The sequence below is a fragment of the uncultured Gimesia sp. genome, from assembly GCF_963972345.1.
Taxonomy (GTDB): domain Bacteria; phylum Planctomycetota; class Planctomycetia; order Planctomycetales; family Planctomycetaceae; genus Gimesia.
This window is the reverse complement of sequence record NZ_CAXAVM010000021.1, coordinates 1-52,821: the sequence shown is the minus strand read 5'-3', so window position 1 is coordinate 52,821 and position 52,821 is coordinate 1. Positions and strand designations below refer to the sequence as shown.

The following is a 52,821-nucleotide window of genomic DNA, read 5'->3' as shown; positions in this document are numbered from 1 at the left end:
CAGTCCGCTGACCAACTGGGAAGGGTTAACTAACCTGGGCCCCAAACTGGCGACTCGCGCCAGGCAACCAAGCGCCTCCAGTCAACAGAACGCAGTGCTGGGGAAACGAATTTCGCAAACAGGTATTTCCGAACTGGAAACACAGGTTTTTCATTCCCAGCAGAATTTTCCGGGTATTCAGCGCCCCTCTCACTGGTGGGTGATGGCTTTGATTCTGATTTACCTGCTGGTGATTGGTCCGCTTGATTATTTCCTGGTCCACAAGATTTTGAAAAAACCTCATATCACCTGGTTTACTTTTCCTGCCATGGTGCTGATCGCCGTCGCCTGGGGAGGTTTCACTGCATTACAAGACAATGGCAGCGTATTACATTCGACTCAGCTGAATGTCATTGATTACGATGTGACTGCAGGACAACTGCGTGGTCGATTTTATCTGAATCTTTACAGTCCGGAAACGCGGCGTTATCAGGTTAAAGTCAAATCCTCTGTCCCTGCCGAATCGAAGAATCCGTCTCACTTTCCCACCCATCTCAGCTGGAACGGACTGCCTGAAACCACGTTTGCAGGCATGTACCGCTCAGCAGAAGGTACAATCACAGGTCCTGCCTATCAGTTCTCAGCTCAATCAAAGGGCATTGAGAACCTGCCGATATTGAAGTGGGGAACTAAAAGTCTGCTGGCGGAATGGACTCAACAACAGACAGATCTGGTGACATCCAAACTGACGGGCAACAACCTGGGACAACTTTCGGGGACACTTACGCATCAGTTTTCCAGTCCCCTGAAAGACTGGGTTCTGGCATACGGAAATCGCGTTTATCTGCCGGTGATCAATCCGGAACAACTCGAGGCTTCTTATATTCCTGTAAACCAGGCCTGGTCGATCAATGGTCCCCGTATCGAATCGAGAAATATCAAAGGGTATCTGACCCGCTCTGTCTCTCGTCGCATCGAACAAAAAGGGCAGAATAACGCCACGATTGTTACAGTGCAGACTGACTATAATCCGTTTGCCAAAGAGGCATATGAAATCCTCAAGATCCTGACGTTTCATGAAATGTCCGGGGGATATGGTTACACCGGACTCTCCAACATCTCAGGCGAACAACTGGACCTGACAGAACAGCTTCGACTGGGGAGAGCTGTGCTGTTTGCTCGCCTGGACACTCCACTTAGCGTGGCGGAACTGGATCAAAGCGAACTCGACCAGGAAAATCAGGACACGTATATTCGAATCGTGATACCGGTAAGTATTTCAACAGAAATTCAATATGAATTACCGTCATTGGATAAAAAAGACAAAGAGACCCAAGATCAGCAGGACACACCATCCGGGAGTGATAACGAGTGATTGAAACACGGAATTTAACGAAACGCTACGGCGATCTGATTGCTGTAAATAATATCAACCTGAGCCTGGGTGAAGGAGATGTCTATGGATTTATCGGTCCGAACGGCTCCGGTAAAACCACCACCATGCGTATGATCGCGACGCTGCTGAGTCCGGACTATGGAGAAGCATATGTGTGCGGAAAATCAATCTACACGCATCCTGAAGAAATCAGACGCCTGGTCGGATTCATGCCCGACTTTTTTGGCGTCTACGATGACATGACAGTGATTGAATATCTCGAATTCTTTGCGTCTGCTTACCGGATTAAAGGACCACAGCGGAGAAAAATCTGTGAGGAAAAGCTGGAACTGGTCGACATGACATTCAAACGGGATGCGATGGTCAACCAGCTCTCGCGTGGTCAGACACAACGAATCGGGCTGGCACGTGTACTGTTACATGAGCCCCAGGTACTGCTGCTCGATGAACCCGCCAGTGGCCTGGACCCCCGCGCGAGAATTGAAATTCGTAATCTGCTGAAACGACTGGGGGAACTGAAAAAGACCGTGATCGTCTCCAGCCATATCCTGCCCGAACTGGCTGACGTCTGTACGCGTGTCGGGATGATTGAAAAAGGAAACCTGATCGTTGACGACAACGTTGATGAAGTCATGAAAAAAGCGCGACAACAAATCATCCTGCACGTGGGTGTGGGTGAGAATACCGATAAAGCGGCCGCACTGCTGCAGGCGCACGAGCTGGTGTCCAAACTCGAAATCAAGAAAAATGTGATGCTGGTGACGTTAAAGAGAGAAGTGAAAGACTACACCTTCATCCCCTCGCTGCTGATCAGCCAGGGGTTCAAGCTCAGCCTGTTCCGCGAAGAAGAAATCAACCTGGAAACGGCATTCATGGAATTGACCAAAGGGCTTGTTCAATAACCCAGGCTGTGTCCAGTTTTACTGTAGTATCTCCCGACCCATATGAATCCAGCATATTAGATCGAGAGACGCCAGGGTTAAATGGGATGGGTTTCCGCCAGTCAGTTTATTTTTTCTTGCCGGCAGTTGCCCGTTTTGCTTTACGGGCTGCTTTCTCTTTTTCTTCTGCCGCTTTCACTTCTGCCTCAGGTTTGCGCACCTGCTGTAACAACCATTCATAGACTTCCGGGTTATCATAAGTCTCGGTCCAGGAATCATGGGCCGCTTCCGGATAAACGGTAAATTTCACATCAGACTTTTCTTTTTTGAGAACATCCACCAGAGTCTGGGATCGCTCAAGTGGCACTGCTGTGTCTTTGGCTCCGTGAAATACCCAGATGGGAACGTGCTTGATTTTCTTGACCCAGAATTTTTCGCCACCCCCACAAATGGGAACCAGCGCGGCAAAACGGTAGGGAGTATAAGCCGCCAGTGACCAAGTACCAAAGCCTCCCATACTTAAACCAGTCACATAGATCCGGTCTTTGTCGACTTTATATTTCTTTTCAATGTCATTTAAGAGCGCCGTCAGTTCGACTGGCTGCCAGAGCTGGTCTTCGGGACATTGTGGGGAAACAACAATAAACGGAAACTCTTTACCGTTTTTGATCAGCTTCGGTGGGCCATGAACTGTTACCAGATCGAGGTCCTCTCCCCGTTCTCCTGCCCCGTGCAGAAACAGGATCAGAGGCCATTTTTCTTTTTCATCATAGTTCTCAGGCAGTGAGAGCAGATATTTCATCTTGACGGGTATCATCGTGTTCAATTCCGCTGCAGACTGATTTCCGACTTGAACTTTCTCTGCCGCTTCACCGGAAACAGGCGTTACATACAAAGACAACAGGAAACAGACAGCGAGTATTTTTTGTAACATCTGGATTTCTCTCCCGGTTATAAATGTCACCCCTGGTAATATAGACGACTTAGGACATGAGCATGACAGAGAGCCCTAAAGACTTCAAGCACAAAGGATTCTCGAAATTCAGGTCGTCTTCGTTTCTGACAGCCAGCTTTTGAAAAAACAGGAAGACTACACAGACTACAAGACCCAGCTTCAGCACTGTCACCGCACCGTTTAGAGTGCCATAAATCCAGAATGCTCTTCTAATATAAACCGTATTCTGGTAGATTTCTGGCTCAACTCTCTCACTCCATCCCTTTCTGTCATTTTATCTTAATCCCCTCTCACTCATGAATTCTGCTCCCCCTTGCGGAAATCGAAATTTACACACATATTCTGATTTCAGACGTGTTTTCTGGAAACCGTTCTGGATTGGATTAGTATTATGCTGCGCAGGCATATCTGGCTGTCAGAAAAGCATGTTGCAAAATGTGAGTGAGACGCCGATTGCCGTCAGTTTAAAAGATAAAGTAGCTCGAAAAGTACCGGAGGACCTGCAGGGATTACAGGTTTACCTGGATCAGGACCTGTGGATCAGAAATCATAACTGGTCTCCGGAACAGGAATGGAAAACCTTCCAGAAAAACAAACCAGGACATCATCTCGCACCGATTGATGCGCAACGCTGGGTATTTGGATCCGCCGATCAGAAAACACTATTGAGTGACGCCACCCCTCCGAAACCCGCAACTGACTCACGGCAAAAAGCATTAAAAGCGAAACCGGAATCAGAAGAAACGATGCCAGAAGAATTGCCGCCTGAAAAGACAGCTAATTCGAATTCGAGCGATCCAACGAAACAGCAGAAACCGGAAAGCTGGTCATTTAACGCATTGCAGGATTTTTTCTTCGACCAGAATTCTCCGAACACAATGCTCACGGAAAACCAGCATTCTGATAAACTTGATTCTCTTCAGGAACTGTCAACATGGGACAACCTGTCTGGCTGGAATGCAACAATCCTCTGGGCCACCCTATCACCAGCAACGGCCATTGAGGCTTTGCCTGTTCTCGAAAAAATCGCATTCGATCTCCCACGCAAGTCTCAGACCAATGCGAAAAATGATTCCGGCACATCAGACCAGACTTCTGTCTCAGAATCAATGCAGTATGCAGCCTTGAATGCGATCTCTCTGGTACTGGCCCGGGCCGATGCCATTCCACTCGAAACACACAACCGGTTAACTCAACTCCTGCAGCGTCCTGACCTTTCCCTTTTGTTGAGAAGCGAACTTTATCTCTCCCTGTCACGCTTTATGTCCCCTGCTGGAATTCCCTCGCTGGAACAGTCGCTGGAACTCAGTGACAGTGGTATGCAGCCTCCCAAATCATTGCGACGGGCAGCCATGCAAGCCTGTATTCTGCATGGGTTCTGGTTTCACTCTGAAGAGAATCGGCCTGACGCCCCTGGTTTGGCTCGCACTTTCCGCCCCGATGAATGGCCAGCCAATATCATGCAGGTTCGCTGGGACTCGGATGCATATATGCGTTGGAACTTCGGTTACTGGGCAGCGTTAACCGGTCATCCTGATGCGGAAACCATTCTCACCTCAGAACTGAGGGATGCAGATCAGGTTGTTCAGACCAAGGCCATCGAACACCTGGGAATGCTGAAGACCGAAACGGCACTTCAGATCCTGAAAGAATATGCGCAGCGCCCGTCAGAAACAATGCGGGTTGCCGCTGTCAAGGGTCTCAGTTCCTGGGGGCCAATGCATCTCATCCCCTTGAAAGAGGACACTTCTTCTGCTGTCAGAATTGAAGTCGCCTCAGGGCTGGGAAAAACTCCCACCGCCGAATCCGCTCTGCACCTTCGGACACTTATCAGTGATCGCAGCTCTCAGGCGCAACAGACAGTAATTCAAGCAATCTCTGACTGGCCAGATGATCTGGCCGTACCATTATTACTGGATGGAATACAGGAAGGGGTTTACAAAACGCGTCGTCAAAGTATTTTGCAACTGGTGAGCCGAACCGGACTGGGCGGTTCAATCTCCATCGAAGCTTCGCAAAAAGAACGAGTCGCAGCTGTCAATGAACTGGTTCAGAGTGGCCAGCTCCCAGGCGGTTTCTGGGGCCAACTCATGCAACAGGGGCTCAAGCCAGAACAGGAAGTCAACCAGGGACGCGCGGCCGAACTCCAGTCCTATTTTCAAAGCCTGTTGAATCGGTCTCGGGAAGCACCTGAATACCAGCAGGCCTACCAGGAACTGGAAAACATCAGTCCAGCCGAGGTCAAGGTGCTGGAGAAACTGATCAGGGAAACTTCTATTGAGATTCCCAGTGAAATCTATACCGACCTGCTGGCAGGCCTGACCCCGGAGTATGCTGCCTTAAAACAGCTGGCCAGTCCGCATATCACAGATCGACGTGAAGCCGCACAACAGTTATTTATCAGTTCACAGAAGATTTCTCTGAACCCTGTCGTCGTAGCCCGAATGCGAAAGCTGATGTTACACGAACAGGATCGCCTGGTCTGGCGTATCGTGATCTCCTCGGTTGAAAAAGATAATTATGATGAAGCGGCTCAACTGGCATTACTGGCGATCAATCATAACTGGCCTGACATCAGAATTCTGGGTTGCGAATATTTTGGCACTCATGGATTACCACAGTACGCCAACTGGCTGCTTCCCCTGCTGGATGATAAGAACCACACAGTTCAGTTAGCAGCCATCAGGGCAATCGGACAATGCCATAACCCCATCGCGATTTCAGGCATTCAGAAAGCGGGTGAAAGCCAGCCGCCGACATCGTCGCTGCGTTCCCTGATGACTCACTCAAATCGTCGGGTCCGGTTCGAAACGGTAGTCGCTTTGAGCCGGCTGGGTGATTTTGCCGGCATGCAGGAACTGCTGCGGCTCTCGAATGACACTCAGATATCGATGCGCAAAGAAGCGGTGCAGGAAATGGGGCTGTCCGGACAGACACGTTTTGTTGAGCCCCTGGTCCAGATGGCCTGGACGGAACGAAACAATTCCACACTCAAAGAGATCCTGATCAGTCTGGATAAACTGGTACCCGACTCGGAACAACCAGCAGATCTGAACCCGCAGCGAGACCAGTCAGATCAGGCAAAAATCTGGATGAACTGGTGGCAGACGCAACACTCAGGACAGGCTTCCCGGCTGTTTACAGGTCGTTAAGTATGAATTCTCGTTTTTGAGGCACTTGATGGCTGTTCTCCTCTCGGGGTTATCAGTATCATGGGAGCTAATAATTATATCTCACTCTCCAAAGAATGTTTTCATCACTGCGGAATTACTACATGGCTAACTACCACGACGACTTTCAACTGGAATGGCATGGAAACACTGTCGTAATCATTCCTGCGAGCAATGTCGAATCAATGAGCTGGGATCTGATTGAACAGGCCGCTGATATCGTCATGGCACCGCTTCAGGAAGTTGAAATTCCGATGGTTGTTTTTGACCTGAGCGATGTCAGTTATTTCGGCTCCGTGTTCCTGGCACTCCTGTTGCGCTGCCACAAACACGTTCGCAGCCGCGGCGGAGAGTTGGTTCTCTGTGGAGCCAGCAAGATGGCCAACGAACTCCTGCGTATCACTGCTCTGGACACACTCTGGGCGATCTATGAGACAAGGGATGAAGCCCTGGATGCCCTGATGGGCTGACCGGGGATGATGTTCTCTATTCAGTCTCGACCCGCTATGTTAAAGGATTAATGGATCATGTCGAGGAAATATCGCAAAACACGTCCCGGCGTTTCAGAGTCTGACGTATTACCAACAGAACACAGCTCAGAACTTTATCCGCACCAGTCGATCGTTGCCAGTATCAAAGAGACGGCCGATAAACTTAAGCAGGACCAGGCTACCCGCGGCGACCTTAAAATTCTGGATCGTGCCCTCAAAGAACTGCGGTATGCTTTCAAGGTTTTCACTCCCTATCGAAAGCAGCGCAAAGTCACCGTCTTTGGTTCCGCCCGCACACTGCCCGATGACCCGGCCTACCAGCAGGCACTTCAGTTCGGTCGCAGAATGGCGGAGGAAAAATGGATGATCGTCACCGGCGCAGGCCCCGGAATCATGGAGGCGGCGCATGTGGGAGCCGGTACTGACATGTCCATGGGCGTCAACATCATGCTGCCCTTTGAACAGGAACCAAACTACGTCATTCACAAAGATGAAAAGCTGGTTAACTTAAATTACTTTTTCACCCGCAAACTGCTGTTTGTCAAAGAAGTCCATGCCATCGTCTGCTGTGCCGGTGGATTTGGCACGCTTGACGAAGCATTTGAAACGCTGACGCTCGTTCAGACCGGAAAACGGGATCCCATGCCGATCGTCCTGCTGGATTCACCGGGCGGATCCTACTGGAAGGACTGGGAAGAATTCCTGAAAAAAAACCTGTTGAAACAGGAATGGATTTCAGAGGAAGACCTGTCCCTGTTTCATGTCACAGATGATATTGAAAATGCCGTCGATGAAGTGATCGGCTTTTACAGTGTCTATAACAGTATGCGATACGTTAAAGGACGACTCGTGCTTCGCCTGCATGTCGAACCCAGTAATGAATTCATTGAAAAACTCAATGATGAGTTCAAAGATATTCTCGACTCGGGGATTATCACAAAAGTCAACGCACACGAACTGGAAAAAGACGATGATCACCTGACCGATCTGCCTCGCATTTCACTGATGTTCAATCGCAAGAATCTCGGCCGACTCCGCCAGATGATCGATCGTATCAACTCAGAATTAGCTCCCCAGAGTTCTGAAGAGGAAGACGAGGAAGAATAATTTATTGAAATTTGGTCAGAAACAAGTTATCCCAGCAGGCTTTTGAATTCATCTTCATGCTTCAGCAGTTCCTGTAGTTTGACCATACTCCGGCTGATCATCACTCTGACGGCAACATCCGATTTATCAAGTTGTTCCGCGATCTCTTTTGTTGGCAGACCTTCCACATATTTCAGGCGGATTGCTTCCCGGCTCTCTTCTGGCAGACTCTCCAGCGCCATCAGCAGTTTCATTTCCTTTGCCCCCCGGGAAAACGCCTGACTGGGACTGGTGATACTGGCAACCAACAGATCCATAAATCCCTGGCCTGCCCCATCGACCGAGACGGGTTGGCGGGCTTCACGTCCGGCTGCCCGTTTCTGAGCCTGAAAATACTTTCGATGATTGTCTATAATCCGGCGTTCAGCAAGATGACATAACCAGTTGAATGGTGGTTTCTGCTCGAAATCCATGCTTTGAAACGAATCGACGGCATTCAACGAGACCTCCTGCAGGATATCCGCAGCCTCCACCCTGGACTTGAGGGCATCACTCATGTTTTTGTTGATGAATGACAGCAGCGGAGCACGATGCAGTTCCAGAAAAGCCAGTAAAGCCGACTCACTCCCCTGTTTGATCTCTGCAATCAGTATCTCAATATCCGTCGACATAAATCTCCTCATCCCCTGTTAATTCCAGCTGATCGATTCTAAAACGTGTTCTGCTTTCCTACCTGTTCATTATCGGTTATTATGCGAACTCAGGATATATGCCTGTCAGCGTTATACCATCAATAAAGCCAGTCATCCACTGAAACTTTCAGGATAATCCTAGTTGGAACTTCATCCAGAAATTCGGGAGCTCAATGTTGTCTGCTTCAGAGCCAAATCAGCAGGTTTCAGAAAGTCAAATTGCCATCGATGCACTTACCGAAGTGCTGGGGCGGTTTGTCAGTGAGTGGGAAACCTGCCAGGCTCCCCCCGACTTGAAGGACTATATTTCAGCGACTGATTCTCATAACCGGTTTCTGCTGATTGAACTGATTAAAGTTGACCTGGAATTTCGCTGGCAGCAGTTCAATTTTCCCAGACGTATTCTTGAATATCTCGATGATTTCCCCATTCTGGAAGAGCCTGAAATCCCCGTCGACCTGCTCTATGAAGAATTCCACCTGCGCCGTCAGAATGGATTCGAGGTCGACCCTGCTGAATACATCGGCTTATGCCCCACAGCTAACCCTCAACTCAGACAGCTGTTTGATCTCGATCATGCTTACAGCACGACGAAGATGTTCCTTCATTCCCCAACGCAGACATACCAGCAGTTTCAGCCCGGGGATACCGTTGATGACTTCGAACTGTTGACGCTCTTGGGCAAAGGAGCTTTTGCCAGGGTTTTTCAGGCACGACAAAAATCGATGCAGCGAATTGTGGCATTGAAAATCTCCGAGGATTCCAGCGATGAACCACAGACCCTGGCTCAACTGGATCATGACAATATTATTCGCGTGTTTGACCAGCGATTGCTGACGGACCAGAAGATCAGATTGCTCTACATGCAATATCTGCCCGGGGGTACTTTGCAGGCGGTCGTAGCGATTGTTCGCAAAACGGCCCCTGATGAACGCTCAGGCAGAATACTTGTGAATGCCGTTGATCAGTCTCTGGATCTGAGAGGCGAATCGAGACCTGCTGAATCGATCATCTACCAGAAGTTTCAAGCATTATCCTGGTCAGAAACGATCTGTTGGCTGGGAATTCGGCTGGCACAGGCGCTGGACTATGCCCATTACAAGGGAGTGTTACACCGGGATATTAAACCAGCAAATGTTCTACTGACAGCAGAAGGGATTCCCAAACTGGCTGATTTCAATATCAGCTTCAGTTCGCATGTCAGTGGCACTACCCCGGCGGCTTATTTTGGAGGCAGCCTGGCGTACATGTCGCCTGAACAGCTCGAAGCCTATGATCCGACTGATGCAAGACTCCCTGAAAGCCTGGACGAACGCAGTGACCTGTATTCTCTGGGACTGATGCTGGCAGAACTGTTAACGGGAATTCGCCCCTTCCACGAGCCCTCAATTCAGTCCGGCTGGTCCGACCTGCTGAAGCAGATGATCCAACAGCGTAAAACAGGTATTTCGTTATCTGCCAGCCCTCAACACCTGCCTTCCGACTGTCCGGAGCACCTGGTTACAGTTCTGCAGAAATGCCTGGCCCCCGATCCTGCCCAGCGCTGGAGTTCAGGAGCAGCACTTGCTAACCAGCTGGAACTCTGCCTGAATCCCCGGGCGCAGCAGATTCTGTTTCCCGCATCGAAAAGCTGGTTCGCAAAACTCAAAGGCTGGGAAATTCCCATCGTCATTCTGATTGTGGCAATCCCGAATATACTGGCGGGACTGTTCAATTTCTTTCATAACCAGAAACATATTATTGAACACTTAAAAAACTCGCAGGATGCTTTCTGGAATATCCAATCCACGATCAACCTGATTGCGTATCCCACAGGTCTCGGCCTGGTTGGCTGGTTGACCTGGCAGTTGCTGCGGTCTGCTGCCGACAGCAAAATCAGCTCAAAACCGGATCTGGAAAAAAATGTCCGCATGCAGAAACGCTGCCTGCGTCTGGGGCATTATGCCGCACTGATCTGTACGGCGGAGTGGATCATTGCCGGAATCGCATACCCGATCAGTATGCATTATGCGATTGGTACATTACCGGTGACTGCCTACATCCATTTTCTGGGTTCCCTGCTGCTGTGTGGACTGATCGCTGCCAGCTACCCTTTTTTTGGTGTTACCTATTTCAGTTTGCATTCGATCTATCCGCGTCTGATTCAGAACTCTGATTTCACTCAGCTGGCTCCCGATTCGTATCAGCAACTCAAACGCTTGAGCTGGGTTTATCTGATTATGGCATTTCTGGTACCTATGCTGAGTATCGCTTCACTGGCGATGATCAACCTGGATGACAAAATTGCGATCGGAATTCTCACCGTGGCGGGGACTCTAGGAGCAGTCAGCATCTTTCGTATTTTTCAGACCCTGCAGGCAGATCTGGACGCTCTTGAGGAACTTTCACGCCGTGTCCAGAATTCTCCCCCCTAATTAATCCTCACCAGGTGATCTTCTTAAACCCTTTCATTTCAAGCAGTAACCCACGCCAGTAGACATGCACATTTCGTTTTTCTGTTTTTTATATAAAATTGCTGTAACAGATTTTCTTCGTTCCCGCATGGTTAAGTGTGAGACACACAACACTTAATCAAAATAATGAGGAACGAAACGATGAAAACGATCGCCACTTTGATCACTTGCTTTACAGTATCCCTGATGTTGGGTTCAGGAAATGCTTCTGCTGGTAACAATCGTTTTTCAGGAAAATCGGGAAAGAGTTCTTCCAGCCGTTCCTTCAACCACCACGGTAACCGAAACGGTAATTCCCGAAGTAACAACTTCAGCCATCGTCCCAGTAATTCGCAGCAGAATAAGCAATCATCAAACCAGCGTTTTTCTCAACTCAAGAAATCTTCTACAGGACAAAACAACTACAAAACGTCTTTCAGCTCAAAGACAAACAATTATCATTTTAAACCCGCCCCCAAACAGAATGAATTCGATAAACCGAATCGGTTTGAGTCTAAAAAACAGAAGTTCTCACAGAACAAAGCAACCCGGCGTCCGATCATAACCCCACAAAAAACGATCAAACACAGCAAATTTCATGGCCATCACCACGGACACCATAACAATCACCATGGACATCATCACTGGCACCGTCCATGGATTCATATCAATACTCGCCCCTGGTGTCCCCCGGTCTGTCGCCCCTGGTACCCTGTTGCCTGTGCCGATCCAATTTTAACTCCCTGTGTGATCACTGCCTGTACTCCCATTTATTACAATGAAGCCGGTGAAACTGTTGTCGAGTCTGCTTCAGAAACTGAAACGGAAATCGCTACGGAACCCGTTGAGCAGGAACGGCTGGAACTGGTATCCGGAAAACTGTTTCAACTGTCAGCGGAAGGACTGGGAGCTGAACAAGGTATGGTTGTTCTGGAGATCAACGAAATGGGTTTACCAGCCAAAATTGAAACATGGGAAGACAATATTCTGGCTTTCCAGACACCTCAAATTGGACTGTCTAAAGCGACAGAAGCTAAAATTCATGTAATGAACAGCAAAGGACAGTTACTGGCAACTCTGGACATTAACCTGCAACCCGCAACAGAAAAGATAACAGATCCTGTCGCTTCCAACTGAATTGAATTCAATGTAAATCAATAAAAGCGTCTTCGATGACATCGAAGACGCTTTTATTTGTTGCACTAGAAAGCCTGTTTGTGATCTTAGCTGGATCTCAAACTGGCAAATATTCCGCCGCCATGATACAGGGCTTTGTCAGAGAGAGCCTCTTCCAGCCGCAGCAGTTGATTATACTTGGCCAGCCGTTCGCTGCGTCCTACCGAACCGACTTTAAGCTGACCGGCTCCCGTTGCGACCACCAGATCGGCAATGGTCGTATCTTCCGTTTCTCCACTCCGGGCGGAGACTACTGGCCAGTAACCATGGTTAATGGACATCTTTAACGTTTCCAGGGTTTCGGTAAGAGTTCCAATCTGGTTTAACTTAATCAGCACACTATTGGCCGTCTGGCTGTCGATGCCCTGCTGCAGGCGTTTCTGATTGGTCACAAACAGATCATCACCGATTAACTGAACCCGATGCCCCAGCCGCTCGGTCAGTTTCTTCCAGCCAGACCAGTCATCTTCCGCCAAACCGTCTTCAATACTGATGATGGGATAAGTGTCGACCCAGCGTTCCAGCATATCAATGACGTCATCAGCCGATAACGCTTCGTCTCCTGTCGCATTCAGATGATACGTATCGGTTGCAGCATCGTAAAAGTGTGTACTGGCCACATCCAGGCCAATCGCCACATCCTCGCCGGGAATCAAGCCCGAAGCCTCTATTGCCGCAACGATGAACTTGACTGCTTCACTGTTACAACTTAATTTCGGTCCATAACCACCTTCGTCACCGATGAGAGTTCCTTCGTGGCCGGTCTTGTTGAGAATCTGCCCCAGTCGGCGGTAGATGGTCACTATCCATTCAAAAGCCTGCCGATAGGATGTGGCACCAACAGGCAGAATCAGGAAGTCCTGAAAATCGAGATTGCGCCCCGCGTGCAAGCCACCTGAAATCATATTGACCATTGGCAGCGGTAGCGACATGGAACGAGCCAGAAGATTCGTCCGCGTTGTCTGCTCAGTATCCTCTGCAAAGCCCGAACTGATATAATCTGACCAGATTTCAGCAAAACGCTCGACCGGGGTCTGCCCCTGTGACTCTGCGGCAGCATAGGCCGTTGCCAGTGAAGCTCCCAGAATTGCATTGGCTCCCAGACGAGACTTGTTCTCGGTCCCATCCAGTTCACAGAGAATCGCATCAATGCCTTTCTGGTCTGAAGCATCCTGTCCGATTAACGCAGCAGCGATCTCCCGTCTTACATTTTCGACAGCCTGAGTTACTCCTAAACCATCGAATCGAGCTGCCTCCTTGTCCCGTAACTCAACGGCTTCAAATTTCCCAGTACTGGCACCACTGGGAACGATGGCCCGCCCGCAACGTGAACCGGCACAGCAGATCTCGACTTCCACGGTGGGATTTCCACGACTGTCAAATACTTCGCGTGCATGGACATACTCAATTTGTGTCATTTCAGATCACACTCCCCGCTGTGATTACCGGCAACATCATTTATTAACTACGATATACTTTAATATTATCATTCTATCATATCAGGAGAAAACGGAATCTTCACCCGTAGCTCATTCAGGAATTCTGCATCTCATTCAATCTTAATGTCGATTGCTGTATCGTAGCAGGGGGATCAAGAATCAGAGAGAGCGCAAAAGAGCGTACCTGGTCCTGCATATCCGGTTCACTCAGATAATCAACCGTACTCTTGCCATCAACCCGAGACAACATACATGCTGCCAGATGGCGGATCGTCCGACGCTCCAGTTCCTGTTGTCCCATGGGAAAAGTATTTTTTTCCCCGGAAGCAGTGAGCGAGTGAATTTCTGCCAGATAATGTTCCCAGAAGCGCTCCACCAGTTGAATACAATGCGTTCCACGTTCGCGAAAGAAAACTGCTTTCAATACCAGATGGCTCAGAAAGAAACCCAGATCGAATGCCGGATCGCCATAATGGGCTGTCTCAAAATCGACGAGATGAATCTGATCGCCAGAGATTAGAATGTTTTTGGGACTGAAATCTGCCAGAACAAGACAGATGCGATTGCCTTCCATTTCTGTAATCAGATCATTCACCCAATCTTTAATTTCCGGATGGGCTTTGACGATGTACCGATAAAATGGATCAATGCGAAGCTGGTCAAAGATTTCCCAGTCCCCCCATCGCTCCTGAAACGACTGATTTCGAAAACTCAACCTGTGAATGGCCCCCAGATACCTCCCCAACCGTGAAGCAATGGAGAGATCAAATTTTCCATCCAGCAATTCCGCTTTCCAGACCTTGTGATCCTTATCGATTGCTTCCATCGCAAACAGATAATTATCGCGGTCCTCAAACAGAACGCGGGGAACCACTCCAGCCGGAAGCAGATTCTGCAATTCCTGCATCACTTCAAGCTCCCGCCAGATCCGTTCCAGCCGACTGAACCATTCTGCCTGAGTTCGCAGTTGCTTCCGTGACTGTTTGATGACAAAATCATCTCCTGCCCGGCGATCTATACGGATGACTATATTCGAAACTCCCCAGGCAAGTGCTTCCGCTACTGCGTCTTCCTCAGGGGATAACTGCTCCATCTCTTTTAAGTAATCGATGGCATTCTGTGCTGTAATCTCCCGTACCATTATTAAATTCCCATAAGTTACTGGCTCAAAAGCATTAAAGGGTTAGATAAATCACTACATCAAAATTTGACTTCCCTCCACACTCTCATGTGAACAGCCTCGTATTTATTAGAAGTATGACGCTGCCCGACAGGTTCTGCCACCGTATTACTCCTCATAATCGGCATAAACTGATATGACTCACCGCTTACCTGACCGGTTCTATATTAAAAGCCGGTAGCCCGAGTTGTGAAAAAGTCGCTTTCGCGACAACTTTTTGTTGCCAGACCCGTTTAATATGCTGTAAGATGATAATATTGGGATAGTTGTAGTAAATAGCTATTTCAGATTGATGAGTGATTACTAATCTCACACCACGTCAACGTGGTATCCTTCGAGTGAACCACAGGAACATTTTCTATGTTGTCCACAAACTCTGCTTCTCGTTTACTGATGTTTTTTTCTGTGACTTGTCTGGCACTCTGCCTGAGTACCACTCTGGAAGCAGCAAAAAAGCCGATCCCTCCACAGAAATATGATCCATCCGCTGAAAAGGCTGACGATCTGTTTGAAGCTATGGAAGCAGGACTGGTCGATGTCAAAATTATTGCCAAAAATTCGAAGGGCGGCAACGTTCTGATTTCCAACAATAATGAGAAACCACTCAATGTGAAACTGCCGGATACCTTCCTCGCAGTTCAGGTCCTGAAACAAGGTGCTCTCGGCGGTGGACTGGGTGGCGGACTTGGCGGTGGTGGACTGGGCGGTGGTCAAGGTGGTGGACAGGCACAGACAACCGGTGGCGGTGGCGGCGGAGGTCTGGGAGGCGGACTTGGCGGAATGGGAGCCGGAGGAGCTGGCGGGGCCGGCGGTGGTTTTTTCTCTATCCCTCCCGAAAAAACAGTTTCGGTTCCTTACACATCAGTCTGTCTGGAACATGGTAAAGCAGAGCCAGCACCGCGTATGGAATATCGCATGGTTCCAACAGAAGAAATGGTCAAAGATCCAGCACTTCAGGAACTGCTCCTTCTCGTTGCAACCGGTCGTGTCAATCAACAGGCAGGTCAGGCAGCAGCCTGGCATCTGGCAGATAAAATGAGCTGGCAGGAACTGGCTGCAAAGTCAGTCAAACATTTAGGTGGTGCCGCTCCCACTCCTTACTTCAATCAGGCAGAACTGCAGTACGCTTCACAACTGGTAAGTATTGCTCATGCACGTGCCCGTAACAGAGAAGAAAGCACAGAGACAGCTTCCACAACTAAATCACGTACAGAAACCGGACGCAGTTTTGAAAAATAATACATGATCAAACCGATCCGGTCTTAAAAGACTGCTTAATTAAGGCTCGCAATTGCGAGCCTTTTTTTTGCGGCACACTTTCATCATCTCAACGTCTCAGGTATTTTAAATAAAAGTCCGTTGATTCATACCGAAATAACTGGAGCTGAATACCATGAGGCCGAACCTGAGAAATATCATCTGCTCTACAATTTTAATGACACTCCCGCTGTTGTGTCATATCACATCTCTCCAGGCAGCTGAAGAAACCCCGTTACGCATTATCTGTTTCGGAGCTCATCCAGATGATGCAGAATATAAAAATGGCGGGACGGCTGCCCTGTGGGCTCAACAGGGGCATAAAGTAAAACTGGTTTCCGTGACAAATGGAGACATTGGTCACTTTGAGATGGCAGGTGGCACATTAGCTCAACGAAGAGCCGCCGAAGCCAAAGCAGCAGCAAAAATTCTGGGAGTCGAATCGGAAGTCCTGGATATTCATGATGGGGAACTACTCCCGACTCTGGAGAACCGTAAGAAAATCGTAAAACTGATTCGGGAATGGAATGCCGATCTTGTTATTTCTCATCGTCCCTGGGACTACCATCCAGACCACCGATATGTTGGCGTACTGGTTCAGGATGCCGCGTTTATGGTAACCGTCCCTTATTTCTGTCCTGATATCCCTCGCTTGAAGAAAAACCCGGTCTTCATGTACTCCAGCGATGGTTTCCAGAAGCCCTACCCCTTTCGACCTGATGTGGTGGTAGCCGTCGATAATGTTTTCGATCAGAAACTGAAAGCTGTTGCACAACTCGTTTCGCAATCGCTCGAAGGAGGAGCTGGAGGCAGCCCGGAACGTGCTGCGAAAGTTCCCCCTGCAGATCCACCGGAATTACGAATTGAATATCTGCGTCCTGCCTGGTCACGCCGTCAATCATCAGAAGCGAACAAATACCGTACAGAACTGATTAACATCTATGGAGAAGAAGTCGGCAAGCAGGTCAAATTCGCGGAATCATTTGAGCTTTGCGAATATGGTTCCCGGCCCAACAAAACCATGTTACTGAAACTGTTCCCCATCGAAGCTTCAATCCCGGTCGCTGATAAAAATAAATAGCAGATTCAACCATTTTACAAGCAAGTGATCGCAATGGCCTCTTTCAACAGGTTGAACGACTGTAGTTGCGAATTACTGCTATCTTCTGCTTGAGAAGTGGATCACCGAATCATTATTTGACATCCGCAGCTGTGACATAGTAATATAGTAGAACGATCACTCAGGGGACTTACCTGTTCTCCCATGCTGCAATGGAGCAGTACTGGCCTTCCAGAGACGCACCCGGATCGTTGAATTGCCTGATAAAATGAGGGCAAGCAAATGAACCGCCTCTTCTTTTGTTCAACTCTCTGGCTGTTGAGCCCGAGTTTACTGTTACTCCAGCCTCAATTTCTGCCTGCCGCAGAAGCTGTTGCAGAAAAAGATAAAATCGATTTTCTGAAACAGATCAAACCCCTGTTTCAGACCAAATGCTATTCCTGCCATGGTCGGGAAGTCCAGGAGGGTGGATTTCGCCTGGATCTGAAAAGTCGAGCCCTGGAAGGGGGAGACAGTGGCCGGGCAATTACTCCGGGCGACAGCCATAACAGCGAGCTCTATCATCGCATTTCCGGCACTGGGGATGGCGACCAGATGCCCCCGGAAGGTGAAGGAACCCCCTTAAGTAAAGAGGAACTGGCATTGGTCCGGCGCTGGATCAAACAGGGAGCCAGTTGGCCCGAAGTGCCAGACTCAAATACAGGTCTGGCTGGTTCAGACCACTGGTCATTTCAGCCCATCAAGGAAGTTTCTTTACCCGAGGTACAGCAGACCGACTGGGTCAAAAATGGTATCGATACATTTATCCTGCAGAAACTGGAACAGGAAAAAGTAAGCCCCTCGGAAGAAGCGGACCGCAGCACTCTGATTCGCCGCATCTATCTGGATTTGACCGGACTGCCTCCCTCTGTTGACGACTGGCAGAAATGGAACTCTGATCCCAACCCAAACTGGTATGAAAAACTGGTCGACCATCTGCTGGCCTCACCGCATTATGGGGAACGCTGGGCACGACACTGGCTTGACCTGGCCCGGTATGCAGACAGTGATGGCTACGAAAAGGACCGGAAGCGTCCCCATGCCTGGCGCTGGCGAACCTGGGTCATCAATGCATTGAATCAGGATCTTCCCTTCGATCAGTTTTCAAAGCAGCAGATCGCCGGCGATCTGTTTCCGGATCCTTCTCTGGACGAACTGGTGGCTACTGGATTCCATCGCAATACCTTGATTAACACGGAAGGGGGAACCGATCCGGAGGAAGATCGCGTCAAACGGACTGTGGACCGTACGAATACCCTGGGATCTATCTGGCTGGGTATTACTGTAGAATGTGCCCAGTGTCACACTCATAAATATGATCCCATCACACAGCGGGAATATTATCGCCTGTACTCTTTTTTCAATTCGCTCACAGAACCCGATATTGGAGCTCCCCTGCCTGCTGATCAGGCGAAATTCGATAAAGCCAACCAAGTCTATCAGGGTGCCCATCAGCCCCTGGTACAGGCGATTCAGGATTATGAACAGAACGAGTTGGCATCAGCGCTGATGCAGTGGGAAAAACAGATACCAGAACAAAAACCCGTCTGGACGATCCTGAATCCGGAAACAGTGAATGCCAAACAGAAAACGACACTGAAAATCCTGCCGGATCGTAGCGTATTGGCAGAGGGTGAAAATCCAGGTCGCGCAGAAATTTATACAGTCACTTTTAAAACAAATCTGCAGAACATCAAAGGCATTCGACTCGAAGCACTCACCGACCCCAGTCTACCCAGGCAGGGTCCTGGCCGCAGTGCTACTGGCGATTTCGAATTGACCATGCTTACGCTTGAAACGGCGCCTGTGGAAACTCCTGAATCTGCCAGTGAAATTGCATTACAGAATGCAAAAGCCAGCTTTGAAATGGATGGTTACAAAGTTGATCGTGTCATCAACAACAGTCCTCATACCGGTTGGTCCATTGCTCCTCAGGAAGGAAAACAGCAGATTGCTACGTTCGAGGCGAAAAAACCATTCGGTTTCGAAAAGGGGACGCTGGTCACCGTTTCGCTGCAGCAGTCCACTACGAAAAAAACATATCATAATCTGGGACGCTTTCGCATTTCACTTACGACGGCCGACACACCATTGCCTCTTACTGGTATGACAGACCTGATCGTCGAGACCTTGAAAACCCCGGCTGAGCAGAGAACTTCTGAACAACGACAGGAACTGCTGGAGTATTATAAAACCATCGATCCTCAGCTAAAGAAACTGAAAGCGCAAGAACTTGCCCATCGTAAAAAAGCGCCGCGTGATCCGGCTGAAACCACGAAAGCACAGGTTGTCGATCACCTGAAAGTACCACGCAAAACACACTTGCTGGTAAGAGGTGACTTCCTGAACCCTGCAGATGAAGTCAAAGCCAATACACCTGCGGTCCTGCCCCCCATCGGAACGACCAGCCCAGACCGTCTCGATCTGGCACGCTGGCTGTTCGAGTCCCGTCACCCATTAACAGCCCGAGTGACCGTGAACCGTATCTGGAGCCGTTACTTTGGTCGGGGAATCGTATTTACCGTCAATGATTTTGGCACGCAGGGAGAGCCCCCCTCACATCCGGAATTACTCGACTGGCTGGCGACTCAGTTTCGCAAGAATAACTGGAGTCTGAAGCAGCTTCACAAGCTGATCGTCACATCCGCAACTTATCGCCAGTCTTCAACGAACCGTCCGGAACTTGCGGAACGCGATCCGTATAATACCTGGTTGTCTCACCAGAACCGCCTGCGGGTGGAAGCAGAAATCATCCGCGATCAGGCATTGTCCGTCAGCGGATTGTTAAAGCATAAAGTAGGAGGCCCCAGCGTGAATCCTCCCCAGCCCGAAGGGATCGCGAACCTGGGTTATGCCAATTCGGTGAAATGGACAGCCAGTCAGGGAGATGACCGCTACCGGCGTGGACTATATACGTTCTTTCAACGTACCGTCCCTTATCCCATGCTGATGACGTTTGACTCCCCCGATTCAAATCTGAGTTGTACCCGTAGGGAGCGCTCCAATACACCACTGCAGGCATTAACGATCTGGAATGACCCGGTCTTTTTTGAGTGTTCTCAAAAGCTGGGCACACGGATCGTGGATAGGACTCAGCAAAATAACCTTTCACTCGATGAGCGAATCAATTTTGCGTTTGAGCTCTGTCTGGCACGGCAGCCTTCAGCTCAGGAAATTCAAATTATCCGTCAGCTTCATGAGGAACAGACAAAACTACTGGAAGCAGATCAGACAGCAGTCAGCGATTTAACGAATCAACTCCAGATCCCTGAAGGAAGTACACCGAAAGAAGTCGCAACCTGGATTATGATTGGACGGGTTTTAATGAATCTCGATGAATTTGTAACCCGCGGTTAACCTAAGAATGCCAACTTTCCCTGCGTGCTGGAGCGTATTACATTTAACCAAAGCGTCTCTCAACTAATAGACTCGACCCAAAGGGCATTGAAGACGCTACAGCAAAACTCGACACAGACTGGCATCTCTCTAACGGAACAATGCAATGATGAACACCGAACCATTCAATCTGAATCTGGCACGACGTCGCTTCCTGATGAATTCATCCTGTAGTGTCGCCAGCTACGCTCTGGCTTCAATGCTGGAAAAAGAGGGATTAATTGCCTCGGAAAAGAATGCGACAAATCCCCTGTCTCCCAAAGATTCACATTTTCCCGGCACCGCGAAAAACTGCATTTTCATATTTCTGGCAGGAGGTCCCAGCCAGATTGACCTGTATGACCCTAAGCCCAAGTTACAGGAATTAAACGGTCAGCCTCTCCCCAAAGAGCTGACTGAGAAGGTGCGGTTCGCTTTCATTAATAAAGAGACCGCAACCCTGAGCGGCAGTCCGAGAAAATTCACGAAGTCGGGCGAATGCGGAACCGAATTTTCTGATTTACTCCCCAATATTGCTACCTGTGCGGACGACATCGCCTTGATCCGTTCGATGTATACCGAACAGTTCAACCATCATCCGGCCCAGTTGATGATGAATACGGGTGTCGGACGTTTTGGCAGGCCCAGTGTTGGGTCATGGTTAACCTACGGGTTGGGTAGCCAGTCGAACAATCTGCCTGGATATGTTGTGTTGACCGCAGGACGGGGTGCCAGTGGGGGCGCTTCGCTCTGGTCCAGCGGCTCACTGCCCTCGACATACGCTGGTGTATTATTCCGAAATCAGGGTGAGCCGGTATTAAATCTGAACAATCCTCCCGGCATCACTCCCACAATGCAGAGGTCTGGTCTGGAAGCGATTACGAAGCTGAACAACGAACAACTTGCTGCCACAGGCGATGATGAAATCGCGAGTCGGATCGCCAGCTATGAACTCGCTTTTCAAATGCAGTCTTCGGCGCCCGAACTCATTGAGTTATCCAGCGAGACGAAGGAAACACAGGAAGCCTATGGAGTGAACCGCAAAGGAGATGCCAAGACCGGTAAGCGTGGTGGCGGCGCCGATGCAGAAGCTGCTTTCGCACGGAATTGCCTGCTGGCTCGGCGAATGGTGGAACGCGGAGTCCGGTTCGTCAATCTTTATCACGCCTCCTGGGACCACCACAGCGGTCTGGATGCCGGTATAAAACGAAACGCAGGAATCGTCGATCAGCCCGTAGCTGCACTCCTCAAAGACCTTAAACAGCGGGGTCTTCTTGACTCAACGCTGGTCGTGATGGCTGGTGAATTCGGACGGACACCATTGGGAGAAAACCGGACTGGCTCAAAAGCAGTCACTGGCCGAGACCATCATCCGGGCGCTTTCAGTCTGTGGATGGCAGGTGGGGGAGTCAAAGGCGGACAGGTCATCGGTAAAACGACGGAACTGGGTTGGTCAGTCGAAGAAGCCCCTGTTCACATCAATGATTTTCATGCCACGCTGCTGCATTTGTTTGGCCTGAATCATCTGAAACTGGCTCAGAATTTTGGTGGTCTGGATATTCGACTGACGAACGTCGGCGGTAAAGTGGTCGATAAACTGATCGCATAAGCTGAGTCAGCATTGACACGCCATGTATTATGGCCAGCTGAATTCTCCCCCTAAGACAAGACCATGGAGTTTGTATGTATCCGTACTGTCCTGGGCTTGAATTGAGACATCATTGGCAGCGAAAGAACCGTCCAGGTTGTAATAGGGAATTCCCCCTGCCCGGGCAACGTGATTAGCCCACAGGAAGTTATAACCAACGTTGAAGGTGAAGTATTCACTTAGATGAAAGCGGGCATTGATACCAAATTCGAACGTCGGTGAAAAGCGCGTCTTGGATATCGAAGTATGATGATTCGGATCATCCGGTCCCAGGAATTGATCAGTCACAACATTGCCATTGTAGTGATTGACTCCGAAACCAACCTTTGGTTCAGCCGCAATCGTGAACCAGGGATGCACGAATTCCATTCGGATACCAGCCTGAGGAACATATAGCTTATTGTTCGTCTGGCTCCTGATTGTGGACTGAAAAAACGGGAATGGTGGGTCCGTGTCTGCGCGCTCAAAGTCACCTTTCACCACCATCTCTTCACCGATTTTCAGATAACGAAAACCAGCCAGCGGACGAATCTGAAATCCACCGTCTCCATAATAGGTCCGAAAAAACAGATTTTCCGTATTGAAGACATAATTACTTTCCACTCCCCACGCCTGCGTTTTATAGTCGACGCTAAATTTCTGATTGAAATTCCGCTGGGGAGAAGATACTTCCCCATTGAATAAGAGAGGAATTGAAATCATATCGGTCTCACCAAAGGAAGGACCGAGTAGATCATTCTGATCATAAGAAAAACCGCTGGCATCGGTCTTCATGCCGAAGAAGATAGCCTCTATGGTACCGCTTTCAAAATCAATACCAAAGGTGCCGCGAATACCGTTAGAGCCTTCGCTGCCAATAGAACTCAAATCGGCGGCTTTCGTCGAGAGAGTAGGGAATCCCAGAAAATCATTTGTAGTATACGGGTTGCGTGGATCATCACCTGAATCGTTTTGAGCACCAATCAGCATGTTTCCCGGAGGCGCTTTCCAAAGCAGGTATTCCACACGTATCCAGCTGTTATGGGCCAGTCGACTAAAATATCCATCCATTGGATGGTCGTAACCCCAGCCACGATCTTCTGGAAGAACCCGCATGACAGAATCGTCTTGAGGCATCCCTCCATAATATTCTGCGGGATACGCATCAACCGACTGATAGTATTCCGGAGATGGTTCATACATCATTTCAGGCTCGTGCCTGGGACGATAAGCAGCAGCCGCATTGTAACTGACAGGCTGGATCATCGCTCCCATATCGGGAGAATATTGAGCCTGTGCAGAAAGTGTCTCTACCCCTGACAGGAGAACAACCATCCCAAGCAATAATCGGTAGGCCGGATTTACCATGTTCTACTTCAATCTCATGTTAAAGAAGTCTACAAGCCGGTGGCTCAACGAAACTGCCTAAAACCTCAGGCAGACCCTGAATATTCCCTCTTCAGCGCAGGAATATCTGCCTGGAGAGTATTAGATATATCAAAGGTATCGGTTATACGGGTTATTCGACTTGTAGGAATCCTGAGATCTCAGGCAGAAAGTTGGGAACCAGATCAACGAGGAACAACAACACCGGCAACCTGGAAAAGGCAGGTAAGACCTTTCAGGTTTGCATCTTTTACATTTTTTATCCGGAGCCTGAATAGCATCAGGCATTTCGGAGGGCATGTCTTAACCGGGCTCGTCTGCCGGAACGATAGAGAATGAATAGTGGTACGATCCCCGAGATCAGTAACACCGCGCCAAATACAGGTCGCGCTACCATCCAGACAGCTGAGAGGAGAACCAGTGTCAGACTGCAGGAACTCAGCAAAGCAAAGACTGTGATTCCACGGCCTACAAAATTCCAGAGGAAAGGGATCTTATCAACGAGTACAACAAGCGGTTTGAACAGTGTTGCTAATCCCAGAAATACAATAATCCATCCGGCAAACCGCAGCCCCCAGTTGAAAAGAGTTGTAGATTCTAAATTACGACTCTCCGTATTTGTCTGCCCCTGCTGCGCGGAGGCCTCATCCTGATTCTCGGACAAGACAGACTCGGCCTGGGAAATTCTGAGTTCCCGCTCGAGGATTTCAGTCTCGTTATGCCAGAGCAAAAACAACCCCGCCATCAGGAAAATAATTCCGATTCCCAGATTCTTCAAAGCGGTTTGAAAACGCTTACCGAAGGATGGTTCTACATGATCTTCCGTCTTCTGATTCACAGGAATCCTCCTCCAGGAGAAAAAATGAGAGGTTAAATTTGTTCTACTTCGCAGGTGGTTGACTGGAGAGATTTTCCAGAACTTCCTGTACCCTGATTATCTGATCCGGAGTCAAAGTAAGATATTGCTGGTTTCCGTCAGGTTTGACAGTGTGTTCCAGCTTTCCGAGTTTGTTGATCTTAAACTGACCTGGCTTCGACAGTCCAAAGTAACCACGACCGGGCCTGATTGCATACAGCACACTTGTTAAATCATAGGTGGGGCGATCATAAGGCATTTCATGCCAATATTCGTATCCCATTTTTACCGGATGATATTTCACATAATCATAATCGTTCTGGATACTACTGGCTCGATTCTGTATCGCACGCCCCACCTCCCAGCCGCTAACGACAATGGGAATTTCAGCAGGCCACAATTTATAAACCGTTTTTGCAGCAGGAACATCCAGTTTAACATTATACTCATGGAAGTCAGCAGGTTTATCCCGGTCAAAGCGTCCTATCATCTGAGAAAGCAGTTTCACTTTTCGGGACACAAGTTCCAGTCCCGTCAGTGGACTGATCTGATCGCCGGGTGACTGAAGCAGTCTCGCGATATTCGTTGAAAAACCGACGACAACAAGAACCACTGAATGATCGGGCTGTGCTGCCAGCGTAGACCTCAGGACGGAAACCGCATCCGGAATCTGTTCTGCATTTTGAAAACGGCGTGCAAATACAGGCTGCCCCTTCTCAGACGTTTCCACCACTTTACGAGTATAGGAGCCCTCAAGGTTTGTCACTCCCTTGCTGACTGTGCCCAGGGGGATACCAGGGCGGCCATAAAATGAATTTACGACATCACAGTACATAATCGACCAGGGATTATCTTTACTGCTGGTGACTGCCAGTAGTTCACATTCTCCCCTGCTCTGTAAAGCATGGATGACAGCTAGTGCCAATGCATCATCAATGTCATTACCCATGTCCGTATCGAAAATCAGTTTTACAGGCGGAGCGGCAGGAGATTCCGACTGAAATATCGAAAAACACAGGAAAACCGCCAGGAGTTTCAGTTTCATCGCATCTTTCATCTCAAATAGTTGCCGGTTTAAGTGAAATAAATGATATGGTTTTTCTTCAGGATAGAGTCTGATTTCCAAAACCACAATCATCTCATAATAAGAATCCATGATCTGATATTCTTTATTGAGCGACAACCGGTATCCAATGAATTTAAAGTGAAGTTATTGTATGATAGGGGGCTGAAACCTACATACCATTCTTCATATCAACCAGAAGACTTTATTGAGATAAAAAGGACTATCCATGCCGGCGCAGTGTTTTTTAGGTATTGATCTGGGAGCAGAAAGTGGACGTGTTCTCGCAGGCATCCTGAATGAAAACAAAATCCAGTTGGAAGAGATTTATCGTTTCAGTAATGGCCCTGTCCCCCTCGCAGGTACACGACGCTGGAACGTAACCGGCCTCTGGGCTTCCATTCTGAAAGGGCTCTCTCTGGCCGCACAAAAATATGGTAACCAGATTATTTCCGTCGGCGTTGATACATGGGGAGTCGACTATGTTCTGCTATCCGAAAAACAGGAAATGCTGGGGCAACCATATCACTATCGAGATCCCCGCACTGAGGGAATGCTGAATCTTGCCACTTCGCGAGTCCCTCAACAGGAAATATTTGACGCTACCGGTCTCCAGTTTATGGAAATTAACACTTTGTACCAGCTGTTAGCGATGCAGCAGACTGACCCTGAATTCCTTGATCAGGCGAAAACATTTCTGATGATACCTGACTTCTTTCACTGGTTACTCTCCGGCAGCCAGGTCGTGGAATTCACCAATGCAACGACGACGCAATGTCTGAATCCCGTGACGGGAGACTGGGCATATGAATTGCTCCGAAAACTGGAGATCCCCACCGCCATGCTTCCCAAACTGGTCTCACCGGGGACGAAACTGGGAACGTTGCGTGAAGACATCATGCAGATCACGGGGCTCGGTAAAATTGATGTCATCGCTCCTGCGACACATGACACGGCTTCTGCTGTCGCCGCCATTCCGACGACTCAAACTGGTAATCCAAACTGGGCTTACATCAGTTCTGGTACATGGTCACTCATGGGTGTCGAAGTCAATTCCGCGGTATTAGGCAAACGAGCCTTCGAATTGAACTTCACAAACGAAGGGGGCATAGATGGCACTTATCGATTACTCAAAAATATCATGGGACTCTGGCTCGTGCAGGAATGCAAGCGCGCTTTTGAACGCCAGGGCCAAACTATGGAGTATTCTGAACTGGCGGAAGCTGCAGCTTCTGCAGAAGCGTTTCGTTCGCTTGTTGACCCGGATGATTCACGATTCTTAAGCCCTCCTGACATGTTGGAAGCGATTACACAGTACTGCACAGAAACCAGTCAGCCTGTCCCGGAAACTCCCGGACAATATATTCGTTGTGCTCTGGAAAGCCTGGCCTTGAAATACCAGAAAGTCGCTGGCTGGCTGGAAGAATTAACAGGAACTCCTCTGGAAGTCATTCACATAGTCGGGGGAGGAACCAAAAACGAACTCCTGAATCAATTGACTGCGAATGCCTGCCAGATACCTGTCATTATCGGTCCGGTCGAAGCCACAGGACTTGGTAATGTATTAGTTCAGGCAAGAGCTGCTGGAGCGGTCAGATCCCTGTCCGAAATTAGGGAGATCGTGCTGAATTCAGTTGAGACCAGTCGTTATGAACCTCAGGAAAAGTCCGTCTGGGAAGAGGCAATTCAACGATTTAACAACTTAATCAACAATGCCACAGTAGATTTTTAAATAGATATCAGAAAAGCAGATACTTGCTGTCTGACGCCCGACACTATATTATCCCCGTCTGACATTCTGGTATTTCCTGGTATTTCAGAACATATTTCAATCAGCTGCCTGCAAAAAGAGAGAATTAAAATGGGTCTGTTTGACCGATTAAAACGTGGTTTAGAAAAAACAAAAGAAGTATTGAGAACCGACGTTCGCGATTTATTCAAAGCGGGCGAAATCCTGGATGACCAGAAAATTGAACAGTTTGAAGCCCGTTTGATCAAAACGGACATGGGGGTTACTGCCTCTTCAGCCATCTGCGAGGAAATCCGTAAAAAACATGGCGGACGTACTGTCATTCTCGATGAAATCGAAGAGACAGTAAAAGAGAAAATCCGTACGCTTCTCGAAGGGGAGGGAGATACAAAATGGGATATCACAGACCCATTATCTCCTTTAAATCAGAATTCAGACGGCGTCACTGTTATTCTGGTGGCAGGAGTGAATGGTGTCGGAAAAACCACTTCGATTGCAAAGCTGGCAAATCTGATCCTGAAACAGAACAAAACGGTATTATTAGCAGCCGGAGATACATTCCGGGCCGCTGCAGTTGAACAGCTCACGATGTGGGCAAATCGATTAGGTTGTGAAATCGTCACCAGACCTGATGGTACAGATCCTGCCAGCGTGGCCTATTCAGGTTGCGAAAGAGCCCTGGAAACCGGCGTAGATTACCTGATTATCGACACAGCAGGACGCCTTCAAACTCACACAAACCTGATGGAGGAACTGGAAAAAATCAAACGGGTTGTCGGCAAAAAAATCCCGAATGCACCTCACGAAAGTTTATTAGTCCTGGACGCTACCACTGGACAAAATGGAATCAGCCAGGCAGAACATTTTTCGAAATCTATCGAATGTTCTGGATTAATTTTAGCAAAATTAGATGGTACAGCCCGGGGGGGAGTTACCGTTGCCATCCGTCAGAAGATGGGAATACCCGTGAAATACGTCGGTGTCGGTGAGCAAATTGATGACCTGGAGCTGTTTAACTCACAGGGATTCGTCGACGCACTGTTTGCAAGTGCCACATAATTACTCTCCCGATAAAGTCTTATACTTAAGCCTCAATTCTGGATTGAGCCTAAACTCGCATACCGGACTGCTTATTCTTCGCGCAAGTTTAACATAATTTACTATCTGTTAAGCTTTAACGCTTCCGGTATCTGGCCGAACGAGTCAGACCTTCCTGATCAGTCAGGTTATTCTTGACGTATCTCTTTTCATCAAAGTGACTACGGAGAATTCCGATATTCCGTATTAGAGCCATCGTTATGTAAGCGCTCAATTTATCGGACCTCGCAGGTCATCTGATTGTAACGATGGTATTTTGATTAGACCGTCAGTATGGCTTCACCCAATTCATTATTTTGGAAAGCATATACGCCTCTCTTCTGACGGTATGGAGACCAAGCACCTTTAGCGTGTACTCAGGAGTTTAAATATGCGAAAACTGAATGAACTGAAAAGAAAAGCCAGACTGACTGGGCTCCTCTTAAGTGGGCTGGGTCTCATGGCTGTATCACCTGCATTTGGTGGTGATGCTGGTTGTGCCCCTTCTTGCACACCAGATCAACCCAATGCCTGCTGCACGAAAGTGTATGAGGATGCTGGTACAAAGTTAGCTGCAGAACTCGATCGGTTAACAGCAGAATGCTGTGCACCGAAGACTTGTGCTCCAACCTGTACCAATCCTGATACCTGTTGTGGCGAAGAAGCTGGTGATGATGGAGACTGCTGCAGTGGCCGCCTGACTCGTCTGTTCGACGATTGCGATGGCTGTGGAAATTTCCTCGAAGATAACGGCTGGAAACTCAGTGGTTGGCTGGAATTCGGTATTACCTTCAATGGTAACCGTCCTGCGAACGACTTGAACACTCCCGGTGTAGGATTTAACCAGGCTGACAGCCAGTTCATGATGAACCAGCTGTATTTCGCTCTGGAAAAAGACGCTGCAGCCAACGAAGACTGCTTTGGCTGGGGTGGTCGTGTCGATCTGTTAGTCGGTTCTGACGCCGCTGACACTGCCGTATTCGGTGGTCCAAACAATACCCCGAACTTCGACGGAACCTGGTCAGACAACGACAACGCTACTGCCAACCAGATTGGACTGGCGATGCCACAGTTGTACGCTTCATTTTATGCTCCCATCGGAAACGGTGTGACCATCAATGCCGGTCACTTCTATACACTGATTGGATATGAAGTTGTGCCTGCCACCGGAAACTTCTTCTACTCACATTCTTATACAATGCAGTATGATGAGCCGTTTACTCATACCGGTGTGTTAGCCAGCACTGATCTGAGTGACAACGTTGCTGTGTCCGGTGGTATCACCACAGGCTGGGACGATTTTGAAAATCAGAATAATGAGTGGAGCTTCCTGGGTTCTATCGGCTGGACCAGCGACAGTGAAGATACCTCACTGATCTTTGCCATCAGCTCTGGTGGTGAAAATGACGCATTGGGTGGAACTTCCAACCTGACCGTCTTCAGTATCGTAGCTCAGCAGAAACTGTCAGATAAATTGTCTTATGTCTTCCAGCACGACCATATGTTCTTCATGAATGGTGATGCTGCAGATCCAGGAGACGATGCTGAAGCCTACGGCATCAACCAGTATCTGTTCTACGACATGTGCGACTCAACGCGTGCCGGTATGCGAGTTGAATGGTGGCGTGATCACAATGGTACTCAGCTGGGTAATCCTGGTACGAACTACTACGAAATCACTGCAGGTATCAACCACAAGATCAATTCCTGCATTCAGGTTCGTCCTGAAATTCGCTGGGACTGGGCTGATGGAGCAGATCCCTGGACCACATCTGACGGTGGTACCAAAGACAGCCAGTTTACTGTTGGTACAGACGTGATTCTCGTCTTCTAAAGCCAAGGGATAATTCAATTATCCAAACGCATTCGGAACCATCCGAATCAATAAGCCATAACGAAAGGAGCCTTCTTCTCTGAAGAAGGCTCCTTTAATTTCATCTGTTCTATAAAATTGTCATTCCTCAAACAGCGTCAATATCACTATGCTTATCGAGGTTCCTCAACTCTACCTTCATATCACTCGTCAACTGTAACAAATGCCTTACTGACAAGTCAGGAGTGATAAAGAGAGCTGAGACCTTCTTAGTGTTTGAAATGCCGCCGGCCGGTAAAGATCATCGCAATACCATGCTCATTACAGGCATTGATCACTTCCTCATCTTTTACTGATCCACCTGGTTGAATAATGGCAGTTACACTAGCTTTGGCAGCTTCATCAACTCCATCTCGAAACGGGAAGAACGCATCAGATGCCACGACGGCTCCCTGGCTCCGCTCCCCGGCTTTATAAGCGGCTATATAGGAAGAGTCCAGACGGCTCATCTGACCTGCCCCTGCTCCCAGCAGCATTTCATCCTTTGCCAACACGATCGCGTTTGATTTTACATGCTTACAGACAATCCAGCCAAATGCCAGATCGTTCATTTCCTGAAGCGATGGTTCGCGACTGGTTACGACTTTCCAATCAGCGGAATCATCACGTAGTTCATCTTTTTCCTGAACAAGCAGGCCTCCGGAGACTCTACGATAATCAAGCGAGGCAACCTCAGGTGCTTTCATCATAGGGCATTTCATGAGTCTGACATTTTTTTTCCACTTGGGTTTCGTCGTCAGCAACTCAAAAGCCTCTGGTTCATAATCAGGTGCAATAATCGCTTCAATAAAGCGGTTGGGTTCACATAATTTTTCCGCAGTTGCTTTGTCCAGAGAACGATTGAAACTGATGATCGATCCAAAGGCGCTGATCGGGTCTCCTGCATAAGCTTTTTCAAAGGCTTCCACCAGTGAATCCGCGGTAGCACAACCGCAAGGATTGGTATGCTTAATCACGACCGCGGCAGGTTTATCAAAATCGCCAGCAATCTGCAGAGCCGCATCCAGATCGAGATAGTTGTTGTAGGAAAGTTCTTTTCCGTTTAACTGCTCTGCCTGTGCCACACTTGCTGCCGGCGGTTGTTTCTCAACATAGAATGCTGCGCTTTGATGGGGGTTTTCACCATATCGCAACTGATCGCGGCGAACCAGGTTGATACTGATCTGTTGGTCAAATCGTGTGGAGTCACTGCCTGGCAGAACGGATGCCATGTAATTAGCAACGGCACGATCATAGCACGCCGTCATCTCAAAGGCAGCTGCCGAAAGCTGCAGACGTAACTCTGCGGTCAGTGGGCCTGACTGTAAGGCTTCCAGTACATGAGAGTACTGAGTCTGCGAAGTCACAATTCCCACATAAGCATGATTCTTGGCAGCTGACCTTACCATGCTGGGACCGCCGATATCGATCTGTTCAATCGCCTCTGAGAGAGAGACTTCTGGTTTGGCAATCGTTTCTTCAAATGGATAAAGATTACAGACCACCAGTTCAAAGGGAACAATCTCAAATTCCTGAATGGAAGCCGCATCACTGGCCAGATCGGGACGCCCCAGAATTGCGCCGTGGACCTTGGGATGTAATGTCTTTACACGCCCGTCCATTATCTCAGGAAATCCCGTGTATTCTGAGATATCGATGACTTGGACTCCCTGCTCTTCAAGATAGCGGCGCGTGCCACCTGTAGAGATAAATTCAAAACCCAGTTCTGCCAGGCCTTTTACAAATCCATCAAGTCCCGTTTTATCACTGACACTTACTAGTGCACGACGTGGATGCGAATTACTCATTTGTTTTTTCGTCAATCACCTGAGAATACAGAAGAAACAAAGTCCCTCTGTCGTTTTAAGAAGTTCCCCGTGCCTGATATAAACAGACTTCCAGCTGCAGAGTATGCCAGAGTCGTTCCATGCACAACACGGACTCAGTTTAGCCAGTAGGCGTTCAGAAAACAAATGAGAGCTGAGTAGCAGGAGAGGCACGAAATGCAGATTCAGTGCTTTGTCAAGCTGGAAATTGAAGGTTGGTTGTGTTGTTTACGTGCTCCGTTATCGCACTCTCGTGGTATCTATCAACCCCAAATTTAAAATGACACTCCACTAGTTATCGGCGTTTTCACTATCGGCAGGAGTCTCTGCCTGCGGATCCTTAACGGCAGATTCTGGCACCACCTCGGGAAGAATCGGATACTTATCCTGATTTTTAAATCGGATCGGAAATGGCAGATCCTTCTGTTTCAGACACAAAATAATCCCAGATTCTGAAGCGCAGAAGATCCGATCCGTCTGCTCATTCATGAGTTTAACCTGAAATTTACGAAGAGGAACAGCCGAAAGAACTGCACCGTCGGTGCGGGACAGCACCAGTAAATTTCCAAGTTCATCTGTCGCATAGACACGAGTCGGCGACATTGAGATAAATCGTGAGCCCAGAGGTTGCCACCATTGCTCCTGACCTGACAGAGCTGAAAGCTGAAACAGACCGTTTTTCTTTGAGGAAATATAGACTTCATTCTCCAGGACAGAAACAGGCATGACTAATGGAAATGAGGTTCGAATCCTCCAGCGCACAATACCATTCAATATATTCAGACAATACAGATTCTGGTCTTCAGAGGCCAGAAAAATGCTTTTATCATCTTCAGCGAGATTGGCGGAAATCGGTGCGTCAGTCTCGAACTGAAATGCAAGTTGCCGCTCCTGAAGTGTTACTGAATAAAGTGATCCATCCTGACTGGCAAACAGTAAAGTCCGATTTGTAACCAGGGCAGGAGTGTTGATCGCATCACCTGTCTGATAGGTCCATCGAATTGCTCTTTCCCGCCAAGCCGGCAGTCTGGACTCATTACTTAATTCGTCCAGTTTTTCCAAATCCCATGCATACACCCGACCACTCAATGTGCCCACAAAAATTGTATCTTCATCTACTGTGAGGCTGGTTGAAGGGGAGCCCGGCAGTTGCAGTTCCCAGTCGATTTCGCCATTCAAACGCTCAATCGCGTACAATTTTGTACCTACTGTGATGTAAACATATTTGGAATTGGATACCGGGGGATAACTGATATTGTTTCCACGCCCTAACTGAGTCGACCACAGTTTTTTGCCAGTTTCATTATTGAATGCAGTGATAATGCCGGCTGTGGAAAGGGCATAGAGATTGATTTCATCAATGGTCAGATGCACGATCCGGTCCCGTTGTGGATCCACCGTCGCCTGGCCCCACCAGACACGTTCGAGATCGTATTGTCCCAATTGCCGCTGTGTCGGTATCGTGATACCTACCGAAGATTCATTTAATCGCTGAGCCATCAGGCAATCAGTTCCGGAAACTGAAAGCACTAATGTCAGCAAAGCAGTCGTCAATTTCTTCCAAACAGGCATAGCACAATCTTTTTCAAGATGAGTTTTAGAACAGCGTTCTTTTCAGAACAAAAAATGTTCCGGACCAGAGAGACCAGACAGTAGTTGCACACTCCAAGTCTACAATACAGACTGCCATAGACCGAAATCGGTCTGAAAAAAGCAACTCCATCGCAGGATTTTCGGCATGCACCCTGGCTAACACATCCTATTCTACCCACTCTCCCAAACGAGAATCCAGCTTTGTTATCACATCATTTTAAGAATTTCCACCAATACCACTGAACATTCCCCTACAATCTTGGTCCATGAGCCGTCGAAGATAAAACTGGCACTGACTTGAGAACACTTTTGCCCTTCTGACTCGTTTCATTTTTATTTTTTCATCAGTGGCGATGTTTTAAAACAGTCATCTCACAGAAAGTTCCTGTCCCGCTTTTACACGATATGATAAAATGATTGAACAGTCGACTGAGCTTCAGTCAGGTACTCTGACAAATAAAATATCTTAATACGGACATGAGAAAACAGCATCATGTTTACTGAATTTTATTTCCGGTCATCATCCTCTACGACATTCCTGGTCTGCCTGTTGTTTTCGATTACTGCTTTTCAGGTACCAGGGAATTGCGACCTGATTAAATTGAAGGCAGGGGGAGAAATACGCGGCAAACTGCAAAGACATGACTCGGACACAGAGGAAATTCGAATCATTGAAACTTTGAGTGGCAGCAGAATTGCGGTCGCTGCCCGGCAGATCGAATTTGTTACCAATCGTCCGCTGTCTGTGGAGGAATATGAAACCCGTGCCAGGCAAATCTCGGATACTGTTCAAGAACATCTGGAACTGGCTGAGTGGTGCTCTGAAAATCATCTGATTTCGCAACGTCACGAAGAACTGGAAAAAGTTTTATTACTGGACCCGGATCACGCGAAAGCACGTGCGGCACTGGGTTATACAAACAGAGATGGAGAGTGGATGACCCGCGATGATGTCATGCGGAAAAATGGTTACATCAAATATAAAGGGCGATACGTCTCTACGGCAGAACTTGAACTTCTGGAAAAGAATGAAGCAGAAATTGCTGAAGAGCGAAAATGGTTTAAGAAAATCAAGCTCTGGCTGACACTAATGAATAGTAACGATGTCCAGTCACAGCAGGATGGTTTAAAAAACATCCAGTCTATCAACGACCCGTTCGCAGTAGCAGCCCTGGCGCGGCTGATGGGAAAACATGAAAATTACCTGGTGCGTTCGCTGCTCGTCACGACTCTGTCACAGATTACGGGTGACAAGCCTCTCAGACCACTGGCAGAGCTGGCATTGTCAGATCCCCTGCAGGCAATTCGCGAATCAGCACTGCAGGCACTTTCCCGAAGGGATGCATCTCAAGCGATCGTCTACTTTATTGAAGCTTTGAAAAACAGATCCAACCTGATTGTCCGGAGAGCTGGTGAAGGTCTGGAAGTCATCGGAGACGAATCCGTAGTACCGGAACTGATCTCTGCACTGGTCACCAGCCATACTTACCGTGTCCGAGTTCCCGATACCAGTTCAACATACAGCTTCGGTGCAAATGGAACGTTTGGAAATACAGGCGTGGTTTTACCGCCTGAGATTGAAGCGGGACTGCTGGCAGGTCGGTATCCAAATGGAGTGATCGTACTCCCCTCACAACAACCCAGAGTGCGTATGCGAACTGTCTCAGTCAAACATAACCATCAAAATGAAGCCGTACTGTCCGCCCTGCAGGAGATCACACAACAGAACTTTGGATACAATCAGAGACTCTGGCAGCTCTGGTGGTCTTCCACTCAAAACAAAACAGGAATTGTTCCCGTAGTCCAGTAATGATAATCTGCCTTGCTTCAGTTCAGACTTTGGGACGTACCCGTCAAAGCCTCTCGGAGTGGATCAAGATATTGATCATAATTCTTCCAGCGATCCAGGCCGGACCTGTTCATCGGCCTGCGCACCTGCCAGTTACTCGCCGTTGTCACAGGTCGTGAATTGTCTTCAAACGAAAGACAGGCATCATCCCAGGCCATCCCCGTCCATTCAATCAGTTTCCGGGAGACGTCTTCCTGCTGGTTCACCAGATCAGTATAATGCAGATCAAAAGGAGTTGTTGGCAATACTTCCAGCCAGTGTTGCATCAGGCGTTCGTACTCTCGAAAGTAAAGCCCAACGTGAGTTAACTCAAACGAATACTCATGACCACGTCGAAAACGCTGAAAATAACAGGAAAGACAGGTATCAAGTGGGTGTCTGCGACAGTGAATCACTTTGGCGTGAGGAAACATGATTGCCAGCAGGCCAAGGTGTAAAAAATTTCCCGGCATCTTATCTACAATTCGCGCAGCCGACTGGTCGAACGTTCGCAGACGACGCAGATAGGCATCCGCGAAACCGGAAAATACTTTTTCCGGCAGATAAGGTACACATTCCGGATAGTCCATTTTTTGCGATGCATGCTGTGACATCGTACCTGAAATACTGGAAATATCGGGAAGTTCTCCCGCTCCATGAATTTCAGGATGACTCGACAGGATCTGTTCAACCAGAGTCGTACCAGTGCGGGGCATACCGACGATAAATACAGGAACCCTGCTCTGATGACCGCAGGCAGCCAGTTCTCTGATACGCTCGGCTGTAAAAACGGTAATGATGCGGTCGATATCTTGTCGAAAACGGTCGATATCAAATGTGGCACCTTTGTAACGATTGCCCATCTCGTAAAAGGCAAAAGCCTTATCGTATTCTTGAGCATCATTGAAGATTTTACCGGCTGCAAAGCCCAGGAAACAGCGATCCTGATCAGACAAATCGGTCCTGGCTGACTGTTGCTCAAGCTCAGCCAGAATGGGTTCATCCGATTTAAATTTTCTGGTTGCTGAATAGTTAAAATATGCTTCTGCATAATCGGGTTTTAATTTCAGAGCGGTCAGATAATGTTCTTCTGAAAGCTCAAATTCTCCCACCAGCCGATAGATGGCTGCAAGGTTGTGATGATACTCGGCGATTTTCGGATGGAGAGAAATCGCTTTTTTCAGAAGATCGATTCCCAGTGAGTGCTCTCCAGACTGGGAATTCGCTAATGCATACAGGTGGAGAAACTGAGAATTATTGACGTTGGCTGGATAGTAAGGCCGCATCAGGGCTTCAGCTTTAATCGCCTGATTTGCCTGCAATAACTTGACAGCTTCGGAAATGATATTGCTCATAATAACTCCGATTCAAGATTGAGATGCTTCTCGTAAGCCGCTGCAATCGTTGACTCAGAGTCGAAAATGAAACGTTTTGCGAAAGTAGCGCCAGAGCCATTGTCCGGTTGTCAGTTCGCTCACCAGAAACCGTGCCTTACCTCTCATGTTCGAACGAAAAAGAGTCACGTCTACATCCAGTGGAACAATAGCCTGATAGGCGGTACTGGTCAGTTTTTCCCGCCCGTCTTTATCCGTTACCGTAGGCAACTCACCTCCCATTTTATTGGAGAGAGTCGGAGGCACATAATCCAGGTGCCCCTGCGCTACTCGCTCTATTTTTGAAGTGTAAATCTTTTCGGGAAGATGTTCCAGTTTTAATTCAACTTCCTGATCCTGGTTAAAGTCGTTCCGATACTCCTGATCGATAAACAGAACTGCCTGGTACCGAGGTTCAGGCGCAATACTCAGCATGTGAGTGCGCTCTTCAAGATAACAATTGGCATTTTTGGGATCGAGCGGGGATCCGAACCAGCGGGATAGCTGTTTCTTGGAATCTGACAACTTTGGCTCGGGTTGACTGGCGGGAGCAATAACCACTCCGCTGACAGGAGCGACCACTTCAAGGTTTTTGATTTGCTCTTTTAGATCTTCAATCCGTTCCTGGATATTTGCCAGCTTTTCTTCAGAGACCCTGAGACCTGCCAGATCATCCAGGGCACGATATTTTGCAATCTCATCCATCTGAATGTCACGATCCGTATTTAACTGCCGCAATTCATCCAGCTTTTCGATATTCACGATATTCGCGAGTTTCTGACCTTTGACTACGTGTTGACCCGGTTCGACATAGACCTCTTCAAGTCGCCCACTGCCGGTCGTATAAACGTGCTTTACATTGTAACCTTCTACAATAAAGGGTGCTTCAAAATGCATGGGAACGGGAATCAGAAGAATTCCAAGAATCACGGCGGCGGTGACAGTCAGCGTCGCTGAGACTTTGAAGTAATTCATGGGTTCAGCCCTCGGAGCAGCAATAATTTTGTAAATGTTAAAGACAATACCACCTAAAAATGAAGCGATCGATATCACAGCCAGTGTAATTCCAATACTCTGTAAATCGTAAGGCTTCAGCACGGTGTACAGGAACAACGTAATCCCGAACATAATGAACCAGCGATAGAGTGCGGCGGAAATCGCATAGACGATAAACCAGAACTTGCCCGTTTCCGGCATGAACGGATCACGTTGAGACTCAATTCCCAGGCAATACCAGGCAAACGTGTCACGCAAATGTTTATCAGCTTTCTGCCTGAGATTGGGAATTTCCAGAAAATCGCTCATCATGTAATAACCGTCGAATCGCATCAACGGGTTGGCATTGAAGATCACAGTTGTCACAGTCGAAACAAAGAACAGGTTTAATGCCAGGTGATTCAGCAGTCCGGGTTTGGTAAACCACCAGATCCAGACAGCAATCGCTGACATGATCACCTCGATATACATCCCGGCTCCGCCGATAATAATTCGCTGCCACTTATTTCTCAGCATCCAGGAGTCGGAAACGTCGCAGTAAAGACAGGGGCTGAATACCAGGAACATGATCCCCATCCCGTGACACTCACCGCCATAATGTTTACATGACAGTCCATGGCCAAATTCGTGGATGACCTTCGCCGCTCCCAGCACAAACCACATATAAATCAGGTTCGGCCAGCCAAAGAACTGCTGAAACTCCGGAAGACGACTGCGGAAGGCTTCAAACTGTACCCCGATCAGGATCCAGGAAGAGACAATCAGCAGGGCGAACATCAGCGCCGCCCAGGGTTCCCACATCCATTTGACATAGGGATAAAGTCTTTGAAGACTTGTTTCCGGATCCCAGCCCGGGAGTCTGAGATAGAGGACATTCTTAAGTGTCGTGGTTAATTTCTTCTTATGTTCTTCCCGACGTTGTTTGATCAGCGTCACCCCCTGACCGGGTCGTCCACTGGTCAGCAGTCCTTTCCGGTACAGGTCTGAGATCAATTGTTGAATTTCAGAAATGGAAAGCAGCAATGTGGGGTACTGTCGATGTACTTCATCTTTGATTTCTTCCGGACAGCGCGCTCCGTTCAATAGATTCAGGATGTAATACTGTTCGGGATGGAGACGGGTATACTTAAGCGAAACGGGATCTTTAATGACCCAGTATCCGAGTCCTTTATAATGAATCCACTTACTGATTAAATCATCGCGCACACTTAACGGAATGGGTCGTTCCGTTGAGGATGTCATTGATTCACTTAATGTGCTCATAAGCCCGTTCTGAAATCAATCAGTAAAAGAATGTGATTTAAATCTGTCTGCTTCTGCCGGATGCTGAGATTATTTGGCATCACTCTTCTGGGCGACCTTGCTCTCTGGCTTATCAGTCATAATCTTCATCGTCGCCATGTAACCAGCTTTCAGATCATCATCCAAATTTTCGACTTCCGCCCAGACCCGTATCGATTTTCCGTGAATCGGTTCTACTTCGACATCAACAAAAATGATCTTACCTGGATACGATTTATCTTCGATCGGCAGACGCACACCGGGAATATCCAACTGGACTTCTACCGGAGTTCCGATCTGAAACTTCCAGGTATCATCGATATTAACATAGCTTTCGACTTTGACCCGTTTAGTGCTGACAAGTTCCAGAACTTCGTCTCCATGCCGGACAACTTCTCCCGTCGATCGAAACTTTTTGGTAACGATGCCATCAAAGGGAGCAATGATTTTAGTCTCCTCAATTTGCGCATCGATTTCATCCAGCTGTAATTTATTCATTTCGAATTCCAACTCCGCCTGTTCAATCTGCAGATCACTTTTTTCCGCGTTCAAAGTCAGGCGTTTGATATCCAGCTTTGTAACGGCGTTCGGAACACGCTTATTAATATCCAGGTTAATTTCGAGTTCGACATAAGCGGTATCTCTTGCTTTTTGAGAATAGCGAATTTCAATATCATTGGTCGCTTTTTTCTTTGCCGTTGCCTTTGCTGCCTGTAAGGCATCACTTTTTAAAGCGGCAATCACCTGGCCTTTTTTGACCAGCTCACCTTCATTAGGTTCAACGTACTCAAGTACTCCCGGCCGATCGCTACCCAGGATCACTCGGTCAATCAATTTAATGCGGCAGTTATTGACGGTGATCGATGACTTGGAACTGACAGTTGAGTCATCTGCTGGCTGCTTGTCGTCTGCACAGAGAAGGTCTTCACCCGGAACCAGGCAGAGTCCCCACGCCAGCATCGAGTAGATCAAAGTATTCTTCAAAGTTAAATTCATGAATTTGTTCCAGATCAGATTCGCGGATAGTTGTGAGAATATTGTATCTTGCAGTGCCAGAGTCAGACAAAATACCCGGACATATAAATATAGACACTTCTGTGCCTAATATCTAACGCCTCACTCCCCCCCATGACAAGCGTTTTCTCACACACCCGATGTTAATTTTACAGGACAGAACGGACCATAACGATGCGCTGCCGGACGACACCTCAGCCATAAATCCCTTACACATATCCCGATCGCTCTATTTTAACATCCAGCAGTTTGACGACCGCAGAAGGCACTAAACCTTATTTTTTGTAAGTCGCTGACATGATTTAGATTATATCAGGTAACCATGATACGTATGTTATACTATGAATATTTGAGCGTCTTTTAATGTGAAGGCCATTTATAGGATTATTTGCTGATAGAGGGGTTAGGTAAATCTTCCGTTTCTTTTACGCAACATGAGTAAAAAATTACATTTACAGCAAAATGGAATTTTGCAATTGCCCTGCTGCTCCCATAAAATTTCAAAATGTAAGGCTGTCCAGATCATAATTCTGCAACGCGCCTGCAGCAAAAAACCAGTATCTATCACAAACATACCGTATAATTAGTGGAAGTCACTCAGCTTCCGCCAATCAGGTACCGGAATTACTCGAACGACATAACAGGTAACCTATCTCTATGACAAGCACTCAATCACCGACACCGGCTCAGACGCGGGAACGTGTCATTCGTATCGCGCGGGAGATCGAAGAGTTCGCTCATTCCAATGTGGCTGCAGAGACCTTTTTTCGAGAATTTCTCAGACGTGTGGTTGCTGGACTGGGAGCGACCGCAGGAGCCGCCTGGCTCATTGACGAAAGCGGTCGGCTGGCAGTGAAAAGTGAACTGAATCTGGCTGATACCGGATTCTATGAAGAGCCGGAAGCCATTCTCAAAAACCAGCGTCTGTTATCCGATGTCTTATCAACAGCCGAAGCACGCATCTTTTCAGCCGATGCGGAAAACGATGTCCACCTGCCAACGGACAACCTGATTGTTGTTGCAGCACTCACGATTCGAAAGAAACCGGTTGGTGTCATTGAAATTTTCCAACGTTCCAATGCCCCCAAACAGGCTCATTCCGGCTATCTGCAGTTTGTTGAGCAAATGTCCGGTTATGCCTCCCATTATCTGGCCGAACGGGAGAAAGCCAGCCAGACAGATTCTTCGCTGGAAGCATGGGAAGAAGTCGACCAGTTCGTGCAGCAGATTCATCGCAGTCTTGATCTGACAGAAGTAGGGGCGACCGTTGTCAATGACGGCCGACAACTATTGAATGCAGATCGTGTCAGTCTGGCAATGCAATACGGCAAGAAGACTGTGATTCAAGCGATCAATGGCCAGGACAAGGTCAACAAACGGGCCAACACAGTACGTCTACTTTCGAAACTGGCAAACAAAACTCTGGCCATGCGGGATACCTTTCTGTACTCGGGCTCGAATGATGCGATTCCTCCCCAAATTGAGGAGCCACTGGCCGACTACCTGCAGGAAAGCGGGTCGCGGATGATTCTGATCGTCCCGCTCTTCGAACCAGACAAGGTCATCAAATCAGACGAAGAAGCACTGGGGCGTATGAAGGATACCCCCAGAAAACTGATTGGCGGCTTGATCGTAGAGCAGATTACCGACAGCCAGCCCCGCCCTCACCTGGAGAGCCGAGCGGAGCTTCTGTCTGGTCATATCGCCAGCGGCATTGCTAACTCACGCAATTACGAAAGCATCTTTATGATGCCACTCTGGAGATTTATCGGTCGCTGCTTCGCTGCATTGCGGGGCAAAACACTGGTAAAAACCCTGGTAATTATTGCCTTGATTGCCGCTGCGGGTGTCGCTCTGGCACTGATCCCCTATGATTATCGCGTTAGCTGTGACGGACGGCTCATGCCAACAGTTCAGCGCGAAGTCTTTACCAACTGGGAAGGGGAAGTGGTCGCAATTCACGTTGAAAGTGGTCAACGTGTGAAAAAGGGAGACCTCCTGGTTGAAATTCGAAATGAAGATCTCAAAGCACAGGTACTGGAAACAGAAAACAAGCTGAATGAACTCCGACTGATGCGGTTAACTTTAAATGCGCAGTTGCAGTCAGGAAATAACAACAAACGCCCCGTTGATGAAATTACGAAACTGCGTGGTCAGTTAAACGAGACGGAGACCCAGATTTCTGGAGTGATAAAACATCTGGAAATCTTGAAAGACCGGCTGGACAAATTGAATGTCAAAGCCCCCATTGATGGAGTTGTTACCACGTTCCAGATTGAACAGCTTCTGATCAATCGTCCCGTTCAGCGTGGTGAATTATTGCTGGAAATCATGGATCCCAATGGTCCCTGGCAGCTGGAACTGGGCGTGGAAGAAAAACGTATGGGACATATCCTGCGTGCCACCGAAAGAAAGGGAGATATCGGACTGCCAGTGGAATTCATCCTGGCAACATCTAATGAACTGTCTTATGAAGGCGAAGTCACTGAAATTTCCACTCGGACCAACTCATCTGAAGAAAGTGGCAGTATCGTGGAAACCTATGCTACCTTCGACAAGGAAAAACTTCCCCTGCTTCGCATCGGGGCCGAAGTCAGCGCCAAGATTGACTGTGGCGAACGCAGCCTGTTTTATGTCCTGTTTGGAGATGTGGTCGAAACCTGTCGTCGGTACTTCTGGTTTTAATGCAGTTTCCATGACTGGTAACTACGATTAAATAAAAAACTCCCCTGTTCGCAAAAACAGGGGAGTTTTTTTAATGGCCACGATTCGTGAAGTAATACTATTCCACTTTCGGTTTGGCTTCTTCTTCAGCAGGGGCAGCTTTCTCAGCTTCTGGCTTTTTCGACTCTGCCTTTTCATGGTCATGTGCATGTTCAGCATGATCGTGTCCTTCATGCTCGCCATGCTTCAGATCAACATGAAAATGATTTTCACCGATATCCAGATGGAAGTGACCATTCAGATCTGCTTCTTTTTTAATCGAATCGGGAATGGCTTTTCCTTCAGCAACAAAGCGTGAAGATTTCCCATCTTTTTCTCCCTCCAGAGGTTTGGCAGCCAGGGGGATCTCGTGTTCTTTGTCACCGATTTCCATATCAAAATCGATTGTTTCTCCGGCAATGGGGAATGCCGTTTTGGCATCGGGTCCCAGAATATAAGCTGTCAGTGTGCGGCCGGCTTCATCAAAGACCACTTCCACATGATACTGTTCTTCTCCTACTTCCAGTATATGCCCGCCATTAGGTCCATGTTCGTGTTCATGCTCATGCGCATGCTCGCCTTCCGCTGATGCTGCAGAGTCTTTATCGTCAAAAGTACGTGTGTCACTCTGTGCAGAACAACCAGCGAATAACGCCAGCCCGAAGCTACATACTGCCACTTGAAATGTTTGTGAGAAACGCATTTCTAATTCCTTAATCAATGTAGTAAAAGTATATTGGAGTTCTCTGTCTGCCGAGTTGCCCAGTCGACTGAACAAATCATAACAGTATCAGATAGAATTAAAAGCAGCCCGCGATGAATTTCAAGCCGACTTATTGAATCCCTTCCTCTTCGGCCTGAGCAGTGTCGACCTCATCATCCTGGATATAGGTCTTACCTTTGTAGAACCTGGCAACAAAAACAAATAGGACCGCGGCTACAAACATCAAACCGGAAAAGAACCAGAAATAACTGGCTCCTTCCAGTTTTGAAGTTGTTTCATCGATCATGATGAATTTATTGACCTCTGCTGTCATCAGGTTTCCGACTGTCATCGAAAGAAAATACAAAGACATGATGAATGATTTCATCGATTTGGGTGCCTGTGTATACGAAAATTCGAGACAGGTAATGGAAACCATCACCTCCCCTGCTGTCAGAACAAAATACGGAACCGCCTGCCAGAGAATAGAGGGAGGACTGCCGGTTGAGGCGTCAATGCGGATTTGAATCAAGGCAGTGATGGCAAACGAAGCAGCCGCCAGAAAAAATCCGATCGATATCTTTCGCAATGGAGTCAGCGGAAATACTTTGTCAATCAACGGGTAAATCACATATGAGAATGTGGGAATCAGAATCAGAATAAACAGGGGGTTAAACGCCTGCACTTCCGCAGCCCCCAGTTTAATTTCCCCAAAAGGGGTCATCAGATCCTGATCCATTTTGACTCCCTGCAGTACCCAGGAAGAGCCGGTTTGATCAAAGAGTGACCAGAAAATGGGAAGAAATACATAATACAATACTGAAAGATTCAATAACGCCTGCAGACCTTCCTTCCCAAACGTCTCTGTACGGAATTTTTTCCAGCCTGAAGGTGGGATATGTACAAACTTGTTACGACCGAGCCAAAACAGTATTGTGGCCAGCAACATTAATATCCCGGGAATCCCAAATGCATAATGCGGACCATAATACTCAAGCACCTTGGGAATCATGATTGAAGAAATAAACGCCCCCAGGTTGATGGCGAGATAAAACCAGCCAAATACTTTACTGAGCAGATGCTGATTCTTATTCCCGAACTGGTCCCCCACATGCGCAGAGACACAGGGCTTAATCCCCCCTGCCCCGATAGCAATGAGAGAAAGGCCAATGAATAGCCCGACTCGTGTTTCATCAATGGCAAGCGCCAGATGACCCAGGCAGTAAACAACAGAAAGTATGAGAATTGTTTTATACTTTCCCCAGAACACATCCGAGAGAATCGACCCTAACAAGGGGAAAAAATAGACAGCAGCGACAAACTGGTGAAAATAAGCGATCGCCTTCTCGTCCGACATATGGTCCGGTTCACCACTGGCATTCAACATGTACTGTGTCATGAATACAACCAGTATTCCGCGCATGCCATAAAAGCTGAACCGCTCTGCTGCTTCGTTCCCGACAATATAGGGAATCCCTGAGGGCATTTTTTCAGTGGGAACGGGTGCGGTTTTATATTTCGCCTGTGCCATAAATGAACCAAATCCTTTGATAAAAATCAGCGCTCGTAATGTGTGGTATTGTGGTCCTGCCAGTCCGTGTCAATTTTCTGTACCTGAACGCCTTCTTTCGACGGACTAAATTGATAAATGCAATCAGCATAGCGTTCGAACATGCTGGAGTCGTGATGGCTGATCATGATAATCTGAAAGCCGAGCGCTTGCCCGGCTTCATGAATGATTTTCACGAGTCGAGGGACCAGATCGGGCCGCAACCAGCAATCCTGTTCATCCAGAACCAGGACGCGGCGGTGTTCTTTCTCATCGAGTGTCATCAGGGCAAACATCCGTAAGCCGACCGAAAGCACGTTGGCAACCGAACCTCCCTGCCCGCGCATGATGTCTTCTGTGTTTCCCTCACGTTCAATCTGGAATTCAACGCTGGCAGAATTATGTTTCCACTCGGCATTGGCTATGAGTTTCAAGGGCTGCTCCAGAACCTCCTGCAGCGCAATCGTCAACTTTTCCTGTATCAGTTGCAGTTCCTGTTCAAACAACTGCCCACTGAGGGTTTCCAGAGCTTCGGTCACCTGTCCAGATATTGCGATATACTGTTCTGTTAACTGTATCTGTTCGGTCAGTGTGATTTTTTCTTTGATTTTCTGCTTCCGAACCGCCGACAGTTCCCAGCATTTACGCTGCAACGGGAGAGGCGATCGCAATTCTTCCGTAGCAAAATCCGGGTGATCAGAGGAAGGCGGTTTATTCATCATCTGTATTCTTAATCCACTGCTTTCAGAGTTCAGGTCGCGTCAGAAGCGTGATGTTCGGTTTCAATTTTCTGCAGTTCTGCTTCAATTTGAGTCAGACTCTGATGATATTCCGCACGTTTGCGTGAATTCTCGGCTTTCATCTGCTCCAGCTTTTCTTTTAATGCATCCAGCTCATCGGTGCCATATTCTTCCCGTGCCTGCTGTTTCAGTTCGTTCAGATTCTGTTCTGCATTGACCAGATCGCGTTCCGATTCAATCTTACGTTTATTCAGTTTCTGAAACTGTTCGGTTAACACCTCTATTTCGGGCACTGCTCCTGGTTGATCAGTCGTCATGGTTCGAAACCTCATTTGCTAATTTTTGTACTTCATCCGCAACCGCGGGCTGAAACTGCGTTAAATTTTTTTCCAGAAATAATTTCAGGCCGGCACCACTGTCTGTGCGACGTGTCTGTAATTCTGCCAGCCCTGAAATGAAAGCTGAAGGGAGCCCCTGCTCTGTATCATCCTGTACCTCAGCGTGAAAGATTTCGTCGAAGGGCTGATGGGGCACTTCGACCACGGATCGCTGCCAGCCTTCAGTCGTAACTTCCAGCTTCAGTACTGAAGGCACGTGAGCCCGAGAGGCATCGCTGCGAGAACGGCGGACTATGTTGCCGGGAGTCACCCAGGTGGTCTGTCCTTTTATGACATCTTCCAGCCTGCGATGGATATGACCGTTTATTACGTAGTCAACGCCTTCAATTTCATAGGGTTTAAAATGGCCCTGTTCCTCGTAGCCGGGAACGATCAGATCATGATGAGTCACCCAGATCACCAGTGGCGGGTCTTCTCCGGGAGCAATTTCAATCGCTCCAGGCAGCTTTCTTCCCCAGGATGTCCCGCCAATCAAAACCGAACGCCCCTGCATTTTCCCCCGCCAGGGTGTTTCGGCTGAGAGTAAATGATACTTTCCTGCCTGAATGAGAATACTGAGAGTATCGTGTTCATTCAGTTGATTTTCCCGACAATCATGATTGCCGTATATCCCGTAAACCGGAGGCTCAAACAAGGAGAGCAACTGACATAACAGCCAGTTCTGATTATCCCGGGGAACATGGAACAGGTCCCCCAGCAGAACAGGCAACAGGTTTTGCTCGCGAGCAGTCTGCAGACACCAGCGTAATTTTTCCAGCACGATTTGAGGATAGTCATCTTTGCGAAATCCAGGGACGCGGCCTTCTACATGTGGATCGCCGATCAACAACACGCCAGAGTATTCTTCATGTACCATGTGAGTGCCCCTGTAACCCCGTTTCCGCAGTTCTGATAAACTGGTCGGGCTCTAATTCTGCACCGCAGGTCGGGCAACTGGGATTTTCCTCAACCCACTTCAACAACTGAATGCGGACAGACTCGTATTCGGACTCGCATTTCGCATGAAGGGAACATTGTGCGTTGAATTGATCAGCAGCCTGCTCCCATTGCTGACAGAGTTGTTCCATTTTCTGCAGATCGATCAGTTCGGGCGGAGACTGACAGGACTCCAGTACTCTTGATTCTTGCCTGTCGATACGAGTGCGTTCTTCAGACACCGCAAGTTTTTGAATCATTTTTTGTAGAGACTCTGTTTCTGCCAGATGCGGAGGTTCATTTAATTGTTTCAGACAATCCCCCGTCGCGGATGCAGATTTAGCGACCTGTTCCAGACTGAGTATCTCTCGGATCATTTTTTCGAGTTGATCTGTCTCTTGCAGGGAAGGTGGAACCGTCAGGGTCTGAAGTGCCGAAATCTGCAATTGCTTCACCCTGGTTTTATATTCAATTGCCACAAATCGCTGCGTCAGTACAGCGAGCGGTTGCTCATTTTCCTGCTGCAGCGATTCAGGCAATATATTTAATGTTGCTACCGTATCTGACAGCCGCGACACTCGCTGCTCTGCCTGTTGAAATTCCTGAATGAATGCTTCAAGATTTCGAATCTGCTGCTGTTCTTTCTGCAGAGATTCATAGCTTAGATTGAGCAATTCCAGCTTGTTTTCCAGGTCAGGGATGGGTTTCAGCAATTCGAGTGCGATTTCGGCCTGTTTTAATTCGTTCTGCTGTCGCTGATATTCCTGTTGTGCCGTTTTCACTTTGCTGCGATGCAGTTTCTGCATCTCGATCAGAACCGACGCGTCTGAGGAGGAAGCAAAGAATCGTGCCGCGCGACTGCCGCGGTCCCCCAGCAGAAAGATGGGTGACTTCTGTTCGCCGAAATGAACATCGAATTCATCTGCGTCGCCCGCTTTGACTTTGGATAATTTCAATATTTCATGTAGCTGATCGGGGACGCTGTTCCGCAAGCGATGGAAATCCACTCCATCGATATTGTAACTGACCGTTTTCTTTTTACGTTTCCATTCAATCATGTGTCCGTCGTCTGTTTCGACGATGACGCGACACTCTTTTTCCCCATGCCTGACCATGAAATCGCCGGACGTATTGTCTGCCAGAATCTGAAGCGCGGAGACAAAAGCAGACTTGCCGCAATTATTGGGTCCGGTCAGCACCGTCAAGCCGGGCGACAGATCAATCACGGTGTGTGAGTGGCTCATAAAATTATGTAATGTAATCCGTTTTAACATGCCTGAAAGTATAATCTCCCTTGTCGATAAATCACAGGACAGGCACACCCGGTATTTCAGATCCTGGGAGAATCTGACCATTGCGTTTCGTAGTGCGTTTATGTCAAATAATCTGAGACAGGTATTTCTGGCTGGATCAGGCCAGCTCCGTTCTTTTCCGTATTTCAACTCTCCTGTTCGATGTAAGGACAGTCCATGTTTTCGTCGCATCCATTCCTGACAGCCACTCTGTTACTGCTCCCGATAATCGGTTCTATATTCGTTTCTCCCCCGAGATCTGCTGCAGCTGAATATCGGGTGTATGTGGGCACCTATACTCGTGGGAGTGACAGCCAGGGTATTTATCAACTCAGCATGGACTCTCAGACAGGGAAGCTCTCTCTGGTGGGCGTCACGGAAAATGTGGAGAACCCCTCGTTTCTCGCGATTCACCCCAACCAGAAATTTCTGTACGCCGTCAACGAAACTCGTGATTTCCAGGGGCAAAAATCGGGAGCCGTCAGCGCTTTTACCATTGATCCTCAGACGGGAAATCTGACGTTTCTCAATCAGCAGTCTACCCGCGGAGGCGATCCCTGCCACCTGGTTGTTGATGCTACTGGTAAATATGTCCTCGTAGCGAATTACGGCGGAGGTAATATCTGTTCGCTGCCTTTGTTGAAAAATGGATCGCTGAAAGAAATCACCTCATTTGTGCAGCACTCCGGCTTCAGCGTCAATCCTGCTCGCCAGAAAGCCCCACACGCACACTCCATCAATCTTGATCCCCAAAATCAGCATGCGATAGTCGCAGACCTGGGGATCGATCAACTGCGGATCTACCAGTTTAATGCGGAAGATGGATCACTGGCACCAAATCCTGTCCCCGGTTTCAAACTGCCCCCCGGAGCGGGACCGCGCCACTTCACTTTTCACCCCACGGGTAAATGGGGCTATGTCATCAATGAATTGAATCTGACCGTCACCGCCATGAACTATAATGCGATCACAGGCACCTTTGAGGAAATCCAGACGATCACCACGGTTCCTCCGGGAACAGATTTCAAAGGCAACTCCACCGCGGAAGTTCAAGTGCATCCCTCGGGGAAGTTTTTGTACGGTTCGAACCGGGGGCCGAATACACTGGCCATGTACCGGATTGATGAGCAGAGCGGCAAACTGACTTCTATCGGTTTCCAGCCTACTGGCGGCGCAATGCCACGCAATTTCAAGATCGATCCATCAGGATCGTTTCTGCTTGCAGCAAATCAGAATACAAACAACATTATGGTATTCCGCATTGACCAGAAAACCGGATTACTGCAACCAACGGGGCATGAGATCCAGGTTCCCAAACCAGTCTGTATCAAATTCATCCCGATCACTGCTACCCCTTGAGTCACGTACAGACTATAATTCACTTTTGATGAAACCTTTATTGGAAGCTGACTGCCCCCTCAACAAGTGAAGTAAGATGTGGATTAAAATCTGTGGCATACAAGATCCCGAGACAGCGTGTACCGTTGCCGATCTGGGCGCTACTGCCCTGGGACTGAATTTTTACTCACCATCCCCCCGTTTCATCGATCTTGCCACTGCCAGAGAGATCCAGTCAGCAATTGGCTCCCGCGAGATCACGCTGGTGGGATTATTTGTCAATCACTCATTGTCAGATGTAATCACAACCTGTAAAGCCCTCTCCTTAAGTATAATCCAGCTGCATGGCGAGGAGCCACCTGAATTTCTGGCAGAACTGGCTCAACAGTTTCCCACCCTTACCATCATCAAGGCGATTCGCACCAGTGAACCAGATCTCTCATTTCTGGAGTCGTATCTGAAGGCCTGTGACCAAACCGGAAAACGCCCTGACCATATACTCATAGACGCCTATTCACCCATATCCTATGGTGGCACAGGTCATCTTGCTCCCTGGGAAATGATTCGCAGGGAATACCGGTATAGTGACTGGCCTGCGCTGATTTTGGCAGGAGGACTGACGCCAGAGAATGTGAGTGAAGCCATCACCGCTGTTCAGCCTTTTGGCGTCGATACTGCCAGTGGGGTCGAAGATCAACCGGGAGTCAAAAACCGGGATCGAGTTGCAGCATTCATAAATCAGGCGAAAAAGTGAAGAAACACCTTCCCTAAAGCCGCTACAACAGGTCTCAGAGATCATCTGAAAATTGAAGATTCATGACAGTTTTCTATAACTGCCTTGAGAATCGGTTGATAGAGGCATACCATATACGCAGGGCAGGTGTGTCCCGAGGATGTGACGCCGGGTCACTTTAATTCAGGAGTCGCGAGAAACTACTGGTTTCTCCAGGGAATTTAAAAACCATGTCAACCGATTATACGATTTTATTGATCGAAGATGACCGCGAAATTTCAAGTACGCTGAGCGGTGTCATCAAGTCAGCTGGTTACAATATCATTGTTGCCCCCAATGGCCTGGAAGGGCAGAAGCTGGCACAATCTGAGAACCCGGATCTGGTCATTACTGATATGATGATGCCTAAAATGGGTGGATTCCCGGTACTGGAGACTCTGAAATCACTCCCCTCACCTCCCAAGGTCATCATGATTACCGCCAACGAAGGGGGGCGTCATAAAGCTTACGCTGAAATGCTGGGTGTGGATGATTACCTGCGAAAGCCCTTCGCGATGGATACGTTTCTTGATGCAATTGCACGCGTCCTTGCTAAAGACAGCGGCGACGATGAGAAGCCAGCCAAAGGACCTGTAACCCGCTCACGCAAAAAGTCCTGAGCACTGAAATCAGACTTTCAACTGCTGACCATAAATGCGACATAGTACCAGTACAGGCCGGTTATCGATGTCAGCGTGATATCAATCGTTGAAATCCAACCCAGCTTTTTGTGCAGACTGCTGTGCGCACAGGGTACAGGAGGATCGGGGATTCGTTTCAAAGCCAGAAACAGCGTGGCAGCCCAGAAGAATGGTGTGCTGACAGCAAAAATCAGATGGACATACAGCACATTACGAACATAATGAAATTGTTCGGGAGTGAGTGGTGTGGTGCGCTGTTTGACGATATTCTGCCATCCCCCATGCATGAGTTGCACATCAACTTCAAAAGCGGTCACCGCAACAAGCAGTACGGCACCCAGTAAGATCTGCAGTTTTTTGTGCAGGGAATAATTTCGTTTGATTTTGACTGTATAGAGGCTGAACAGCAATAAAGGCACGATCAGGACGAGTGCCGAGACAACAAAATCCAACATGAATGTTGAGCGATAGCCTAAAAATCCATGCTCCATCTGAAAATCCTGTCTGGGAATATAGGGGGGCTAATTTTACCGTCACGCACCATATCAGAACATCAGATCTCATCCAATAGCAGCCTGTCAGCCTCCTCACAGACTTCCTGTCATTAAAGACATAGATTTACTGGTGCCCCACTTGATGTCTCGTACAATCGGTTGATAAATTGACGGAACGAGAGCGCATCCCATTTGACCTCAGCGTCCGTCAATCGATTCCAGTCGGTTCCAATGCCCCTGGAGACGCTACAGTAAAACTGGACACAGTCCAGAAGTCGTTTCAATCAGGGCCATCCAACAGAAAACACAGGAGGTGTTCGTATGCAAATTTGTGGTGTCATTCCAGCCAGACTGCAATCGACTCGGTTACCCGGGAAACTATTGCTGAACGAAACAGGTAAAACGTTAATTCAGCATACCTGGGAAGCTGCCGCCAGTTCCGATAAACTGGACCGGTTAATTGTCGCTACCGACAGTCTGGAAATCATGGAATGCGTACATGGATTTGGCGGGAAAGCCTGTCTGACAGGTGAGCATCCCAGCGGCACCGACAGAATTGCAGAAGTGGCAAAGAACGAACTGTTCGATGCTGAAATCCTGGTTAATATTCAGGGAGACGAACCTGAGATTTCGCCTGAATTTATTGATCAACTGATTGACGTTTTGATTCAGTCTCCGTCAGCAGATATGGCGACACTGGCCACTCCCATTCGTGATATTGAGCAGTTACAGGACACCTCCTGCACGAAAGTCATCTGTCGCACAGATGGTTCTGCCATGTACTTTAGTCGCCTGCCCATCCCTTTTACACGAGACCGGAAACCAGAATCATTCCTGCCAGATCAGAGCCCCTGGCTGCTCCATCTCGGCATCTATGCATACCGCCGGCCCTTTCTGTTGAATCTGACCCAGATTCCACCGACTCCGCTGGAGCAACTGGAAAAACTGGAACAGTTACGGGCTCTGGAATCAGGTGCCACCATCCAGGTCGCTCAAGTCACCCACCCGTCTGTGGGTATTGATACTCCCGAAGATTACGCACAATTTGTCGCACGTACACAACGGAACAAATGAGAAACCATAGCGAAATACAGACGAAACACTTGACCTAAGCATTTGTTAACACTCGCCTTATTTCTACACCCC

39 protein-coding genes are annotated in these 52,821 nt (G+C 48.2%); 20 read left to right on the top strand and 19 right to left on the bottom strand.

The annotated features are described in order from the left end of the window. Together AACZ40_RS05725 and AACZ40_RS05720 are read left to right on the top strand one after the other, a co-directional pair. A partial coding sequence (locus AACZ40_RS05725; protein ID WP_339673579.1) for a hypothetical protein occupies positions 1–1,354 on the top strand: 1,354 nt, incomplete at its 5' end. Continuing rightward, positions 1,351–2,277 (top strand): ABC transporter ATP-binding protein, encoded by a 927-nt coding sequence (locus tag AACZ40_RS05720; RefSeq protein WP_291172841.1) that lies wholly within the window; start codon positions 1,351–1,353, stop codon positions 2,275–2,277. The genes AACZ40_RS05725 and AACZ40_RS05720, both read left to right, overlap by 4 nt. A 106-nt stretch (positions 2,278–2,383) precedes the next feature. Here the strand turns inward: AACZ40_RS05720 and AACZ40_RS05715 are convergent, their stop codons facing one another. Further along, positions 2,384–3,190 carry a prolyl oligopeptidase family serine peptidase gene (locus AACZ40_RS05715; RefSeq protein WP_291172843.1) on the bottom strand — a complete coding sequence of 269 codons (807 nt, stop codon included), beginning with the start codon at positions 3,188–3,190 and terminating at the stop codon, positions 2,384–2,386. 446 nt (positions 3,191–3,636) lie between these two features. Here AACZ40_RS05715 and AACZ40_RS05710 point away from each other — a divergent pair, with 446 nt between their 5' ends. From AACZ40_RS05710 to AACZ40_RS05700, 3 genes are all read left to right on the top strand, one after another. Then, positions 3,637–6,363, top strand: a complete 2,727-nt coding sequence (locus tag AACZ40_RS05710) for a HEAT repeat domain-containing protein (protein WP_291172846.1) — start codon at positions 3,637–3,639, stop codon at positions 6,361–6,363. 122 nt (positions 6,364–6,485) lie between these two features. Then, positions 6,486–6,851: an STAS domain-containing protein gene (locus AACZ40_RS05705; RefSeq protein WP_002645248.1), complete on the top strand. Its 366-nt coding sequence runs from the start codon at positions 6,486–6,488 to the stop codon at positions 6,849–6,851. Positions 6,852–6,908: 57 nt separating this feature from the next. Then, complete coding sequence (locus AACZ40_RS05700; RefSeq protein ID WP_291172858.1) at positions 6,909–7,979, top strand: TIGR00730 family Rossman fold protein; 1,071 nt, start codon at positions 6,909–6,911, stop codon at positions 7,977–7,979. A gap of 26 nt (positions 7,980–8,005) precedes the next feature. Here the strand turns inward: AACZ40_RS05700 and AACZ40_RS05695 are convergent, their stop codons facing one another. Beyond that, positions 8,006–8,629 (bottom strand): sigma-70 family RNA polymerase sigma factor, encoded by a 624-nt coding sequence (locus tag AACZ40_RS05695; RefSeq protein WP_291172861.1) that lies wholly within the window; start codon positions 8,627–8,629, stop codon positions 8,006–8,008. A gap of 194 nt (positions 8,630–8,823) precedes the next feature. On the opposite strand from AACZ40_RS05695, the gene AACZ40_RS05690 reads away from it, so the two are divergent. Continuing rightward, positions 8,824–11,064 carry a serine/threonine-protein kinase gene (locus AACZ40_RS05690; protein WP_291172864.1) on the top strand — a complete coding sequence of 747 codons (2,241 nt, stop codon included), beginning with the start codon at positions 8,824–8,826 and terminating at the stop codon, positions 11,062–11,064. Between the two features lie 180 nt (positions 11,065–11,244). Beyond that, complete coding sequence (locus AACZ40_RS05685; protein WP_291172867.1) at positions 11,245–12,219, top strand: hypothetical protein; 975 nt, start codon at positions 11,245–11,247, stop codon at positions 12,217–12,219. An 86-nt stretch (positions 12,220–12,305) separates the two neighbouring features. On the opposite strand, the gene eno is transcribed toward AACZ40_RS05685, so the two are convergent. Both eno and AACZ40_RS05675 read right to left on the bottom strand, forming a co-directional pair. Beyond that, positions 12,306–13,676: a phosphopyruvate hydratase gene (gene eno / locus AACZ40_RS05680; RefSeq protein WP_291172870.1), complete on the bottom strand. Its 1,371-nt coding sequence runs from the start codon at positions 13,674–13,676 to the stop codon at positions 12,306–12,308. Positions 13,677–13,791: 115 nt separating this feature from the next. Then, positions 13,792–14,838, bottom strand: a complete 1,047-nt coding sequence (locus tag AACZ40_RS05675) for an aminoglycoside phosphotransferase family protein (RefSeq protein WP_291172872.1) — start codon at positions 14,836–14,838, stop codon at positions 13,792–13,794. Positions 14,839–15,237: 399 nt separating this feature from the next. Here AACZ40_RS05675 and AACZ40_RS05670 point away from each other — a divergent pair, with 399 nt between their 5' ends. The 4 genes from AACZ40_RS05670 to AACZ40_RS05655 all read left to right on the top strand — a co-directional run bounded on the left by AACZ40_RS05670 (position 15,238) and on the right by AACZ40_RS05655 (position 22,217). Further along, positions 15,238–16,116, top strand: coding sequence for a hypothetical protein (locus AACZ40_RS05670; RefSeq protein ID WP_291172874.1), 879 nt, complete (start codon positions 15,238–15,240; stop codon positions 16,114–16,116). Between the two features lie 154 nt (positions 16,117–16,270). Further along, a complete protein-coding gene (locus AACZ40_RS05665) occupies positions 16,271–17,215 on the top strand; it encodes a PIG-L family deacetylase (RefSeq protein ID WP_291172877.1) in 945 nt (314 codons plus the stop codon). A 261-nt stretch (positions 17,216–17,476) separates the two neighbouring features. Next, on the top strand, positions 17,477–20,590 hold the full coding sequence (locus AACZ40_RS05660; protein WP_291172880.1) for a PSD1 and planctomycete cytochrome C domain-containing protein: 3,114 nt from the start codon (positions 17,477–17,479) through the stop codon (positions 20,588–20,590). Between the two features lie 145 nt (positions 20,591–20,735). Continuing rightward, positions 20,736–22,217, top strand: coding sequence for a DUF1501 domain-containing protein (locus AACZ40_RS05655; protein WP_291172883.1), 1,482 nt, complete (start codon positions 20,736–20,738; stop codon positions 22,215–22,217). Positions 22,218–22,244: 27 nt separating this feature from the next. Here AACZ40_RS05655 and AACZ40_RS05650 read toward each other — a convergent pair whose 3' ends face one another. The 3 genes from AACZ40_RS05650 to AACZ40_RS05640 all read right to left on the bottom strand — a co-directional run bounded on the left by AACZ40_RS05650 (position 22,245) and on the right by AACZ40_RS05640 (position 25,633). Next, positions 22,245–23,603: a BBP7 family outer membrane beta-barrel protein gene (locus AACZ40_RS05650; protein WP_291172886.1), complete on the bottom strand. Its 1,359-nt coding sequence runs from the start codon at positions 23,601–23,603 to the stop codon at positions 22,245–22,247. Positions 23,604–23,901: 298 nt separating this feature from the next. Further along, the gene (locus AACZ40_RS05645; RefSeq protein WP_291172888.1) at positions 23,902–24,459 is read right to left on the bottom strand and encodes a TMEM43 family protein; all 558 of its coding nucleotides are present in this window, start codon (positions 24,457–24,459) and stop codon (positions 23,902–23,904) included. Between the two features lie 43 nt (positions 24,460–24,502). Then, positions 24,503–25,633 carry a nucleoside hydrolase gene (locus tag AACZ40_RS05640; RefSeq protein WP_291172891.1) on the bottom strand — a complete coding sequence of 377 codons (1,131 nt, stop codon included), beginning with the start codon at positions 25,631–25,633 and terminating at the stop codon, positions 24,503–24,505. A 136-nt stretch (positions 25,634–25,769) separates the two neighbouring features. Between AACZ40_RS05640 and rhaB the strand changes: the two genes are divergently transcribed. The 3 genes from rhaB to AACZ40_RS05625 all read left to right on the top strand — a co-directional run bounded on the left by rhaB (position 25,770) and on the right by AACZ40_RS05625 (position 30,201). After that, positions 25,770–27,272 (top strand): rhamnulokinase, encoded by a 1,503-nt coding sequence (gene rhaB / locus AACZ40_RS05635; RefSeq protein ID WP_291172894.1) that lies wholly within the window; start codon positions 25,770–25,772, stop codon positions 27,270–27,272. A gap of 129 nt (positions 27,273–27,401) precedes the next feature. Next, positions 27,402–28,349: a signal recognition particle-docking protein FtsY gene (gene ftsY, locus AACZ40_RS05630; RefSeq protein WP_291172897.1), complete on the top strand. Its 948-nt coding sequence runs from the start codon at positions 27,402–27,404 to the stop codon at positions 28,347–28,349. Between the two features lie 409 nt (positions 28,350–28,758). Then, positions 28,759–30,201, top strand: coding sequence for a porin (locus tag AACZ40_RS05625; RefSeq protein WP_291172899.1), 1,443 nt, complete (start codon positions 28,759–28,761; stop codon positions 30,199–30,201). Positions 30,202–30,449: 248 nt separating this feature from the next. On the opposite strand, the gene purH is transcribed toward AACZ40_RS05625, so the two are convergent. Together purH and AACZ40_RS05615 are read right to left on the bottom strand one after the other, a co-directional pair. Next, complete coding sequence (gene purH, locus AACZ40_RS05620; protein WP_339673567.1) at positions 30,450–32,027, bottom strand: bifunctional phosphoribosylaminoimidazolecarboxamide formyltransferase/IMP cyclohydrolase; 1,578 nt, start codon at positions 32,025–32,027, stop codon at positions 30,450–30,452. Between the two features lie 309 nt (positions 32,028–32,336). After that, positions 32,337–33,545: a PQQ-binding-like beta-propeller repeat protein gene (locus AACZ40_RS05615; RefSeq protein WP_291172903.1), complete on the bottom strand. Its 1,209-nt coding sequence runs from the start codon at positions 33,543–33,545 to the stop codon at positions 32,337–32,339. A gap of 586 nt (positions 33,546–34,131) precedes the next feature. On the opposite strand from AACZ40_RS05615, the gene AACZ40_RS05610 reads away from it, so the two are divergent. Beyond that, positions 34,132–35,448, top strand: a complete 1,317-nt coding sequence (locus AACZ40_RS05610; RefSeq protein ID WP_291172905.1) for a HEAT repeat domain-containing protein — start codon at positions 34,132–34,134, stop codon at positions 35,446–35,448. A 17-nt stretch (positions 35,449–35,465) separates the two neighbouring features. On the opposite strand, the gene AACZ40_RS05605 is transcribed toward AACZ40_RS05610, so the two are convergent. The 3 genes from AACZ40_RS05605 to AACZ40_RS05595 all read right to left on the bottom strand — a co-directional run bounded on the left by AACZ40_RS05605 (position 35,466) and on the right by AACZ40_RS05595 (position 40,112). After that, the gene (locus tag AACZ40_RS05605) at positions 35,466–36,821 is read right to left on the bottom strand and encodes a sulfotransferase family protein (protein ID WP_291172907.1); all 1,356 of its coding nucleotides are present in this window, start codon (positions 36,819–36,821) and stop codon (positions 35,466–35,468) included. Positions 36,822–36,875: 54 nt separating this feature from the next. Then, positions 36,876–39,098 (bottom strand): biotin/lipoyl-binding protein, encoded by a 2,223-nt coding sequence (locus AACZ40_RS05600; protein ID WP_291172909.1) that lies wholly within the window; start codon positions 39,096–39,098, stop codon positions 36,876–36,878. Between the two features lie 69 nt (positions 39,099–39,167). Continuing rightward, the gene (locus AACZ40_RS05595) at positions 39,168–40,112 is read right to left on the bottom strand and encodes an efflux RND transporter periplasmic adaptor subunit (RefSeq protein ID WP_291172912.1); all 945 of its coding nucleotides are present in this window, start codon (positions 40,110–40,112) and stop codon (positions 39,168–39,170) included. Positions 40,113–40,787: 675 nt separating this feature from the next. On the opposite strand from AACZ40_RS05595, the gene AACZ40_RS05590 reads away from it, so the two are divergent. Continuing rightward, entirely contained in the window at positions 40,788–42,815 is a 2,028-nt protein-coding gene (locus tag AACZ40_RS05590; protein ID WP_291172913.1) for an HlyD family efflux transporter periplasmic adaptor subunit, read from the top strand. Positions 42,816–42,912: 97 nt separating this feature from the next. On the opposite strand, the gene AACZ40_RS05585 is transcribed toward AACZ40_RS05590, so the two are convergent. From AACZ40_RS05585 to AACZ40_RS05560, 6 genes are all read right to left on the bottom strand, one after another. Beyond that, positions 42,913–43,536 carry a hypothetical protein gene (locus AACZ40_RS05585; RefSeq protein WP_291172915.1) on the bottom strand — a complete coding sequence of 208 codons (624 nt, stop codon included), beginning with the start codon at positions 43,534–43,536 and terminating at the stop codon, positions 42,913–42,915. A gap of 130 nt (positions 43,537–43,666) precedes the next feature. Further along, a complete protein-coding gene (locus AACZ40_RS05580; RefSeq protein WP_291172918.1) occupies positions 43,667–45,067 on the bottom strand; it encodes a POT family MFS transporter in 1,401 nt (466 codons plus the stop codon). 26 nt (positions 45,068–45,093) lie between these two features. Continuing rightward, the gene (locus AACZ40_RS05575; protein ID WP_291172921.1) at positions 45,094–45,807 is read right to left on the bottom strand and encodes a DNA repair protein; all 714 of its coding nucleotides are present in this window, start codon (positions 45,805–45,807) and stop codon (positions 45,094–45,096) included. A 29-nt stretch (positions 45,808–45,836) separates the two neighbouring features. Continuing rightward, positions 45,837–46,142: a hypothetical protein gene (locus AACZ40_RS05570; protein ID WP_291172923.1), complete on the bottom strand. Its 306-nt coding sequence runs from the start codon at positions 46,140–46,142 to the stop codon at positions 45,837–45,839. After that, complete coding sequence (locus AACZ40_RS05565; protein WP_291172926.1) at positions 46,132–47,079, bottom strand: metallophosphoesterase; 948 nt, start codon at positions 47,077–47,079, stop codon at positions 46,132–46,134. Before AACZ40_RS05565 ends, AACZ40_RS05570 begins: the two co-directional genes overlap by 11 nt. After that, a complete protein-coding gene (locus tag AACZ40_RS05560) occupies positions 47,069–48,412 on the bottom strand; it encodes an AAA family ATPase (protein WP_339673561.1) in 1,344 nt (447 codons plus the stop codon). Before AACZ40_RS05560 ends, AACZ40_RS05565 begins: the two co-directional genes overlap by 11 nt. Before the next feature lie 195 nt (positions 48,413–48,607). On the opposite strand from AACZ40_RS05560, the gene AACZ40_RS05555 reads away from it, so the two are divergent. The 3 genes from AACZ40_RS05555 (at position 48,608) to AACZ40_RS05545 (ending at position 51,160) form a co-directional block, all read left to right on the top strand. Then, on the top strand, positions 48,608–49,789 hold the full coding sequence (locus AACZ40_RS05555) for a lactonase family protein (protein ID WP_291172930.1): 1,182 nt from the start codon (positions 48,608–48,610) through the stop codon (positions 49,787–49,789). 76 nt (positions 49,790–49,865) lie between these two features. Beyond that, positions 49,866–50,522 carry a phosphoribosylanthranilate isomerase gene (locus AACZ40_RS05550; RefSeq protein WP_291172932.1) on the top strand — a complete coding sequence of 219 codons (657 nt, stop codon included), beginning with the start codon at positions 49,866–49,868 and terminating at the stop codon, positions 50,520–50,522. Between the two features lie 209 nt (positions 50,523–50,731). Further along, positions 50,732–51,160, top strand: a complete 429-nt coding sequence (locus tag AACZ40_RS05545) for a response regulator (protein WP_291172935.1) — start codon at positions 50,732–50,734, stop codon at positions 51,158–51,160. A 17-nt stretch (positions 51,161–51,177) separates the two neighbouring features. Here the strand turns inward: AACZ40_RS05545 and AACZ40_RS05540 are convergent, their stop codons facing one another. Continuing rightward, positions 51,178–51,672, bottom strand: coding sequence for a DUF420 domain-containing protein (locus tag AACZ40_RS05540; RefSeq protein WP_291172937.1), 495 nt, complete (start codon positions 51,670–51,672; stop codon positions 51,178–51,180). Between the two features lie 324 nt (positions 51,673–51,996). Here AACZ40_RS05540 and kdsB point away from each other — a divergent pair, with 324 nt between their 5' ends. Next, positions 51,997–52,749 (top strand): 3-deoxy-manno-octulosonate cytidylyltransferase, encoded by a 753-nt coding sequence (gene kdsB, locus AACZ40_RS05535; RefSeq protein ID WP_291172940.1) that lies wholly within the window; start codon positions 51,997–51,999, stop codon positions 52,747–52,749. Positions 52,750–52,821: the final 72 nt, after the last annotated feature.

Bases quoted from the DNA above. Each gene is read 5' to 3' on its own strand.
- AACZ40_RS05715 (WP_291172843.1), bottom strand. From the start codon at position 3,190: ATGTTACAAAAAATACTCGCTGTCTGTTTCCTGTTGTCTTTGTATGTA.
- AACZ40_RS05710 (WP_291172846.1), top strand. From the start codon at position 3,637: ATGTTGCAAAATGTGAGTGAGACGCCGATTGCCGTCAGTTTAAAAGAT.
- AACZ40_RS05705 (WP_002645248.1), top strand. From the start codon at position 6,486: ATGGCTAACTACCACGACGACTTTCAACTGGAATGGCATGGAAACACT.
- AACZ40_RS05700 (WP_291172858.1), top strand. From the start codon at position 6,909: ATGTCGAGGAAATATCGCAAAACACGTCCCGGCGTTTCAGAGTCTGAC.
- AACZ40_RS05695 (WP_291172861.1), bottom strand. From the start codon at position 8,629: ATGTCGACGGATATTGAGATACTGATTGCAGAGATCAAACAGGGGAGT.
- AACZ40_RS05690 (WP_291172864.1), top strand. From the start codon at position 8,824: ATGTTGTCTGCTTCAGAGCCAAATCAGCAGGTTTCAGAAAGTCAAATT.
- AACZ40_RS05685 (WP_291172867.1), top strand. From the start codon at position 11,245: ATGAAAACGATCGCCACTTTGATCACTTGCTTTACAGTATCCCTGATG.
- eno (WP_291172870.1), bottom strand. From the start codon at position 13,676: ATGACACAAATTGAGTATGTCCATGCACGCGAAGTATTTGACAGTCGT.
- AACZ40_RS05675 (WP_291172872.1), bottom strand. From the start codon at position 14,838: ATGGTACGGGAGATTACAGCACAGAATGCCATCGATTACTTAAAAGAG.
- AACZ40_RS05670 (WP_291172874.1), top strand. From the start codon at position 15,238: ATGTTGTCCACAAACTCTGCTTCTCGTTTACTGATGTTTTTTTCTGTG.
- AACZ40_RS05665 (WP_291172877.1), top strand. From the start codon at position 16,271: ATGAGGCCGAACCTGAGAAATATCATCTGCTCTACAATTTTAATGACA.
- AACZ40_RS05660 (WP_291172880.1), top strand. From the start codon at position 17,477: ATGAACCGCCTCTTCTTTTGTTCAACTCTCTGGCTGTTGAGCCCGAGT.
- AACZ40_RS05655 (WP_291172883.1), top strand. From the start codon at position 20,736: ATGATGAACACCGAACCATTCAATCTGAATCTGGCACGACGTCGCTTC.
- AACZ40_RS05650 (WP_291172886.1), bottom strand. From the start codon at position 23,603: ATGGTAAATCCGGCCTACCGATTATTGCTTGGGATGGTTGTTCTCCTG.
- AACZ40_RS05640 (WP_291172891.1), bottom strand. From the start codon at position 25,633: ATGGATTCTTATTATGAGATGATTGTGGTTTTGGAAATCAGACTCTAT.
- rhaB (WP_291172894.1), top strand. From the start codon at position 25,770: ATGCCGGCGCAGTGTTTTTTAGGTATTGATCTGGGAGCAGAAAGTGGA.
- ftsY (WP_291172897.1), top strand. From the start codon at position 27,402: ATGGGTCTGTTTGACCGATTAAAACGTGGTTTAGAAAAAACAAAAGAA.
- AACZ40_RS05625 (WP_291172899.1), top strand. From the start codon at position 28,759: ATGCGAAAACTGAATGAACTGAAAAGAAAAGCCAGACTGACTGGGCTC.
- purH (WP_339673567.1), bottom strand. From the start codon at position 32,027: ATGAGTAATTCGCATCCACGTCGTGCACTAGTAAGTGTCAGTGATAAA.
- AACZ40_RS05615 (WP_291172903.1), bottom strand. From the start codon at position 33,545: ATGGCTCAGCGATTAAATGAATCTTCGGTAGGTATCACGATACCGACA.
- AACZ40_RS05610 (WP_291172905.1), top strand. From the start codon at position 34,132: ATGTTTACTGAATTTTATTTCCGGTCATCATCCTCTACGACATTCCTG.
- AACZ40_RS05605 (WP_291172907.1), bottom strand. From the start codon at position 36,821: ATGAGCAATATCATTTCCGAAGCTGTCAAGTTATTGCAGGCAAATCAG.
- AACZ40_RS05600 (WP_291172909.1), bottom strand. From the start codon at position 39,098: ATGAGCACATTAAGTGAATCAATGACATCCTCAACGGAACGACCCATT.
- AACZ40_RS05595 (WP_291172912.1), bottom strand. From the start codon at position 40,112: ATGAATTTAACTTTGAAGAATACTTTGATCTACTCGATGCTGGCGTGG.
- AACZ40_RS05590 (WP_291172913.1), top strand. From the start codon at position 40,788: ATGACAAGCACTCAATCACCGACACCGGCTCAGACGCGGGAACGTGTC.
- AACZ40_RS05585 (WP_291172915.1), bottom strand. From the start codon at position 43,536: ATGCGTTTCTCACAAACATTTCAAGTGGCAGTATGTAGCTTCGGGCTG.
- AACZ40_RS05580 (WP_291172918.1), bottom strand. From the start codon at position 45,067: ATGGCACAGGCGAAATATAAAACCGCACCCGTTCCCACTGAAAAAATG.
- AACZ40_RS05575 (WP_291172921.1), bottom strand. From the start codon at position 45,807: ATGATGAATAAACCGCCTTCCTCTGATCACCCGGATTTTGCTACGGAA.
- AACZ40_RS05570 (WP_291172923.1), bottom strand. From the start codon at position 46,142: ATGACGACTGATCAACCAGGAGCAGTGCCCGAAATAGAGGTGTTAACC.
- AACZ40_RS05565 (WP_291172926.1), bottom strand. From the start codon at position 47,079: ATGGTACATGAAGAATACTCTGGCGTGTTGTTGATCGGCGATCCACAT.
- AACZ40_RS05560 (WP_339673561.1), bottom strand. From the start codon at position 48,412: ATGTTAAAACGGATTACATTACATAATTTTATGAGCCACTCACACACC.
- AACZ40_RS05555 (WP_291172930.1), top strand. From the start codon at position 48,608: ATGTTTTCGTCGCATCCATTCCTGACAGCCACTCTGTTACTGCTCCCG.
- AACZ40_RS05550 (WP_291172932.1), top strand. From the start codon at position 49,866: ATGTGGATTAAAATCTGTGGCATACAAGATCCCGAGACAGCGTGTACC.
- AACZ40_RS05545 (WP_291172935.1), top strand. From the start codon at position 50,732: ATGTCAACCGATTATACGATTTTATTGATCGAAGATGACCGCGAAATT.
- AACZ40_RS05540 (WP_291172937.1), bottom strand. From the start codon at position 51,672: ATGGAGCATGGATTTTTAGGCTATCGCTCAACATTCATGTTGGATTTT.
- kdsB (WP_291172940.1), top strand. From the start codon at position 51,997: ATGCAAATTTGTGGTGTCATTCCAGCCAGACTGCAATCGACTCGGTTA.